The sequence below is a fragment of the Tissierella praeacuta DSM 18095 genome (assembly GCF_900128955.1).
Lineage (GTDB): Bacteria > Bacillota > Clostridia > Tissierellales > Tissierellaceae > Tissierella > Tissierella praeacuta.
Genome location: NZ_FQTY01000007.1, coordinates 57,672 through 115,342 on the forward strand (window position 1 = coordinate 57,672; position 57,671 = coordinate 115,342).

At 31.5% G+C, this 57,671-nt stretch carries 46 protein-coding genes (2 of these 46 cut by a window edge); 9 read left to right on the forward strand and 37 right to left on the reverse strand.

Annotated elements, in window-relative coordinates:
- The 3 genes from BUB33_RS09235 to BUB33_RS09245 form a co-directional block, all read right to left on the reverse strand.
- On the reverse strand, nucleotides 1–1,815 hold the 5' portion of the coding sequence (locus BUB33_RS09235; RefSeq protein ID WP_072975777.1) for an S-layer homology domain-containing protein. The gene continues 84 nt to the left of window position 1, outside the view; only the first 1,815 of its 1,899 coding nucleotides appear in the window; it begins with the start codon at nucleotides 1,813–1,815; its stop codon lies beyond the left edge, outside the window.
- A 138-nt stretch (nucleotides 1,816–1,953) separates the two neighbouring features.
- The gene (locus BUB33_RS09240; protein WP_072975779.1) at nucleotides 1,954–3,552 is read right to left on the reverse strand and encodes a CTP synthase; all 1,599 of its coding nucleotides are present in this window, start codon (nucleotides 3,550–3,552) and stop codon (nucleotides 1,954–1,956) included.
- Nucleotides 3,553–3,739: 187 nt separating this feature from the next.
- Entirely contained in the window at nucleotides 3,740–4,321 is a 582-nt protein-coding gene (locus BUB33_RS09245; protein WP_072975781.1) for a LysM peptidoglycan-binding domain-containing protein, read from the reverse strand.
- A 173-nt stretch (nucleotides 4,322–4,494) separates the two neighbouring features.
- On the opposite strand from BUB33_RS09245, the gene BUB33_RS09250 reads away from it, so the two are divergent.
- Genes BUB33_RS09250 through BUB33_RS09260 form a run of 3 tightly spaced genes read left to right on the forward strand, consistent with a single transcriptional unit; the run spans nucleotide 4,495 to nucleotide 8,234 of the window.
- Nucleotides 4,495–5,982 (forward strand): spore germination protein, encoded by a 1,488-nt coding sequence (locus tag BUB33_RS09250; protein WP_084725324.1) that lies wholly within the window; start codon nucleotides 4,495–4,497, stop codon nucleotides 5,980–5,982.
- Entirely contained in the window at nucleotides 5,979–7,136 is a 1,158-nt protein-coding gene (locus BUB33_RS09255; RefSeq protein ID WP_072975785.1) for a Ger(x)C family spore germination protein, read from the forward strand. Before BUB33_RS09250 ends, BUB33_RS09255 begins: the two co-directional genes overlap by 4 nt.
- A 21-nt stretch (nucleotides 7,137–7,157) precedes the next feature.
- Nucleotides 7,158–8,234 (forward strand): GerAB/ArcD/ProY family transporter, encoded by a 1,077-nt coding sequence (locus BUB33_RS09260; RefSeq protein WP_072975787.1) that lies wholly within the window; start codon nucleotides 7,158–7,160, stop codon nucleotides 8,232–8,234.
- Nucleotides 8,235–8,236: 2 nt separating this feature from the next.
- Here BUB33_RS09260 and BUB33_RS09265 read toward each other — a convergent pair whose 3' ends face one another.
- The 5 genes from BUB33_RS09265 to BUB33_RS09285 all read right to left on the reverse strand — a co-directional run bounded on the left by BUB33_RS09265 (nucleotide 8,237) and on the right by BUB33_RS09285 (nucleotide 13,892).
- On the reverse strand, nucleotides 8,237–9,598 hold the full coding sequence (locus BUB33_RS09265) for an amidohydrolase (protein ID WP_200778175.1): 1,362 nt from the start codon (nucleotides 9,596–9,598) through the stop codon (nucleotides 8,237–8,239).
- A complete protein-coding gene (locus BUB33_RS09270) occupies nucleotides 9,591–10,715 on the reverse strand; it encodes a M20/M25/M40 family metallo-hydrolase (RefSeq protein WP_072975790.1) in 1,125 nt (374 codons plus the stop codon). The genes BUB33_RS09265 and BUB33_RS09270 overlap by 8 nt, the downstream gene beginning before the upstream one ends.
- 44 nt (nucleotides 10,716–10,759) lie before the next feature.
- Nucleotides 10,760–11,428: a hypothetical protein gene (locus BUB33_RS09275; RefSeq protein WP_072975791.1), complete on the reverse strand. Its 669-nt coding sequence runs from the start codon at nucleotides 11,426–11,428 to the stop codon at nucleotides 10,760–10,762.
- Between the two features lie 20 nt (nucleotides 11,429–11,448).
- Nucleotides 11,449–12,156: a DUF5058 family protein gene (locus BUB33_RS09280; protein WP_084725326.1), complete on the reverse strand. Its 708-nt coding sequence runs from the start codon at nucleotides 12,154–12,156 to the stop codon at nucleotides 11,449–11,451.
- A gap of 455 nt (nucleotides 12,157–12,611) precedes the next feature.
- On the reverse strand, nucleotides 12,612–13,892 hold the full coding sequence (locus BUB33_RS09285) for a hypothetical protein (protein ID WP_072975792.1): 1,281 nt from the start codon (nucleotides 13,890–13,892) through the stop codon (nucleotides 12,612–12,614).
- Between the two features lie 362 nt (nucleotides 13,893–14,254).
- Between BUB33_RS09285 and BUB33_RS09290 the strand changes: the two genes are divergently transcribed.
- From BUB33_RS09290 to BUB33_RS09310, 5 genes are all read left to right on the forward strand, one after another.
- A complete protein-coding gene (locus BUB33_RS09290; RefSeq protein WP_072975793.1) occupies nucleotides 14,255–15,922 on the forward strand; it encodes a peptide ABC transporter substrate-binding protein in 1,668 nt (555 codons plus the stop codon).
- A gap of 83 nt (nucleotides 15,923–16,005) precedes the next feature.
- Nucleotides 16,006–16,935, forward strand: coding sequence for an ABC transporter permease (locus tag BUB33_RS09295; RefSeq protein WP_072975794.1), 930 nt, complete (start codon nucleotides 16,006–16,008; stop codon nucleotides 16,933–16,935).
- Nucleotides 16,935–17,891, forward strand: a complete 957-nt coding sequence (locus BUB33_RS09300; protein ID WP_072975795.1) for an ABC transporter permease — start codon at nucleotides 16,935–16,937, stop codon at nucleotides 17,889–17,891. The genes BUB33_RS09295 and BUB33_RS09300 overlap by 1 nt, the downstream gene beginning before the upstream one ends.
- Before the next feature lie 12 nt (nucleotides 17,892–17,903).
- Complete coding sequence (locus tag BUB33_RS09305; RefSeq protein ID WP_072975796.1) at nucleotides 17,904–18,905, forward strand: ABC transporter ATP-binding protein; 1,002 nt, start codon at nucleotides 17,904–17,906, stop codon at nucleotides 18,903–18,905.
- Complete coding sequence (locus BUB33_RS09310) at nucleotides 18,905–19,867, forward strand: ABC transporter ATP-binding protein (RefSeq protein ID WP_072975803.1); 963 nt, start codon at nucleotides 18,905–18,907, stop codon at nucleotides 19,865–19,867. Before BUB33_RS09305 ends, BUB33_RS09310 begins: the two co-directional genes overlap by 1 nt.
- 133 nt (nucleotides 19,868–20,000) lie before the next feature.
- Here BUB33_RS09310 and murJ read toward each other — a convergent pair whose 3' ends face one another.
- The 21 genes from murJ to BUB33_RS09415 form a co-directional block, all read right to left on the reverse strand.
- The gene (murJ, locus tag BUB33_RS09315) at nucleotides 20,001–21,530 is read right to left on the reverse strand and encodes a murein biosynthesis integral membrane protein MurJ (RefSeq protein ID WP_072975809.1); all 1,530 of its coding nucleotides are present in this window, start codon (nucleotides 21,528–21,530) and stop codon (nucleotides 20,001–20,003) included.
- A gap of 109 nt (nucleotides 21,531–21,639) precedes the next feature.
- On the reverse strand, nucleotides 21,640–22,509 hold the full coding sequence (locus BUB33_RS09320; RefSeq protein ID WP_072975810.1) for a protease complex subunit PrcB family protein: 870 nt from the start codon (nucleotides 22,507–22,509) through the stop codon (nucleotides 21,640–21,642).
- 201 nt (nucleotides 22,510–22,710) lie between these two features.
- Nucleotides 22,711–23,421, reverse strand: coding sequence for an ABC transporter ATP-binding protein (locus BUB33_RS09325; protein WP_072975811.1), 711 nt, complete (start codon nucleotides 23,419–23,421; stop codon nucleotides 22,711–22,713).
- On the reverse strand, nucleotides 23,421–24,188 hold the full coding sequence (locus BUB33_RS09330; protein ID WP_072975812.1) for an ABC transporter ATP-binding protein: 768 nt from the start codon (nucleotides 24,186–24,188) through the stop codon (nucleotides 23,421–23,423). The genes BUB33_RS09325 and BUB33_RS09330 overlap by 1 nt, the downstream gene beginning before the upstream one ends.
- A complete protein-coding gene (locus BUB33_RS09335; RefSeq protein WP_072975813.1) occupies nucleotides 24,175–25,236 on the reverse strand; it encodes a branched-chain amino acid ABC transporter permease in 1,062 nt (353 codons plus the stop codon). The genes BUB33_RS09330 and BUB33_RS09335 overlap by 14 nt, the downstream gene beginning before the upstream one ends.
- A 3-nt stretch (nucleotides 25,237–25,239) precedes the next feature.
- On the reverse strand, nucleotides 25,240–26,133 hold the full coding sequence (locus BUB33_RS09340; RefSeq protein ID WP_072975815.1) for a branched-chain amino acid ABC transporter permease: 894 nt from the start codon (nucleotides 26,131–26,133) through the stop codon (nucleotides 25,240–25,242).
- A gap of 23 nt (nucleotides 26,134–26,156) precedes the next feature.
- A complete protein-coding gene (locus BUB33_RS09345; protein WP_072975817.1) occupies nucleotides 26,157–27,323 on the reverse strand; it encodes an ABC transporter substrate-binding protein in 1,167 nt (388 codons plus the stop codon).
- A 201-nt stretch (nucleotides 27,324–27,524) separates the two neighbouring features.
- A complete protein-coding gene (locus BUB33_RS09350) occupies nucleotides 27,525–29,141 on the reverse strand; it encodes an amidohydrolase (RefSeq protein ID WP_200778176.1) in 1,617 nt (538 codons plus the stop codon).
- A 112-nt stretch (nucleotides 29,142–29,253) separates the two neighbouring features.
- Entirely contained in the window at nucleotides 29,254–30,600 is a 1,347-nt protein-coding gene (allB, locus tag BUB33_RS09355) for an allantoinase AllB (protein ID WP_072975820.1), read from the reverse strand.
- Between the two features lie 34 nt (nucleotides 30,601–30,634).
- Nucleotides 30,635–31,975: an NCS1 family transporter gene (locus BUB33_RS09360; protein WP_072975821.1), complete on the reverse strand. Its 1,341-nt coding sequence runs from the start codon at nucleotides 31,973–31,975 to the stop codon at nucleotides 30,635–30,637.
- Nucleotides 31,976–32,195: 220 nt separating this feature from the next.
- Nucleotides 32,196–33,410 carry a pyridoxal-phosphate-dependent aminotransferase family protein gene (locus BUB33_RS09365; RefSeq protein WP_072975823.1) on the reverse strand — a complete coding sequence of 405 codons (1,215 nt, stop codon included), beginning with the start codon at nucleotides 33,408–33,410 and terminating at the stop codon, nucleotides 32,196–32,198.
- A gap of 14 nt (nucleotides 33,411–33,424) precedes the next feature.
- Entirely contained in the window at nucleotides 33,425–34,174 is a 750-nt protein-coding gene (locus tag BUB33_RS09370; RefSeq protein WP_072975826.1) for an oxamate carbamoyltransferase subunit AllH family protein, read from the reverse strand.
- Nucleotides 34,164–35,429 (reverse strand): YlbE family protein, encoded by a 1,266-nt coding sequence (locus BUB33_RS09375; protein ID WP_072975828.1) that lies wholly within the window; start codon nucleotides 35,427–35,429, stop codon nucleotides 34,164–34,166. Before BUB33_RS09375 ends, BUB33_RS09370 begins: the two co-directional genes overlap by 11 nt.
- 15 nt (nucleotides 35,430–35,444) lie before the next feature.
- The gene (fdrA, locus tag BUB33_RS09380) at nucleotides 35,445–37,139 is read right to left on the reverse strand and encodes an acyl-CoA synthetase FdrA (RefSeq protein WP_072975830.1); all 1,695 of its coding nucleotides are present in this window, start codon (nucleotides 37,137–37,139) and stop codon (nucleotides 35,445–35,447) included.
- A gap of 15 nt (nucleotides 37,140–37,154) precedes the next feature.
- Nucleotides 37,155–38,765, reverse strand: a complete 1,611-nt coding sequence (locus tag BUB33_RS09385; protein ID WP_072975832.1) for an L-lactate permease — start codon at nucleotides 38,763–38,765, stop codon at nucleotides 37,155–37,157.
- A 205-nt stretch (nucleotides 38,766–38,970) separates the two neighbouring features.
- Nucleotides 38,971–40,335 (reverse strand): NCS1 family transporter, encoded by a 1,365-nt coding sequence (locus BUB33_RS09390; RefSeq protein ID WP_072975843.1) that lies wholly within the window; start codon nucleotides 40,333–40,335, stop codon nucleotides 38,971–38,973.
- Nucleotides 40,336–40,357: 22 nt separating this feature from the next.
- The gene (gene allB / locus BUB33_RS09395) at nucleotides 40,358–41,710 is read right to left on the reverse strand and encodes an allantoinase AllB (protein ID WP_072975845.1); all 1,353 of its coding nucleotides are present in this window, start codon (nucleotides 41,708–41,710) and stop codon (nucleotides 40,358–40,360) included.
- 251 nt (nucleotides 41,711–41,961) lie between these two features.
- Nucleotides 41,962–43,200 carry an allantoate deiminase gene (gene allC, locus BUB33_RS09400; RefSeq protein ID WP_072975847.1) on the reverse strand — a complete coding sequence of 413 codons (1,239 nt, stop codon included), beginning with the start codon at nucleotides 43,198–43,200 and terminating at the stop codon, nucleotides 41,962–41,964.
- Nucleotides 43,201–43,397: 197 nt separating this feature from the next.
- Nucleotides 43,398–44,537 carry a pyridoxal-phosphate-dependent aminotransferase family protein gene (locus BUB33_RS09405; RefSeq protein ID WP_072975849.1) on the reverse strand — a complete coding sequence of 380 codons (1,140 nt, stop codon included), beginning with the start codon at nucleotides 44,535–44,537 and terminating at the stop codon, nucleotides 43,398–43,400.
- Between the two features lie 26 nt (nucleotides 44,538–44,563).
- Nucleotides 44,564–44,911: a cupin domain-containing protein gene (locus BUB33_RS09410; protein ID WP_072975851.1), complete on the reverse strand. Its 348-nt coding sequence runs from the start codon at nucleotides 44,909–44,911 to the stop codon at nucleotides 44,564–44,566.
- Nucleotides 44,912–45,028: 117 nt separating this feature from the next.
- Nucleotides 45,029–46,264, reverse strand: a complete 1,236-nt coding sequence (locus BUB33_RS09415) for a dicarboxylate/amino acid:cation symporter (protein ID WP_072975853.1) — start codon at nucleotides 46,262–46,264, stop codon at nucleotides 45,029–45,031.
- Between the two features lie 191 nt (nucleotides 46,265–46,455).
- Here BUB33_RS09415 and allE point away from each other — a divergent pair, with 191 nt between their 5' ends.
- Nucleotides 46,456–47,220, forward strand: a complete 765-nt coding sequence (allE, locus tag BUB33_RS09420; RefSeq protein WP_072975855.1) for a (S)-ureidoglycine aminohydrolase — start codon at nucleotides 46,456–46,458, stop codon at nucleotides 47,218–47,220.
- 28 nt (nucleotides 47,221–47,248) lie between these two features.
- Here the strand turns inward: allE and BUB33_RS09425 are convergent, their stop codons facing one another.
- The 8 genes from BUB33_RS09425 to BUB33_RS09460 form a co-directional block, all read right to left on the reverse strand.
- Nucleotides 47,249–48,904 (reverse strand): PucR family transcriptional regulator, encoded by a 1,656-nt coding sequence (locus tag BUB33_RS09425; protein WP_084725328.1) that lies wholly within the window; start codon nucleotides 48,902–48,904, stop codon nucleotides 47,249–47,251.
- A gap of 42 nt (nucleotides 48,905–48,946) precedes the next feature.
- Complete coding sequence (locus tag BUB33_RS09430) at nucleotides 48,947–49,792, reverse strand: transposase (RefSeq protein ID WP_072975856.1); 846 nt, start codon at nucleotides 49,790–49,792, stop codon at nucleotides 48,947–48,949.
- A 140-nt stretch (nucleotides 49,793–49,932) separates the two neighbouring features.
- The gene (locus BUB33_RS09435; protein WP_072975857.1) at nucleotides 49,933–51,720 is read right to left on the reverse strand and encodes a 5'-nucleotidase C-terminal domain-containing protein; all 1,788 of its coding nucleotides are present in this window, start codon (nucleotides 51,718–51,720) and stop codon (nucleotides 49,933–49,935) included.
- Nucleotides 51,721–51,892: 172 nt separating this feature from the next.
- On the reverse strand, nucleotides 51,893–52,645 hold the full coding sequence (locus BUB33_RS09440; RefSeq protein WP_115322114.1) for an ABC transporter ATP-binding protein: 753 nt from the start codon (nucleotides 52,643–52,645) through the stop codon (nucleotides 51,893–51,895).
- Between the two features lie 5 nt (nucleotides 52,646–52,650).
- Nucleotides 52,651–53,484, reverse strand: a complete 834-nt coding sequence (locus BUB33_RS09445) for an ABC transporter permease (RefSeq protein WP_072975859.1) — start codon at nucleotides 53,482–53,484, stop codon at nucleotides 52,651–52,653.
- Between the two features lie 41 nt (nucleotides 53,485–53,525).
- Nucleotides 53,526–54,686: an ABC transporter substrate-binding protein gene (locus tag BUB33_RS09450; protein ID WP_072975860.1), complete on the reverse strand. Its 1,161-nt coding sequence runs from the start codon at nucleotides 54,684–54,686 to the stop codon at nucleotides 53,526–53,528.
- A gap of 227 nt (nucleotides 54,687–54,913) precedes the next feature.
- Nucleotides 54,914–56,425 carry a S8 family serine peptidase gene (locus BUB33_RS09455; protein ID WP_072975861.1) on the reverse strand — a complete coding sequence of 504 codons (1,512 nt, stop codon included), beginning with the start codon at nucleotides 56,423–56,425 and terminating at the stop codon, nucleotides 54,914–54,916.
- 646 nt (nucleotides 56,426–57,071) lie between these two features.
- A protein-coding gene (locus BUB33_RS09460; RefSeq protein ID WP_072975863.1) for a methyl-accepting chemotaxis protein crosses the window boundary here: on the reverse strand, nucleotides 57,072–57,671 show its 3' end. The gene runs 1,404 nt beyond the window's last position; the window shows 600 of its 2,004 coding nt (coding positions 1,405–2,004); its start codon lies off the right edge, out of view — the gene reads right to left on this strand; it ends in the stop codon at nucleotides 57,072–57,074.

Here is a 57,671-nt window from a genome sequence, read left to right on the forward strand (position 1 = left end):
GTGACCAAAGTCTAACTTATTTCCTCTTTCATCTAACACAACAACATCTTCTGCATATACTGTTATTTCTTCTCCAAATTTTGAACTGTCTAGACTAAAGTCTGTTATCTCCAAATCTAAGTTTTTCTTTCTTGAATTAATGCCCAATACTCTTCCTACCATAGTAGCCGATACTCCCACAGAGTCTGCTTCTATTTCAATTATTTCATCACCTTCTACAACTATCTCTACATAAAAACCTGCTTTTAAATCATAGGAAGTTGCAATTGACCTATCTACTTTTATATATGAAACCTTTCCTAAAGAATACTTCTCTTCTTTCTTGGTTTTTTGGTTCATTATAGTTATTTTTGTAGGTTCCTGAAGCTTTGTTTCCAATCCCAATATAATACCCTTAATATTTCTCTTATCAACTGTAGCATCTATTTCCTTAGCTATATCATACTCTGCTGTAATATAAACTTCATCTTTTATCTTTAAATCTTCTGGATCTGCAGATTTTCTGTTTCTAGTTATATCAGTTTTTCTATTGATCAAGAATTTATGTGATCTATCCTTTGAATCCAATATGGTGATATGATATTCATCATCACTGCCTTTTACAGGAGTTATGTCCTTTATAGTACCTTCTATCTCCATATCCTTACTCTTAGAATCAATATTATATATTGTCCCTTTCTTAATCTTTACATCTACCAAATCTTTTTCCTTTAGATTATTTAGATATACTGATTTTCCATTTAGATATATATCTGCATTTTTATCTATGTCAAAATCCTTATACAAAGTCTTTTTTCCTTCTGTATATTCTATTGTCATCTTATAGGTAAGGGTATTTATATATTTAATCTTACCAGATATATATTCATCTGGCGATATGGCCTTAATTGATATAAGTTCCTTAGTATCCTTCTTTAACTTTAATTCTACTTCTTGTCCTTGTACTAAATCTGAATAATTAGTTTGTCTACCATCTATATTGATAGTAGTATTGTTAACTACTTCATAGGTATATTCACTTCCACGAGAATTTTCTATTGTTAGCAGTCTCCTGTTTGATTCTTTAGATATTTTAACAATCTTGCCATTGACCACATCTATTTCAGTCTTGGTATCTTCCTTACCTACGGAATTCTTTTTCATAAACTCATCAGCTGTTGACATCATTTTAGCCATTACAGCCCTAGTCAATGAAGAATTTGGTCTAAACATTCCATCTCCAGTACCCTTAGAATCCAAAACTCCTGCATCAATTAAAACGGATACATATTTAGTTTGCATAGCAGACATACTCATTACATCTTTATAGGTTAATGATACTATTTGTTTATTCTTTGCAGTATCTTCTAGCCCCATTGCTTTAACCAAGTATGTACAAGTATCAATCTTGCTAATGGTCTTTTTTATTTTTCCTTTTTTATTAATATCCCTTAACTGTGATTCTGAAATTATACCTTTATAAAGACAAATAGCTAGTCCTTCCTTAGCCCATTCATCTATCTTAAGTTCTGTTAATAAAGAATTATAGGCATATAAAGCATTTGTTCTTTCTGTTGCTGTAGGATTAGTTAATCTACCCAATAAACTCATAGCTGCATCAAAGTTAAGAATTCCATCTGGTGCAAATTTGCTTCCATCACCAACTCCCTTTATATATCCTCTACTTGCCATATCTTCAATATAGGTATAACCCCAATAAGTCGTAGGCACATCCTTAAATCTAGGAGCAGCACCATAACTTGGTATAGATGATAGTAATATTGCCGAAGCTAGAACTGTAGTAACCCCTTTTTTCACACTCTTACAATTTTTCATATATACCCCCCTTTTCAATTGCCAATTAACAGTAGCAATTAACAATGTTTCAATAATGCCCAATTGATTAACATCTGAAAACCATTAAAACTATTTAATATATTAACATTATAATTGTTCTTTGTTAATTGTTCATTATTAATTGTCTATCGTTGCCTTAATAAACTCTCTAAACAATGGATGAGCTTTTGTTGGTCTAGATTTTAATTCTGGATGATACTGAACTGCTATAAACCAAGGATGATCTTTTAATTCAATCATCTCAACCAATCTTTCATCAGGAGATACACCAGATATAATAAGTCCTTCTTCTTCCAGCTTATCTCTATACTCATTATTAAACTCATACCTATGTCTATGTCTTTCGTATATAATTTCATCATTATATATTTCCAAAGCCTTGGTGCCTTCTTTTATTTTACAAGGATATAACCCTAGTCTCATAGTACCTCCAAGGGCATCTATATCCTTTTGTTCTGGCATTAAGTCTATTACAGGATAGGGAGTTTCTGGATTTAATTCAGAACTATGGGCATCTTTTAACTTTGCTACATTTCTAGCAAACTCTACGACTGCCAATTGCATACCTAAACATATGCCTAAATAAGGAATTTTGTTTTCTCTAGCATATTTAATAGCAACTATCTTGCCTTCTACTCCTCTATCTCCAAATCCTCCTGGTACCAAAATACCATCTACATCGGATAAAAGTTCCTCATAATTATCTTCATTTATTTCCTCTGCATGAATCCACTTAATCTCTACTTCCACATTGTTAGCTATGGCACCATGGTTTAAGGATTCTGATACAGAAATATATGCATCTTTTAACTCAACATATTTTCCTACTAAAGCAATTTTCACCTTTCCTTGTGGATTATTTACCCTTTCAACAATTTCATTCCACTCAGACAAATCAAGTTCTTTACATTTTAGATTAAGATGATCTATGACTAACTGGGGAAGTCCTTCTCTTTCTAACATTAGCGGTATCTCATAAATAGTAGAAGCATCTATATTCTCAATAACTTCTGATGGATCTAAATCACAAAATAATGCAATTTTTTCCTTAACATCCTCTGCAATAGGAACTTCAGTCCTGCAAATAAGTACATCTGGTTGTATCCCTAGACCTCTAAGTTCCTTAACACTATGTTGTGTAGGCTTAGTCTTTAACTCTCCTGCCTTAGATAAAAACGGCACTAAAGTTACATGAATATACATTACATTTTCTCTTCCCACATCATATTTTATCTGTCTAATAGCTTCTAAAAAAGGTAAAGACTCAATATCTCCTACAGTCCCACCTATTTCAGTGATTACAACATCCACATCTCTTTCCTTAGAAGCTCTTATAATTCTTTCTTTAATTTCATTAGTTATATGGGGAATTACCTGAACAGTCCTTCCATTATACTCCCCTTTTCTTTCCTTATTAAGTACTGACCAATAAATCTTTCCAGAAGTAACAGAACTATATTTACTTAAATTTACATCAATAAATCTCTCATAATGACCTAAATCTAAATCTGTTTCCGCACCATCATCTGTAACAAACACTTCACCATGTTGATAAGGACTCATAGTTCCTGGGTCAACATTTATATATGGATCAAATTTTTGAATAGTAACCTTAAGTCCTCTGCTCTTTAAAAGCTGCCCTAAACTAGCTGCTGTAATACCTTTACCTAAGGATGAAACTACTCCACCTGTAACAAATATATACTTAGTGGACACTTTAACAAAACCTCCTCGAAATTACGTCTTTCAATTATATTCTATCCTATTAGTTTATCTTATATAAAAAAATATGTCAATTATTTAGATGATTTTAAAGAAAGAATAAAATAGTAAAGGGATATCCCCAAACCTATGGTTTTACGGATATCCCAATATTAAATCTATTAAATAATAGTCAATTATTTTATTGTGGTATGCAAATCCTTTGACCTATTTGCAGACTATTTGGATTTACATTTGGATTAGCACGCCTAATTGCATCTACTGTAGTATTAAATCTTTGTGCTAGAGTAAAGAAGGTATCCCCTGCCTTGACTGTATAATCAAATGTTCCTGGAGGACAAGTTGTAATTGGAGTACAGTTTACACCAAGTGCAGTCCAGGTCATTCTTCCTACTATTCCATCAGGAACAAGGTTTCTGCTTCTTTGGAATGCTATAACAGCTGATTGTGTCCTAGTTCCAAAAATACCATCAATAGGACCTGGATCAAATCCTGCATTTCTTAAAAGCTGTTGAAGTTCTGCTACTGAAGCGCCTCTACTTCCAATGTTTAATGTAGGACAACTAGAAATTGGTGGTTGGGGAGCAGTTGTTGGTACACAAATTACTTGACCAATAAATAATCGATTTGGATCTACCCCAGGATTAGCAGCTATTAAAGCATCAAGAGATATTCCAAAAGTCCTAGCTATTGTAAAAAACGTATCTCCCGCTCTAACTGTATATGCAAAAGAGCCAATAGGGCATGTTTGATTAATTTCCATAGTTTAACCTCCTCTTATTTGAATTATAACTCAATACATTATATTCAATTTACTATAGCAGGTTACAATTTCTTTGCCACTTATTTTTAATATATATCAAAATAACTAGCATAGTTAACAGTATCTTTGGTAAGAATAAGATTAATATTTTTATTGATAAGGATGTAATAAATATGGATAAACTTGAAAATTATAATTTATATTCTTCTATAGACAAAAATATAGAATTAATGAAAACAATATTTAAAAATGATGACACTATTAAATTTAGAACATTTGAAAATCAAAATAATCCAAAGATTCGATGCTCTATTATTTTTATTGATGGGATGGTAGATAACCGTATTATTAATGAAAATATAATCAAACCTATTGTTACAAATAGTATGGATTCTTTAAATGAAATCAATATTAATTATTTTAAAGACCAAACCATCATTTCATCTGAATGTGAAAAAACTAGGGATGTCTTAAATATGGTTTCTTCTGTTATAGATGGTAATACAGTTTTATTTTTAGAAGGATCCACAGAAGCCCTTATAATTGAAAGTAAAGGATGGAAATCTAGAAGTATTGAAGAGCCTGATGTAGAAAGAGCTATTAGGGGACCTAGAGAAGGTTTCACAGAATCTTTAATGATTAATTTATCTTTAATTAGAAGAAAGGTAAAAACAAATAACTTAAAATTTAAGTTTACCACCGTTGGAGAAATAACATATACAAAACTCTGTATATGTTATATTGAAGGTTTAGCAAGGCAAGATATATTAGACAATTTATACGAAAGACTTAATTCAATTAAAATAGATGGGATTCTAGATTCAAAATACATTCAGGAATACATTAATAAAGAACCTCATTCCATATTTGAAACCACATATAACACGGAAAAACCTGATGTAGCCGTGGCAAAACTTTTAGAAGGAAGAATAATAATTGTTGTTGATGGTACTCCAGTAGTTATATCTTTGCCTTATCTTTTTATAGAAACCTTTCAATCAAGCGATGATTATTATACAAACTATTATTATGCCTCCTTAAACAGAATGCTTCGAATAGTAGGGTTTTTCTTGACTATAAGCACTCCTGCTATATATTTATCTTTAGTTACTTATCATCAAGAAATGATACCAACTCCTCTTATTATGAGTATTTATGCTTCTAGATTAAGCGTACCACTGCCTACTGTTTTTGAACTTATTGGATTGTTAATAGTTTTTGAAATACTTCGTGAAGCAGGAACTCGTATGCCTTCTTACATTGGGCAAGCCCTAAGTATTGTAGGAGCATTGGTTCTTGGCTCTGCAGCTGTAGAAGCAAAGTTTGTCAGTGCTCCTATTGTTATTGTTGTTGGTATGTCAGGTATTACCAGTCTTATAACCCCTACTCTTGGTGGTGCCACAGTTATTATCAAATTAGCTTTAATTGTACTTTCTTCTATACTTGGGCTATATGGGTATGTAATGGGAATGTCATTCCTACTTCTCCATTTATTAGAACTTAAATCCTTTGGAGTACCATATATGACAAACTTAACCACATTTACTACTCAAGATTTAAAAGACACTGTTATTAGAGCACCTAGACAGTATATGAAGTATAGGCCTAAATATTTGGCAAATAAAGATCCTATTCGAACATCTGGAGGAAAGAGAAAATGAATAAACCTTTCATCTTTATATCTATTTTAATTTTAATGGCAATTTTACTTACTGGATGCTGGAATTATAGGGAAATTGATAAACTAGCCCTTGTTTCAGGACTTGCCGTAGATAAAAATGGTTTAAATAAAGGATATGAAGTAACAGCAGAAATAGTAAGCATATCTACATCCTCTACTAAGGAGCCAAACTTCCATTCAACAAAAATACAATCAAAGGGAGAAAGTATTTTCGATTGTATGAGAAATATGATTAATGTTTCAGCTAAACAATTATTTTGGAGTCACGCTGCTATACTTATAGTAAGTGAGGATGTAGCAAAAGAAAGTATTTTACCTGTATTAGATTGGATAACGAGAGATTCTGAACCCAGACTTACTCTATATGTCTTAGTTTCAAAAGAAAAAACTGCAAAGGAGATATTGAATTCTAAAAGCTTATCTACTGAAATACGTTCCTTTGAAATAGAAGATATGATTATCTCAAATAAAAGATTATCAAAAGTCCCTAATATCCAAGTATATCAGTTGCTTAATGATGTTTCAACGGCTGGAATTTATCCAGTCTTACCTACTGCTGAACTTGTGTATAATGGAAATAAAGAAACAATGGCCTTATCTGGAGGAGCCATTCTCAATAATGATAAGCTTGTAGATTATATGGATTTTGAAGATGTTAACAATTATCTTTTTATAAGAGATCAAATTAAGGGTGGTATTATTAATACTACCTTAATTAATAATGGTTCTATAGATAATATAGCTTTAGAAATCTTTAAAAATAAAACTAAGATTAATCCTATTATTTCAAATGAAGAAATTAGTATGAATATTAAAATTACAACAGAGGTATCTATTGCTGAATCTTCTGCTTCTATAAATGCCCTAAATAAAATGGATATTGAAAAACTAGAAATAGTTGCTGAAAAAACATTAAAGGATAATATTTTAAAAACAATAGCTAGAGCTCAAAATGACTTTGAACTAGATATCTTTGGATTTGGAAATCTAGTAAAAGAAAAAATGCCCCATGTTTGGAAGGATATTGAGAATAACTGGGATGAAATATTTAAGGGTTTAAAAATAAACTTAGATGTAGATATTAATGTTAGAGGTAGCGGTCATTTATTAAGAAGTGTCAAATCCAACAATTAATTAGGAAGGTAGGAAAAATTAATGAAAATAGAAAATGTATCAAATTCTCAATTTAAATCATTAATTATTATGTTTATTCTTGGAACATCTCTACTTATAAGTGGTGATTCTAAAGCTATGGAAGATACTTGGATTTCTATTTTAATGGCTATATTAATTGCTATTCCCTTAATATTTATTTATTGTAAATTAATTCTTCTTTTCCCTGGTGATACATTATTCGATATATTGATAAAAGTCTATGGAAAATTTCTAGGAAAACTTTTTACAATCTTTTATACCTTTTATTTTTTTCATCTTGGTGCCATAGATATAAGAAATACCACTGAATATATTCAAGTAGTTTCTTTTCCAGAAACTCCTCAATATGTAAGTGCTATTTTCATTGGAATTCTTTCCATTTATGCCATTAATCTTGGATTTTCCATATTAAGTACATGGACAAAATTAACTCTACCCATTATTATGCTTATGGTTTTTACAACTTTTATATTGGCTATACCTAAATTCAATATCTCCTATATTAAACCCGTACTATATAATGGCTGGAAACCAGTAATAAGTGGTGCTTATTCTCTACTTATCTTTCCACTAGCAGAAACTGTTGTCTTTATGGTTTTTTTTGCATATCTAAATAATAAAAAGGATACTACTAAAGTTTATATTAGCAGTATCCTTATAGGTGGTTTTTTACTTTTAATAGTTGCTATTAGAAATATTCTATTACTTGGATTCCCCGATCTTTCTAAAATATATTTTCCTTCTCATTACGCTACTTCACTAATAAATATAAATGGTTTTGTTCAAAGAATAGAAATCCTCATATCAATAAATTTAATATTAGCTAGCTTTACAAAAATAGCTGTTTGTTTATATGGGGCTTCCATTGGAGTATTTAAAGTTTTCAATTCCAAAAATTTTAAAAAAACTTCTATAGTACTTTGTATTTTAATGATTATTTTATCCGTGTCTATATTTAAAAGCACTATGGAAATGTTTGAATTTATTAATATATATAGATATTATGTTATACCATTTCAATTTGCAATTCCTATATTAACTCTTATATTAGCTAAGATAAGGAAGAAAAACATTTAATACTAAATTTCTTTATCTAGAAACTCTTTCTTTATAGTTTTATCATTTGATTTCATGAAATTTAAGTATTCTTCTTTTGTCATGGCGGGAACAAAATCTCTAAGGATATTTTTAGCTTCTTTTGCATCATCAAAAAGTAAATCTATTATAGTTAAAGCCAATGCCTTAGCTGGTTCTAAATAAAGATACTCTTCATCAATTATACGATATTCTTTTGAATGAAGCTCTCCTCTTATACCACCAAACATAGGATGTAAAGTCGGCATTATATGGGATACATCACCTAAATCGAAAGAACCTGTAAAGTCCCCTCCTTGTATTATATCCTCTTCTCCAATTCCAAGGCTTAATAAATTCTTAAATAATATATCCTCCATGCCCTGATATTTTAACATTGGCAAATATCCTGGTAATTGTTTAATTTCAATATTTGCACCTACGGCCATAGCACCAGCAATTAATGACCTATTAACCTTTTCATTTGCATCTAACATTGCCTCTATATTTCTTGCTCTTGTATAGGATTCCATCCTAACATTGGCAGGTACTACATTTACAATATCTCCTCCCCTTGTTATAATTGGATGGATTCTTACCTTATCAATTTCTTGAAAAGTTTCTTTTTGAGCATTAATATTATTCATTGCCAACAATGCTGCACTCAATGCATTTACTCCCTTATGGGGGGCATTACCAGCATGAGCCTCTCTGCCAATAAATGTAATATCTTCACCAATAAATCCGTTACTCACTGGACCAACTAATACTTTTTTATTGCCTATATCTAAGACATGAAACATAACTGCAATATCTACATCGTCAAAAGAACCGTTCCTTATTAATTCTTGCTTTCCTCCAAAATATTGGATAATTCCTTTTTCCCTAAGTTTATTTCTGTAATCCATCTCTACAAATTCTTCTGCAGGAGTTGCAATAAAGTCAATTTTCCCATCTAGTTCCTTATATACATCTGATTTTATAAGACCAATTGCCACAGCTAACATTCCTGCAATCTGAAAATTATGACCACAAGTATGTGAAACCCCTGAAGCTAAAGCATCTGGATGACCATTGCAAACTATTCCATCTAATTCTCCTAAAACTGCAATTTTGGGACCTGATTTATCATAATTTAATTTAGCTCTACAACCAGTATAAGCAATACCCTCATCTACCATATCAAGATTTAATTCCTCTTTAAAAAATTCTCTTACAAGTTTTGTAGTTTCGAACTCTCTATATCCAAGCTCTGGATTTTTATAAATTTTCCTACCTACCTTATATATTAAATCTCGATTTTCCTCAATTGCAGAAATTACTTTAGACTTCATTATTTCTTTTTTCATTCCCATTTTATTATTCATTCCTTTTTATATACCTCACAATTGCCTCTGTTGTTTTCAATAGCTCATCAATTTCTAAATATTCTTCAACAGTATGAACCTTATTCATTCCAACTCCAATAATAATAGAATTAAATCCTTGTTCAGCAAATATATTACTATCTGAGCCTCCTCCTATTACCTTGAGCTCTGAAGGAACATTAATTTCCTCATAAACCTTTGCAAATTCCCTTGCAAACTTCAAATCATCCTTTGGCTTTAATACTGGATAATCACATTTATAATCCAATTTATAATTGCCGCCAAATTTTTCTATGGCTTCATCACATAATTTTTTATAAGAATCAATAATCTCTAAAATCTTTGCTTCTGAATGACTCCTTACTTCTCCAGTAATCCTACATATATCAGGAACTACATTTGAAGGAAATTCAGAGTTTATTGTGGAAATATTTGATGTAGTTAAATCATCTATTCTACCTATATTCATATGAGATAGAGCATAAGAAGCAATAGAAATAGCATTTATACCTTTTTCTGGCTCTATACCAGCATGGGCTTTTCTTCCTTGAAAACTAATCTCAATATCGTACTTACTAGGAGCAGAATGTGCAATAATCCCAGCATCTCCAGCATTATCAACTACAATCATATTTTTTGAAGGCAGCATATCATGGGGTACCTTATCCCAGTTAAAATATTTTGCACCAAGCATACCTACTTCTTCACAAGGTGTTAAAACAACATAAATATCTTTATGTGATATTTTCTCCTCCTTAATGGTTCTCAAAGCTTCTATAATACTTGCTATTCCTCCCTTATCATCTCCACCTAATGTAGTACTTCCATCGGTCTTAATAATATTCCCTTCTATTATTGGTTCTACATTTAAATTAGGTTCTATTACATCCATATGAGCTGCAAGTGTTACTCCATCTCCTTCTATATCACCAGGAAATTTAGCTATGATTGAAGGTGAATCTCCACCATATTGTAGATAACCTTCGTCTAGGTAAATTGATGCTCCCATTTCTTTTAATAAGTTAATGAGATATTTCGCATATTCACCCTCTTTTTTTGAAGGTGAATGAATTTTTAACATTTCAACTAAATTGTCTAATAATCTTTCCTTTTTCAAAACTATCTCCTCCTAAGATTTATTTCTTAGTAACTTACCTTAACTTATTTACTATCTATTTGCTTACTTAATTGTCCCTTGGCAAATGCAATTGTTGAAAATACTGCTACTAAAGTAACAATAAATGATGGTTTACCTGGAATAAATGATACGACCTTTGTCATTATAAAAGCAATAGCAAGAGCAAATGCACCAGTCTTTGGAGATTTTATTGCAAATTGGGCAAAAACTCCCCCAAATAATGCTGGGATAATAAGAGATAACATTTTCATAAAGGATTCAGGTAATGCAGACAATACAGTTTGTCCAGCAAATACAGCTAATAGTAAAAATATAATTCCAACCCATATAGAAACTCCAATTCCTATAGTTCCCATAATTGCTCCTTCATCAGTACCAGATTTATAACCTGATCCTTCTACAGCTGATACAGCTGCTGGTATCCTCATATTTACTAAATTTCCTGATAAAAATCCCATATATAATCCAGCTCTACCAACAATAGGAAAATAGCTAATAGGTTCACTAAAGTAAAACGCCCCTGAAACTGACATCTGAGAAACTGCTCCAGCTATAATTGCTCCAAGTCCAGGATTAAATCCAAATCCCCAAGTCATGACTGCTGGAGGCAAGAAGCTTACAACAAGTCCTAGAAGCATAGTAAATCTACCAATTTTCGTAACATCCTTAACATATTCATCATAAACGTTCATCTATATAATCCTCCTATACTCTAAAATGTTAAAGTTCCAATAATTGCTCCTCCAAACATTGCAATTGTCAGAGCCCATTCTTTTAACCAAGTAAATTTCTTTTCTCCTAACTTCAAACAAACAATCATAATAATTAGACCTGAAATTGCTGAAACAGTTATATCAGGATTTGTCTTAACCTTTAGATAATTGCCAATATTAAAATAAGCAAAAGATCCAAGCATAGCTCCTATACTAACTGCTGGTAGCAAAGCTTTTCTTCCACTTGTTAATAGATTATTTACTTTATCCATTCTATGTCCAAATAAAAATACAAATACTATCCATCCAATAGATCCTAATGCCATTGTCCATAAAGCATTTGTAAATACTAAAGGAGTCATATTAGTAGAGAGTTCAGAACCTAAAGCTTGAGCTCCAAAGTTAGCTGCCATTGCTTCAAAGTTAGACCCTCCAATTATACTCAATCTAAATGCAGACACAGGAGAACCCATAGTAACTAATAAAGCTAACAAACTTCCCACAACTCCTAAGGCTGGACCAATACTACCTATTGCACTTGTCTTAATTCCCTTTTTTATTCTGGAATAATCCATTCCCATATCCAAACCAGCCTTAATTGATTTTCTAGTTATTAATACAGATTGAATTAATATAATAGATATTCCCATTATTGATACAATCCACATAATAGGATGATTTGCATAATATAAATGATTTGTCTCCATCTTTTATTTCCACCTTTCATTAATCATAGAATTAATTAATCTAATTATATCTTAATTTTAGAAATACCATTAAAACATTTAAATACTTCAAATTATTATAGCCAAATTCTCATAATTCAATATAGTTTTTAAAAATTCCTTATAGTTAATATTACAATACTTAATTAAATCCTAATTTATTAATATTTAGTATCTTATCACTTCCTTTCATAATATTTAAAATTTAGATTTGAAAGTTTAAACGTTTTTATATAGTATTCTATAAAATATAAGCTACTGATAAAATCTGGTGATGAGTGTTTCGTGTCTTTAATAAGTCCTTAATTATGTCCTAAATATGTCCTTAATTGCCTAAATTATATTATATCTTTTTATAATTGTCAATAATCCTTTATTTTATATAATTAAAAAACTCTAGTTAATAAATTAACTAGAGTTTTTTTAATTATATATTGTTATCTTAATTTAATCTTAATTTTTCGGCGAGGTCTACCAGCACCTAGGGAATTCTCTAAATTTGATTCTTCTCCGTACCCTTTATCTATAATACTTTTTAAAATACGATTTGCACTACGTTCACTTATACAAAGTATCTCTGAAAGTTCTTGACTCGTAAATTCATCTCTACCTAGTTTATTTATTACACCATTAATCTTTTCAATGTATTGATAACTGATTCCTATTTCTTTAGATAGTTGTAAAGTTTTTTTATTTGCTAAATTCTTGTATTTGATTTGACTTTTTCTCATAATTGGTCCTACTACATTTTCCCCATCATAAAAATAAATATTGCCTTGCTTCTCAAAACTACTTTTTCTTAAAGCATTTCTTGCATTTATCTCAGATTGATAAATAGTTACACCCTCACCTATGCCTACACCAAGTACAATATTACTTAACTTACAATTGTTTATTATTTTTGATAAAGAATTTATATTCTCTGCACTTAATAATGCACCTTTATTAGATATAATAAGATATTCACTTGGATTAATAGTCTGCATCATGCCTTCTATTTCTTTGGAATACATTAAAATTTCTTCTTCTAGTTGGAGTTGCCCTTCTGTACTATTGTAAAGCTTAGGATCTCCCTCTACTACTTGGATAACCTGTATCTGAATTACACGTTCATGGATATTTTTCAATTGAATACTATTTTTCAATTCATCAAATCTACTTTTAATATCAATATTTGTTGCCTGTATTCTATAAACAGGAATGTTATGTGACTTCAAATAATTATATATATATCCAAAAGATGTAAAAACACAATCAATCTGTTTGTCTTCATATTTTTTTATATAGTATCTTAAATAATCTTCTTCACTCTTGGAAGGCAAATATCTTTGAATATCATAGCTTCTAACATTAATATTAAACTCATTAAATACGTCAAGTAAATCCTTTTCTTGAATTATATCTAAGGCAATTTTGGTATTTTTAATATCTCCCCAATCCATACGAAATTCACATAAAGCCTTAATAATACCAATTATTCCTCTTTCTGTATATACAACGGGCTGTTCAAATCTTATTTGTGAAGAAAGTTCAGAATAAACACCTATTCCAGTGAAAAATATACCATCTATTTTGGAATCAATACTTTTTGCCATATCAATAAGTTTTTTTATCTCATCCTCTGCGTATTGGATAAATTCTATATCCTTATTCTCCTGGGAGAGAATTCTATGTATCTTTTGAACTGAATCTGAAGCACCCATTATAGCAATTTTCATATATATCTCTCCTCTCTAACAAATTACTTAGATATACAAAAATGAATTGTCACTATTGTTGATTTAATTAAAATACAATAAAGTTTTCTAAAGTTTATTCTAACATAAATACTATAAAAGTTCCAGATATATGATAATTCTACAGTTTCAGCCATTCTAACTTATAATTTATTTAATATGTAAATTTAAAATGCCGTTCTATTTTATTCCAAAAATAAATATACTACCCTAAGACCATTGTATTTACATATTCCATTACCTTGCTACTCCACTAAAATATTGTTATTGAATTTAGTATCAAAAAGTGGTAAAATCATTTAAACAATCTTAATTTTCACAATATTAAAAAGGAGGATTTATATATGAACAAGAAACTTTTAATTTTAGTAAGCTTATTACTTGTTACAGCCATTATATTTACTGGCTGTGTTCCAAAAGGTGGAGATAATTCAGCAAATGACACACCAGCAGCAACAGATACAACACCTGATTCTACACCTACTGGTCCAAAGATTTTAAAAACTAATAATTCCAGTGAGCCAGGCTCTTTAGACCCTGCATTAGCACAAGGAACTCATGAATCTTGGGTTCTAGACCATACTTTCGAGGGACTTATGAAGATTGACACTGACTTAAATGTTGTTCCTGGCATGGCAAAGGATTACAAGATATCCGATGATAATTTGATCTATACCTTTACACTACGTGATGATGTTAAATGGTCAAATGGTGATCCAGTTCTAGCTTCAGATTTTGAATTTGCTTGGAAAAGAGCATTAGATCCAGAACTAGCTTCAGACTATGCTCACCAACTCTATTATATAAAAGGTGGAGAAGCTTATAATACTGGTAAAGGAAGTAAGGATGATGTATTAGTTAAGGCATTAGATGAAAAAACTCTTGAAGTTACTCTAGAAGCACCTACTGCATATTTCCTAGAATTAACTGCATTCTACACATTATATCCTGTTAATCAAAAAGTTGCAGAAGCAGATCCAAATTGGGCAAAAGATGCTAAAACTCACGTATCCAATGGTCCTTTTACATTAACTGAATGGCAACATAATGCTAGTATAAAAATTAGAAAAAATGAAAATTATTATGACAAAGATAGCGTTAAATTAGATGGCGTTGATTTTGACATTATTGATGATGAAAACACTGCATGGCAAAAGTATGAAGGCGGAGATTATGATTTCCTTTCTCCATTGCCACAAGCTGTAGTAGCACAGATGAAAGCTAACAATAATCCTGAATTAATAATCGGTGCAGAGGTAGGTACTTACTACTATAATCTAAACTCTAAAGTTAAACCATTTAACAATGTTAAGGTTAGAAAAGGATTATCTATGTCATTAGACCGTCAAACTATAGTTGATAAAATAGCTCAAGGTGGTCAAATTGCAGCTGAAGGTGTTGTTCCATTTGGTATGCATGATGAAAATGGAAAAGAATATCGTGATAATGTTGGTAAATTAGCAGAATTTAACTTAGAAGAAGGTAAAAAATTATTTGCCGAAGGTTTAGCTGAAGAAGGTATGAAACCTGAAGACTTCAAAAATATAGTTCTTCTATATAATACTTCAGAAGGACATAAGAAAATCGCTCAAGCAGTACAAGAAATGTGGAGAGTTAATCTAGGAATTGAAGTACAACTTGAAAACGTAGACTTCCAAGTTAAACTTGATAGGGAAAAAGCTGGAGATTATCATATCTCTCGTGCTGGTTGGATAGGAGATTATATGGATCCTATTACTTTCCTAGAATTATGGCATAGTGAATCAAGTTTCAATGATGCAAAATACAATAATCCTGAATACGATAAATTAATTAATATAGCTAAGACCAGTCCTGATGCTAAAGAACGTTTTGATGCTATGAGAAATGCTGAGAAAATTGTTATGGCAGATATGCCTGTAGTTCCTCTTTATTTCTATACTCAACCATATGCTCAAAAACCATATTTAACAGGAGTATATAAACCATTAGTTAACTATCCAAGATTGACTTATGCAGATATAAACAAATAGATATATGGGCGAGCAGAGCTCGCCCCTACTCTATATATAGGTAAATTATCATACTTAATTTAAAACATCAAAGGAGGGGGAATATGAAAAAATACCTTTTTAAACGACTAATTATGTCAGTTATTACCCTTTGGGCTATTATAACTATTACTTTTTTTCTAATGCACTCCATACCTGGCAATCCCTTTAGAAAAGAAGGAAAAATGCCAGAAGTGGTTTATGAAAATCTTTTAAAGAAATATGGCTTAGATAAACCAAAGCCTCAGCAATATGTAATATATTTAAAAAATCTTTTAAAAGGAGATTTTGGAGATTCTATGAAATCCAGAACGGAAACAGTAAACGATATGATAAGACGTGGATTTCCAATATCAGCATATTTAGGAGCAGAAGCCCTAATCATTGCCATAATTTTTGGCCCTGCTTTAGGAGCTTTGGCAGCCTTATACCAAAATAAGGTTCCAGATTATATTTCCATGATAATTGCAATTATAGGTATTTCTGTTCCAAGTTTTATAATGGGTACAGTTCTAATCCAATTCGTTGCAAAAAACGTATCTTGGCTTCCTATAGGAGGATGGGGAGAATTTAAACATACATTGCTTCCCGCATTGGCACTATCTTTAATGCCTTTGGCTTATATGGCAAGACTTATGCGTTCCAGTATGTTAGAAGTTTTAGGACAAGACTATATTAAAACTGCTAAATCCAAAGGAATTTCCAAAGCTGCTGTTATTATAAAACATGCCGTAAGAAATGCTATACTTCCTATAATATCTGTTCTTGGAACATTAATTTCCAATCTTCTAGTTGGTAGTTTTGTTATTGAGAAAATATTTGGCATTCCCGGACTTGGGAAATTCTTTGTTCAATCTATTAATAACAGAGATTATACCCTTATAATGGGAACTACAATTTTTTATGCCATTATACTAATAACTTTACTATTAATAGTTGATATTGCATATATGTTTATTGACCCACGTATTAAACTTACTAAGGAGGGACGTTAATGGAAAGTCAAACTAAATTAACTAATGAATTTACTAAAGAAATGTTTGAACCTGCATCTTCGGAAGATAGAAATGCAGAAAAGATTAGACGTCCCAGTATAAAATACTGGCCAGATGTTTGGCGTAGACTAAAACAAAACAAATTAGCAATGACAGGTCTTATAATAATAGCACTTATGATTTTTATGTCTATTGTAGGACCACTTATTAACGGCTTTAGCTATTTTCAACAGGATTATGCTAAAATTAATTTGCATCCTAACAGCACTCATTGGTTTGGTACTGATGAACTGGGACGTGATCAATTTACAAGGGTCTGGTATGGTGCTAGATACTCTCTAATAATTGGAATACTTGCTGCTGCCATTGATTTCATTATTGGTGTAATATATGGAGGAATCGCTGGAATTTCCACAAGACGTGTGGATTCCATTATGATGCGTATTGCAGAGGTTATCTATAGTATTCCTTATTTGCTTATCGTAATTCTTCTGTCAGTAGCATTCTCAAAGGAAGGCTCTGGTACATCTTTGTTTGTTCTAATATTAGCCATGACTCTTACAGACTGGGTACCAATGGCAATATTAGTTAGGGGTCAGGTACTCCAATTAAAAGAATCTGAATATTCCCTAGCTGCAGAATCCCTTGGAGCTCCAAAGAGATGGATTTTAAGGAAGCATATAATTCCAAATACATTGGGACCAATTTTAGTAAATATAACCCTTACTATTCCTAGGGCAATATTTGCTGAAGCTACTCTTGGTTTCTTAGGTCTTGGATTTCAAGCACCAAAATCAAGTCTTGGTTCCTTAGCTAACGATGGTTTAGCAGGTATGGCTGTAGGAAATTCCTATCAAATAATTATACCAGCAATATTTATTTCCTTAATAATGTTTGCTTTTAATGTATTAGGTGATGGCCTTCGTGACGCATTAGACCCAAGATTACGTAAATAGAGAGGTGGAAAAATGGAAAAACTATTAGAAGTTAAAGACTTATCTGTATCTTTTAAGACATTCTTTGGAGAGGTAGAGGCCGTTCGTAATATTAGTTTTGATGTAGGGAAATCTCAGACTGTAGCTATTGTTGGAGAATCTGGATGTGGAAAAAGTGTTACTGCCAATTCCATAATGCAATTACTACCTATGCCGCCTGCTTTCTTTAAAAATGGAGAAATACTATTTAACGGTACTGATTTGTTAAAAAAATCAGATAAAGAAATGCAAGCTATTCGTGGTAATGAGATTTCCATGGTATTCCAAGACCCTATGACCTCTTTGAACCCAACTATGAAAATTGGAAAACAAATTGTTGAAGGTCTTGTTAAACATCAAAAATTATCTAAAGACGATGCAAAGAAAAAAGCCATAGAAATGCTAAATCTAGTAGCCGTACCTCAGCCTGAAAAAAGAATTAACCAATATCCCCATGAGTTTTCTGGTGGTATGAGACAAAGAGTAATGATAGCCCTTGCAATGGTATCTACTCCAAAATTATTGATTGCTGATGAACCTACTACTGCCCTTGACGTTACAGTACAAGCTCAGATTCTAGAACTTATGAAGGAAATACAACATAAATTATCTATGTCAATTATACTAATCACCCATGATTTGGGAATTGTAGCAGATATGAGTGATAAAGTAATAGTTATGTATGCAGGACAAATTTTAGAGGAAGGATTTACGGATGAAATATTTAAAGATCCAAAGCATCCTTATACTAAGAAACTTTTAGCTTCTGTTCCTCGTTTAGATATGTCTAGAAATGAACCTCTTCACTCAATAGAAGGAACACCGCCTGATTTATATATTCCCCCTAAAGGATGTTCCTTCTATGATAGATGTGATTATGCAATGAAAATCTGCAAGGAATATATGCCTGAATTTGATAGTCACAGTGGAACACATAAAAGCCGTTGTTGGCTAAATCATCCAATGGCAAAAGTTTCTGAAGGGAGAGAAAGCTAATGGTAGAACCTTTAATATCTGCAAGAAATATTAAGAAACATTTTGACGTAGGGGAAGGAATGCTAAAGGCCGTAGATGGTATTAGCTTTGATATATACCCTGGTGAAACCTTTGGGTTAGTTGGTGAATCTGGATGTGGAAAATCTACTGCAGGTAGAACTATTATAAGATTATATGAACCTACAGAGGGGGAGTTAATATTTAATGGAAAGAATGTCTACAGTCTTTCCCATCGTGAAATGCAGGAAGTTAGAAAGAACTTTCAAATGATATTTCAAGACCCTTATGCTTCCTTAAATCCTAGAATGACTGTAGAAGAAATAGTTGCAGAACCACTGGACATTCATCATGCTTATAAAAATAAGGAAGAACGCAGAAAAAGAGTTGTAGAATTATTGAAATTAGTAGGATTAAACGAAGAACATTCAATGCGTTTCCCCCATGAGTTTTCTGGTGGTCAAAGACAAAGAATTGGAATTGCAAGGGCATTGGCATTGAATCCAAAATTTATAGTTTGTGATGAACCTATTTCAGCTCTAGATGTATCAATCCAAGCTCAAGTAGTTAATCTATTAAAGGAATTGCAGGAAAAACTAGGTCTAACCTATATGTTTATAGCCCACGATTTATCTATGGTAAGATATATATCCGATAGGGTTGGTGTAATGTATCTAGGTCATATGATGGAATTAGCTCCATCTGAGGAACTATATGAAAATCCAATCCATCCATATACAAAGGCTTTATTATCTGCAATACCAATACCAAACCCAGAAATTCAAAGATCTAGACATAGGATAATGCTGGAAGGCGATGTGCCAAGTCCTATTAATCCTAAAGAAGGCTGTAGATTTGTAGATAGATGCTCCTATGCCATGGATAAATGCAGAAAGGCAACTCCTGTGTTTGAAGAAATAAAACCAAATCATTTTGTAGCTTGTCATAGGGGAAAAGAAATTTAGGCAATTAACCATTATAAAAAGTAAAACCAAGATTCTTCATTATATCAGTATGACATTTTATGTCAGTCTGAGTAAAGAAAAGGATCTTGGTTTTTCATTGTTTTTATTAATTGTTCTTTGTTAGCCAGAAAGGCTATCTTTTAAATATGATAAATAACTCTTTTACTTTAAATACAACACATAAAATAAAATATACTACTGCTCCAACTGCTACTGATACTAATAATAACAACATTTTCATAACTTTTGTAGTTGCTATTATAGCTCCTAGCTTATAGTATATTAAAAAAACTACAACTCCCATACATAATGAAGCTGCAAGGGTTTTTATAAAACAAATTAGATATTTAATTAGACCTATTGAACCAATTTTTCTCCTAAGACTTAAAAATAACATAATAGTAGTTATGGTTGCTGATATGCTTGTAGCCAATGCTAGACCCATATGTGCCATAGGTTTTATTAGTAGTAAATTTAGTATTAAATTTATAATCACTGCAATCATACCATTTACCATAGGTGTTTTAGTATCTTGTAATGAATAATATACTCTATTAAGCATTAAACGCAGAGATGAGCCTACTAATCCTATAGAATAGTATATAAGTGCCTGACTTGTCATATATGTTGCCAACTCATCGAAGGCATTCCTTTGAAAAAATAAATATACCATAGGTTCTGCTAATATTAAAAGTCCTATTGTGGCTGGTACTGTTATAATAAGTATAATATTAATTCCTCTTCCCAAGATTTCCTTTACCTTTTCATTGTCATTTTGTGAAAATGCTTGTGATAACATTGGAAATATTACTGTAGTTATAGCCATTATAAATACTGCTATAACCATGTCATTGACCTTAGAAGCATAACTAAGAGCTGATATACTTCCTTCTATTAATCCCGATGCTAAAGTCTTATCTATAATTACGTTTATTTGCTGTACCGCAGAGCCAATAAGTACTGGAAGTATTAAAATCATTGCTTTACTTAAGTATCTATCATTTAAGTTTATCTCAAATTTATATCTATAACCCATATGTCTAACTGCAGGTACCAATATTAGAAATTGAGCAAATGCAGCTATTACAGATATTACCATTAATGTAACTACATTAGAATCCTTTGCAAAGAAAAATAAATAAATTAAAAATACAAAATTATACGGTAATCCCGATATAGCAGGTGGTCCGAATATCTGGCTACTATGAAGTAATCCTGAAAAAATATATGTAAATCCTAAAAACACTGCTATTGGAAGTCCTACTCTATTTAGCTTTACAGCCAAAGCAAATTGCTCACCCTGAAACCCTTTTGCCAATATCTTAATAATTTTAGGTGAAAATATATAGCCTAATATAACTATAAATATGGTAATTATCAGCACTATATTAAAAATATTATTCAAGTATTTTAATTTGCCTTTCCTGCCATATTTCTCTCCTATTTCAGAAAATATTGGTATCAATGTAGTATTTAAAGCAGCTCCTAATGTTCCCATTATAATTACAGTAGCTGTCATAGCTACAAAATAAGTATCTGTTTCCATGCCTGAACCAAATCTATTGGCTATCATAACCTCTCGAATAAACCCTAAAGCCTTAGATACTAACGTAAATATAGATATCATTGCTGCTGATTGTGCAAGTTCTCGTTTTCTACTCATTATATTCACCTTTTCGCCCTATCTTGTATTTATAATAATTGTATCAAAAATGTTTATTAGTGTCATCTATTATATCTTGTATTAATATCTTATAATATCAAAAAGCAATCTATTTAATTGATAGATTGCTTTTTGATCCTTCTATAGTAAATATATAAGGAGTACCTATTAATTTATTCTTATCAATTTCTATAGTCATGGTTTTATAAGTAATCACTTGAAGCTGCATACTGTCCGCCTTTGGTGGTATAATGTTTAAATATATTTTATATCCGTCTTTATGCCTTAATATTTTATCAACATCTAGTGAATATCCTGGTGTCGGCAATTCCTTAGTAATAGTAACTAATACATTATCCGTTCCTTCCTTTACTACTATAGCTTCCTCTCCACTATATGACTGAGCTATTCCTGCAATATTAAATGATATTTCCTTTAATCCTTTCATATCTTCTAATACTCCTTTCAATCTTTGCAAGATTATTATGGCTTCAGCCTGAGTAACTTTTCTATCTGGTGCAAAATTTATACTTGAAACACCATTGATAATCTTCAAATTAAATAATACTCTTAATAATTCTATGCTATCTTTATTCATAGTATTAATATCTTGGAAAGGAAGTTCTTGATTTTCATATTTTATTGTATCTATAGATATTAATTTGCTGCCAACTATCTCCACTAATTCTTTCCTAGTTAAAGGTTCATATATACCAATATTATTTGTAATATCATCTAATCCATAGTCCTTAAATAGAGATGCTAAAGACAATGTAAAATCCTTTTTAGAAATATTATCCTCAGGATTAAATTTATTAAATTTATCTTTAGCTAAATAGGGGAAATAATAAGCAACAAAATCCTTTTCAATAATACTTTTAGACCAATGATTAATTAATTTATCATCGATACTAGCAAAGGCCAACACATTTGTAGAAATAATCAATAATACTAAAAACATAGATACCAATTTCTTCATTTAATCATCCCCTTTTAATTTAGTGAATAAGTAATAATTAAAAATATTTGAAACCTAATAGCCTGACCCAAAACTATTGTTTCTCCACTATTATTCACTATTAATTAATATTATACCCAAATAAAGTAAAAAAGTAGTTACATTATGATTACAAAACAATAACTTCACTTTTTGGTGCCAGGCACCAAAAAGTGAAGTTATTTACTTGGCTTCTCCTAAATATGCTGCTTTTACCTTTTCGTCATTTAACAACTCTTGTCCTGGTCCTTCAAGCACTAAAGAACCTGTTTCAAGAACATAGGCATAATCAGCTATCTCTAAGGCCTTCTTCGCGTTCTGTTCAACTAATAATATTGTATTTCCTTGACTATGGATTTCCTTTATAATATCAAATATATCTTTTACTAATAATGGTGCTAATCCCAATGAAGGCTCATCTAACATAAGTACCTTTGGTCTTATCATTAAAGCCCTTCCTACTGCAAGCATCTGCTGTTCTCCACCAGAGAGTGTTCCTGATTTTTGCCAAGATCTTTCCTTTAATCTAGGAAATAGATTATATACTTTATCTATATCCTTCTTTATCTCTGACATATCACGTCTTGTATATGCTCCAAGAATTAGATTTTCCTCTACAGTAAGATTTGCAAATACCCTTCTTCCTTCAGGAGATAAAGCTATACCCTTCTTTACTATTTCCATGGTCTTAAGATTAGTTAAATCATCTCCATCATATTCAACTTTTCCATCTTCCTTTTTTACCAAATTCATTATAGCCCTTAGGGTGGAAGATTTACCTGCTCCATTTGCACCTATTAAAGTGACTATTTTATTTTCTTCAATATTAATATTTATACCTCTTAGAGCCTTAATCCCTCCATAACTAACATGAAGATTTTCTATAGCAAGCATCATTCCACCCCCAAATATGCTTCAATAACTTTAGTATTACTTTGTATTTCTCCTGGATTACCTTCTGCAATTAAAGTTCCATGATCTAATACAAATATCTTTTCACAAATACCCATAACAACTTCCATATGGTGCTCTATTAGAAATATAGTTAAATCGAATTCTTTCTTTATATCCCCTATAAAATCCATTAGTTCTTGAGTTTCTTGAGGATTCATTCCTGCTGCTGGTTCATCTAGGAGTAATAGCTTAGGGTCTGTTGCTAAGGCTCTAGCTATTTCTAACCTCCTCTGCTTACCATAGGGCAGAGAAAATGCCTTTTCATCCTTTTCATCATATAAATCAACTTTATGCAATAAATACTTAGCTTTTTCCATTATCTCTTTTTCTTCCTTATTATAATTGGGCAATCTTAGTACGGAAGAAAATATATCAGACTTGAGCCTCAAATGCCCACCTATAAATACATTATCAAGAACTGATAATTCTTTGAATAGTCTAATATTTTGGAAGGTACGGCATATTCCTAAATGTGCTATTTGATCTGGTCTAAGGTCTGATATTACCTTTTCATTTCCCTCTGGATTAAAAATTACCTGTCCCTCTGTTGGTTTATATACACCTGTAACCACATTAAATACTGTAGTCTTTCCTGCACCATTAGGTCCTATTAATCCTACTATTTCTCCGTCTTTAATATCTGCTGTAAATTTATTTACTGCAACAACCCCACCAAACCTCATAGTTACATTATCAATTTTTAGCATATTTACCCCTCACTTTCCCTAGGGCATTCTTTATGAACCCATCCTTTTTAAATATAACTACTAACATTAGAATAAGTGAAAATACTACCATTCTAAGCCCTGGTAGTGCAGGGGTTGTCATAAATCCCAGATTCATAGGTTCATCTAAAAATCTAAGGGCTTCCATTGCTATGGTTATTATTATTGCCGCTATGGCTGTACCATTAATATTCCCCATACCACCTAATACTACCATTAGTAAAATATTAAAAGTAAGGGCAAATTTAAATAAAGTCGGGTCTATAGTTCCTAAAGATGCTGCTAAAAGACCTCCTCCAACTCCAGCCAAAAAAGAACCAATAGTAAAACTCATTACCTTATGCTTAAATAAATTAATACCCATGGATCTAGCTGCAATTTCATCCTCACGAATTGCCTTAAATGCCTTACCATAACTACCCTTCATCAACAATTTCATAAATACAATAGTGAGGATGGCTATACCCCAAGACCATAAGAGATTAACCTTTGGCTGCGTTTTAAATATTCCTGCTAAGAAATCGTTTGTAATCTTTGGTATTCCCTTAAGCCCTAAAGAACCATTGGTTATACTTTGCATATTAATGATTACAACTCTAATAATCTCAGAGAATCCTAATGTAGCAATAGCTAAGTAATCATCAGTTAATTTTAAAACTGGAGCACCAATTAAAAATCCAAATATAGCCGCCATAAGTCCTCCCATAATTAATGCAAGAATAAACGGCATATTGAGATTTAAAAGAAATGGTGCCATTGGCTTCATGTAGAAATTCATTTCTTTGGCTGCTGTAGGCATAGTAAGAATTGCCACAGTATAGGCTCCTATTGCCATAAAACCAGCATGTCCTAAGGAAAATAATCCTGTAAATCCGTTGATTAAATTCATGCTTAAAGCAAGAATTATATAAATCCCACAAAGATTTATAATTGTAACCTTGTAATTATCTAAGAAAATATTTAAAAAAATCAATCCTATTAAAACTATTCCTATTAATAATATATTATAAAGCAATTTATTCTTCTTCATAGGCTACACCTTCTCCGCTATTTTTTCTCCCATTAAACCCGTTGGTTTAACAAGAAGTATAATAATTAGTAGTACAAAGGCAAATGCATCCCTATATCCTGTTAACTGAGGTAAAAATGCTACAAGAAGTATTTCCCCTAGCCCTAGAATAAATCCACCTAACACTGCACCAGTAATATCTCCTATTCCTCCAATTACTGCTGCTATAAAGCATTTAAGACCAGGTAAAACTCCCATGTGAGGCATAAGCTGAGGATACTTTATTCCCCACATAATACCACCTACTGCTGCTAAAAAAGATCCTATAAAGAAGGTTGTAGATATTATCCCATTAATATTTATTCCCATTAAACTAGCTGCTTCATAGTCCTTAGATAATGCTCTCATTGCCATACCAGTTCTTGTCTTTTGAATAAAAAAGTTTAAACCAATCAAAAGAATTACTGTAACTACTGGGATTACAAAATTTACTAAAGAAATTGAAACTCCCCCTACCTTTGCTACTTTATTAAAAATATCAGGGGTTGGGAAGGCCTTAGGCCTTCCACCAAATATCAATACACCTAGGTTTTGTAATAAAAATGAGGCACCTATGGCTGATATAAGAATTGTAATTCTTGGTGAACCCCTTAGAGGTTTATAAGCAAGTCTTTCTAAAAGCAATCCCAAAATTCCAGTAATAATTGCAACAAGTATAAATACTATATACCAAGGTATTGAAGTATATGTTATACCATAAAATGTTAAATAAACACCTAGCATAAAAATATCTCCATGGGCGAAGTTTATTAATCTTAATATCCCATAAACCATAGTATATCCAATGGCAATTAGAGCATAAAGACTTCCTAATGAAATACCATTAGCCATATGTTGTGAAAATTCTTGTATGCTCATTATAATTCCCCCATTAATTTAACTTATTTTATTGGCTCTACTGTTGTTAGATAAACAAACTTACCATCTTTTACTTGATTTATAACTGCAGACTTAACGGCATCTCCATTTTCATCTAAAGTAATCACTCCTGTTGAGCCTATGAAGTCCTTAGTTCCTGCAAGCTTTTCTTTTATAGCCACTGGATCAGCTGAACCAGCCTTTTCAATAGCATCTATAATTACCATATAAGCATCATATCCTAAAGCTGCAAAGGCATTAGCATCCTTATTAAACTTAGCTTTATAGTCTTCTAAGAAAGTCTTAGATACTTCTGTTACAGGAGATTCCGAAGTAAAGTGGGTACTATATACTGCCCCTTCTACTGCAGCACCGCCTATATCTATAAACTCTGGAGCTTCCCAAGTGTCTCCTCCAAGGATTGGAACTGTAATACCTAAATCTCTTGCTTGTTTAATTAATAAAGCTGATTCACCATAATTTCCTGGTGCAAATATTACATCTGGATTTAAAGATTTTATATTAGTTAATTGAGCTGAGAAATCTTGATCTCCTGTATTATAAGAAGCCTTTCCAACTATAGAATCTTGAGAACCAGTTAATTCTACAAAAGCTTGCTCAAAATATGTGGAAAGTCCAACGGAGTAATCTTGTTGTACGTCTTGAATTATAGCAGCCTTACTTGCACTTAAATCATTAAATGCATAATTAGCCATAACTGTACCTTGGAATGGATCAATAAAACATACTCTAAAATAATAATCATTATTTAAAGTAACAAGTGGATTAGTTGGTGAACAACCAACTGCTGGAACTTTAGCAGCTTTAACAATATCTCCTGCCGCCATAGACAATGAACTACTATAACTACCTATAATTGCAACTACCTTATCCTTATCAATAAGACGAGATGCCGCATTTGCTGCCTCAACCTTATCTGACTTATTATCTACTATTACTAATTCTACTTTTTTGCCTAATACTTCTCCTACTTTTTCATTAGCCAGCTTGATACCTTCTACTGTCATCTCTCCCCCAGCTGCACTAGCACCTGTCATAGGTTCAAATACACCTATTTTAATAACATCGCTACTGTTATCTGAACCAGATGTTTCTTTAGTTCCGCATCCAGCTAGAGAACCTAGGATTAAACTCACTGACAAAATAAATAAAAATACCTTTCTCTTCATTCAAATTCCTCCCTTTTATTTTATTAAAGGCATGAATTACATGCCTCAAATACTTAATTATGCAGGAATTATTATGTCACTTTTTTATTGTAACATTATAACACTTAGTTAGAATAAAGTCAATTATTCAACTTTTCCAAATATTTAAACGAAAAGAGAGGTTTTCAGTTCTATTTCGGAACTGAAAACCTCTCCATGTTCTTATACTAATTCTCCACCAAATATAGTAGCTACAACTTCTACATCTTTTATACTATCCTCTTCCATATTAAATATATCTTTAGACAATACAACCATATCCGCAAGCTTTCCTTCTTCTAAGGATCCTTTTATATTTTCTTCAAATGAAGCATAAGCTCCCCCCATAGTGTAACCATATACTGCTTCATCTACTGTTAATTTCTGTTCTGGTAGCCAACCTCCCTGTGGATTTCCATCTAAGTCCTTTCTTGTAACAGCCTCATATATTCCTTTCATTACATTAAAGGTTTCTACAGGAGAGTCAGAGCCACAGGCTATAGTTATATTTTTATCTAACATGGTCTTCCAATTATATGAAGTTCTTTCTCTATTTTCCCCAACTCTACTTCTTACAATTTTCCAATCATAATCTAAAAATATAGGCTGAATATAGGCAATTATCTTTAGTTCTGCAAATTTGTTTAAAAGCTCTTCATCAGTTATTTGACAATGTACTATACCGTGCCTATGATTATCCCTAGGGTTTTTATCTAAAGCCTTTTCTATACTCTCCAAAGCCATATAAATAGCCCTATCTCCTATACCATGAATAGCAACCTGAATATTATACTGATTTGCTAAGTCTACTATAATATCTAATTCATTTTGAAGTAATTTAGTTATGCCCTTGTTATTATAGTCATCTGAGTAAGCCTCAGTAAGTGCTGCTGTTCTAGCTCCTAGAGAACCATCTACCAGCAATTTTAAAGGTCCTAGCTTGAAAAACTTATCTCCCCAAGAACTGCCATATCCTTTATCTATAAAACCTTGTAATCTATCTTTATCTTGAATTAAAAATTGCTCATACACTCTTACCTTCAATTTATTTTCTTCTTTTAATTCCTGATATGCCAATATTATCTTTTCATAATCTACATCTGGAAATGCATCAAAATCATCTGTTCCAACTGAAGTAACTCCATTTTTATTCAAATCTTCAATAGCCCTCACCATCATATGCTTTATATCATCTACGGTAGGATTAGGTAGTTTAGAATAAACTAATCCAAGAGCATTTTCCCTAAATATTCCTAAAGGTTCTCCATTTTCATCTAAATCAAAATGTCCCCCATCTACTTGTGGTGTATCTTTAGTTATATTTAATAGCTCTAATGCCTTGCTATTTACTACAGCAATATGTCCGCACGCTCTCCCTATTAAAATAGGATGCTCTAAAGATATTTTGTCTAAATCATATCTTGTAGGAAATCTCTTTTCTCCTATGAAATAATCTTGATTCCAGCCCCTACCATTAACCCATTCGCCCTTTTCCATATCCTTTTCTTCTATAATATTCTTTATTATACAATTTATCTCCTCTATGGACTTTGCCCCTCCAAGCTCTATTCTATTTAAAGAATATCCATAACTTAATAAATGCATATGACTATCATTAAACCCTGGTAATACTACCTTACCTTCTAAATCAATAATTTTTGTACTATTATTTTTTAGAGCCATTATTTCTTTATTAGTCCCTACTTTTTCAATAATATCCCCATTAATACCAATAGCTTCAACTATATTTCTTTCTTTATCCATAGTGTGAATTTTTCCGTTTATTAGTATCAAATCCACCATATCCCCTCCTCTTATATTTATTTACATTATACTACAATAAAAATAAAATAACTTCCTTTTTTGGTGCCAGGCACCAAAAAAGGAAGTTATTTTATCTATTATAATATTATTAAGGTCTTAAAAATTTTCCTATGGGTTCAGATACTATTTTTCCATCTTGGAATATGGTTTTTCCTCTAAGAATAGTCCTTACAATCTTTCCTTTAAATTCTAAACCTACAAGCGGACTGACTTTATGCATATAAAATAGCTCATCTGCTTTTAAAATAAATCTCTCATTTAAGTCTACTAAAACCATATCAGCATCATAGCCTACTTTTATTTCTCCTTTATTTTTTATTCCAAATCTTTTTGCAGGATTTAGTGACAATAACTTAGAAATATCTACAAGGGACAATCCTCTATTATGATATCCTTCCGTAAGCATTACATTCATTGTAGATTGACATCCTGATATTCCACCCCAAACCTTGAAGAAATTACTATCCTTTTTTAATTCAAAAGGTGCTGGTGAATGGTCTGAGCAAACTGCATCTACATTTCCTGCAACAATATGTTCCCATAGTTTCTCTTTTGTATCCTTGGCTCTAAGAGGAGGACAGCATTTTCCGATTGGTCCCAGTCCATCTAAATCATCTTCTGTAAATGTTAGATATTGAGAAACTGTTTCACAACTTACATCTATACCTTTTTTTCTAGCCTCAACAACTAACTGAACACCTTTTGCAGTGCTAACATGAGCAATATGAAGTTTACATTTAGTTTCTTCAGCAAATAATATAACCCTTTGGATAGCTTCAACTTCTGAAATTTCTGGTCTAGAATTCAAGAAATCTCTAGGAGAAGTCTTTCCTTCCTTAATGAATTTCTCAGTTAATTTATTTGTTATATCCCTATTTTCAGCATGAACTGATACTGGTAACCCTAGCTTAGCAGCTATTTCCATTCCTCTATATAAAGTCCAGTCATCTGCACCTTCAAATTCTTCCAAACCACTAAAACACGTAAATGCTTTAAAGCCAACTACTCCTCTTTCTGCTAATTCTTCCAAATCTTCTAAATTATTAGGTGTCAATCCACCCCAGAAACTATAATCTACTAATGAATTTTTCTTAGCAGCTTCAAGTTTTAAATCAAAGTTTTTCCCATTTGTAGTCACTGGTGTAGAGTTAAGAGGCATATCTGTAAATGAAGTCATACCCCCAGCTGCAAGAGAACTGGTGCCAGTAAGCAACGATTCCCAATTTGTACGACCTGGTTCATTAAAATGAACATGGCAATCATATCCACCAGGCAATATATACTTCCCCTTTGCATCTATTTCTTCCTTTGAAAGTCCTGATATTTCAGGTGCTACTTCAACTATTGAGCCATCAACTACTGCTATATCTAATTTTTCTACTGCTTTATTCGTAACTACCATTCCATTCCTAATTATTAAATCATATTTGCTCATTACATATTCCCCTTTCTATTGAATTTCTAGGATTTTACCAATATACTTTTGATGATGGCATTTTTTTCATTAAAATATAATATGTTAACGCTGTAGGAAGAAGACTTGCATACCATGATAGTCTTACTTCTACTAAAGCTACTACTGCACCTACTATAATAGCAATAATAGCTGCCCAGTTCACTCCTTTAAAAGGTCCTTCTATATCATATAAATCTCTTAAATTAACAGTCTCTTTTTTAATAAAGAAATAATCCACTATCAACACTGCAAATATTGGCCCTAAAAATGCTGAATAAGCTTGTACAAACAGATTGAGTCCTGCTGCTGATTCAGGGCTAATTAGCTTCCATGGAAATGTAGCAAATGAAAGTAAACCAACAATTATGGCAGATTTTTTAAATGGAAGTTTAAAAGTATCCATCAATACATAAGATGGAGGTAATATATTATTTAAAACATTTGTAGTAACCTGTGCTGCTGCTATAAATATCATTGTAACAATTACTAAAAATTGATTATCTACTGCAGATGAGAATACATCTATTGGATTTGCCATTCCAGTAGCAGTTGATACAATAAGTCCAATCATACCCATAAATATAGTTATTGGTAATATAGCTGCCCAATAGATTAACCCTGTAATTGCAGATTTTGTTCCTTGTTTATAGTTTCTTACATAGTCCCCTACATTTAGAAGTACTGTACAGTTAACACCTGTAAATGCTGTAACTCCACCCCAGAAAGGCAGTCCCCAAGAACCTTTAAAGTCTATGATTTCTGAGGATATTACTGCACCATATTTTTTTATTACACTAAAAAACATATAAGTAAGAGTCAATAAAATAAATATTGAGCCAATATTCTCTAACCATTTTATTCCTTTAAATCCTGTAGTTGCTAAAGCTATTTGTATTATTTGGAAGAGTATAAAAAACAATACTTGATTTTCATATCCAAATAAAGAGTATGATACCATATTAATAGCTGATGCACCTACCCATGATTGAAAACCAAACCATATTATGGCTGGAACCCCTCTTATAAATCCTGGAAGTTTAGAACCTTTTATCCCAAAAGCAGATCTAAGCTGAATTGTATAAGGCACACCATATTTGTGGCTAAACTTACCATTAAATACTAAACCAACTGCTACAACAGTTGCACCTATAAACATGGCTACTAATGCTTGAATAATATTAAGTTCATGAGTCATACTTGAGCCTAAAGTAAAAGTTCCTATTGATACACAACCACCTAACCACGCAAATAAATAAGACCAATTATCCAAAATACGCTCCTTTACAGGATATAAAGATTCATCCTGTCCATCATGTCCAATATCATCTAGAACAATATTATCTACTGTACTCATCATTTTCCCTCCTAATTAATATTAACACACACTTTGACACATAATTATTAATCTACTTTCCTCCTTTTTCACTTTATTTACCAATATTATATTATTTTTAACAATGTTTTGTTTATCCCTTATAGATAAAAGAACTTTTTAAATTTATCTTATTACTGCAAAAAATAAAATAACTTCAGTTTTTGGTGCCTGGCACCAAAAACTGAAGTTATTAAAGTTATTATTTTTGCTCATCATATATGTCTAAAGCTGCTTGTAATGCATCTCCTTTATTTACCTTAACACCTTTTCTAATTAATGTAGCTTCCAAAGCAGAAAGCACTCTTAGGACATTTTCTTTACGGCTACTGTATCCCATGGAACCGATTCTCCAAATCTTGCCTGATAAGGAACCAAAGGCTGCTGCTATTTCTACTCCAAAGTCTTCTATCATTCCCATACGTATTTCAGATTCTTTGACTCCTTCAGGTACAGATACACATGTTACTGTTGGCATTTTATTTACTTTATCTCCAAATACTTCTAATCCCATTGCCTCTATACCTGCTACTAGAGCCTTTTCATTTAATGCATGGCGAATAATTCTAGCTTCAAGTCCTTCCTCTTTAATTATTCTAAGCCCTTCTCTCAATGCATATAACATTGTAGTAGCTTCTGTATGATGATTTAATCTAGATGGACTCCAGTACTCTTGAATTTGACTTAAATCAAGATAATTTGTACTTATCATTCTATCATTATGTGAATCAATTTGTAGACCTTGCTCTACCTTTCTTCTTTCTTTTAATATTTTTTCAACTCTGTCATTATATGTTAATGGTGCCATACCAGTAGGCACTGATAAGCATTTTTGTGTCCCAGTAATTACAGCATCTATATTCCAATCATCAGTCTTAAACTCTGCACCTGTTAATGTGGCAACTGCGTCTACTACTAATAATATATTATTTTCACGACAGAATTTTCCTAGTTCTTCTAAAGGTTGCATACGTCCTGTTGAAGTTTCTCCATGAACCATAGCTACTACCTTAGGATTAATCTTAATGATTTCTTTTTTCAAATCCTCAAATTCATAAGTCTTACCCCATTCAATTTCAGTAGTATGCACATCTCCGCCAGCTCTTTTAGCTATCTCTGTTAGAAGATGTCCAAATCTACCAAATATAGGAACATAAACTTTATCACCTGGCTCTATTATACCTGAAAGTACGGCTTCTATTCCTGCTCTAGCAGTTCCATCTACAGTAAAAGCTTGATGATTTTTAGTTTGAAATATATACCTTATTAACTCCATTGTTTCATCCATTATCTGTAAAAAGTTAGGATCATATTGACCTAATATTGGTGCACTCATAATTCTAAGAACCCTTGGCTCTGCTTCTACAGGCCCTGGTGTCATTATTGTTCTTTGTGGTATTACTAATTCTCTATACATATAATTTCCTCCTTTTAATTTCTAAAAACAGCTCCTAATAATATTCCTTTTAACGTATCCATTCCAGATGTATGTCCCATATGAATTAAGTTCATTGCTGAATTTAATACCTTATATTTATCTCCCATAATTAAATCTATACAAGTTTCTTTAACTACATTGCTAAATTTACCTTGCACTGCATAATCTAAATATTCATAGGATATATCTGTAGTTTTAGTTCTCCCATTATTTTCTATGGAATTTTTAATCTTTTCTACTAATCCTTTATTTTTTCCAGTAGCTTTTAATATGGCCAATAGTCCTACTAAAACATCATCACCACTAGGAGTAAGACCTAGCCCCCTGCCAATTATTTTATCAGGAAAATTTTCCTTACTAATATCCACTTCTATACCAAATTTCCAATTTGGATTAATTGCAACTATTGAATTTAACAACTCCATATTGCTAACTAAATTTTCTTCCCATCCATAAACTGAAAGACTTGGATCAAAAATATTAGCATCTTCAAAATCAAAAATTTCTGTGTATAATTCATCTCCTACTTTAAACTTATCCACTAATTTATCTACATTATCCCTAGATATACAAATACTAAATGGGGAAACACCCTCTTCTTCTCTTCCTAAATGAATTAATCTATCTTTAATTTTAATATTCATGCTTTTCTTAAATATAGAATGTACGTATGCTAGAGATTTTTCCTTTAAAATTGGAATAACTTCTTTACTATAAATAATTACCTTAATCTTATTCTTCATCTCCTAAAACACCGTATCTTTCAGCCAATGCAACAAGTGCTTTTTCAAAACAAGCTAAAGGTGCTCTAACTGTTCCTGCTCCAATTTGTCCAATTCCTGCTTCCTTATGAGCCATACCTGTATTGATTATAGGAGTAATTCCAGTTTCTACTACCTTTCTAATATCAATTCCCAAACAAGTACCCTTAAAATTCCAAGTAGGTATGGAATAATTAGGATTTGAACTTATACAAATTTCTTCCATTTCTTCACTTATAGCCAATGCATCATCAAATCCACCTGCACCCACAAATCTTGTAACTCCTGGTGCTGCTATCATTGCCATAGCACCAAGTCCAAAGGATTCAGTAATAGCACTATCACCCATATCAGGACTTATTTCCTCTTCACTATATCCACTAAACAATAGACCCTGAGGAGTATTTACTGGAGCCGTAAACCACTGATCTCCAAGTCCGCTTACTCTAATACCAAATTCATATCCATTTCTAGTCAAAGCCGTAACTATACTCCCCTCTTCTATGGTTCTAGCATAGTCCATAACAACTTTACAAGTTGCCATTGCAATATTTAAGAAGAATTGGTCTGTATCTGCTAAAAATTTCATTACATCTTCTAAATCACCATGGTTTATATCTGATTGAATTAAATAAGAAGCTATATCCTTAAAAAACAATGTAGATGCAGCAATATTTCTTTGATGAAACTCATCACCCATAGTAATTGCCTTTGCAATAATAACATTTAAATTCATTCCACCATCAATTTTCTTCAAGGCTTTGGAAATGCTTGGTCCTAATACATCCTTCATCCAATGCAATCTATCTATTACCTCTTGACTATAAGCTCCAAATCTTAGAACCTTTCCTATACCTTCATTCATTGTACAATATGCTACATTTCCTCCTGTCTTATTTACCACTACTAAAACAGGCATATTGCCAGAAGTTATACCACCCATTGGTCCTACTGCATTAACATGATGGCAAGGTATAAATTTTATTTCACCAGATTCTAACATTTTCCTAGCTTCTTTTTCGTTTTTAGCCCAGCCTTCAAATAATACTGCTCCTATACAAGAGCCTTGAATAGGTGCAACCATATTTTCCCATGTATTTGGCGGCCCAGAATGTAATAAGGTCTTACTATTTAATTCTTTTATCACTGATTTTGCTGGTACTACATCTACTAGGAAAGGTTGAGCTTCTGTCATTTTCTGTATAACTAATTTATTTGCTTCTTCAATTGACCTCATATGATTACCTCCTTATTATTTCAACTTAGAAAGTATAGATGCTAAATATTTGTTTCCCCCTGCTATGGGCTTCCACTTATAATGAACTACTTCTGCTCCATACTTTACCATAGGCTCAGCAAAATGTTTTAATCCTATATTAATTACTTTTAGTTCTTCTGTAAGCAATGAAGTATTTTGTTTTGTAGACATTGTTGTTTTGTCATTTCCATTTATATATTTAATTATTTCAGTAACCAGAATTGCTCCTTGAGCATTACTTTCCATTACGATAACTCCTGAACTTTCAAGTTTACTTACTTGATCATGATATATTTGTGGATCACCCATAGTACCTGTTACTGAAGCTATGAAAACAATTTCTCCTTGCTTTTCTTCCAGTCCTTTTTTAATTTCTTTAATAACTGGAATAAATTCTCCTACAATATCTTCATGTCCTCCATATCCTATTACAAAGTCTAGAAGAACAACAGCTGTATCCTCTTCCTTGCAAATATTCTTCATCATTTCTAATCTAATAGTTGGATCCATCATAGGATGTGGCTTACCCTTTGTATATTCATCATCTCCTAAATCAACAATTAAATGTTCATTATACTTTAGCATAATACCTTTATCATGATTTTTTTGATGTTGAATATTTAATCTATCCTCTATTATCATTGCAGCTTCTGCAGCCAATGTACCTCCACTATATAAACCTTTTATTCCTTTTTGTTTATTACTTTTTACAAGTATGTCTATATTTGGTACTAATCTTTGAACTAACCTTTTGGATAACTCTATTGCCTTTATGGCTGCTTCCTCTAAAGTCCATACATAATAAATATTCTCTTCGCTTTTCAGAGGCTTCTCCCCTATAAAAATAGCTACTATTGGCTTATCTATAGTTTTAAATATATCTATTATCTTATCTCTTACTTCTTCAGCTGGAGGTTTTGATATAAATACAATTACTTCTGTATCAATATCATTAGACAGTAGTTCCAATGCACTAATTGCTGTAATACCACCAATTTCTGAAGATAAATCCCTACCTCCTATGCCTATGGCATGAGATATACCTGCTCCTTTTCTAGAAATTATACTGCTTACCTCTTGAATTCCCGTACCAGAAGCTCCTATTATACCTATATTCCCCTTATCTATAACATTTGCAAAGGCTAAGGGAACTCCCTGAATAATTCCAGTACCACAATCTGGTCCCATTACCAATAAGTTTTTATCTCTTGCCTTTTCTTTTAACTTCTTTTCCTCTTCTATAGATACATTGTCACTAAATATAAAAACATTTAATCCTCTATCTAATCCCTTATTTGCCTCTTCTGCAGCATATTCTCCTGAAATTGATATAAGTGCTAAATTAGCCTCTGGAAGTTTTGACATACTGCTATCCCAACTCATTGATACAGGAATTTTATCTCTTTTTGATTGTACTGACTGATCCTTTAAAAATTTATCCACTTCTTCTACTACCTTTGGAACAATACTTTCTTCTTCACTATCAATTACTATACAAATATCATTTGGTCCTGCCTCATCTAATTTTTCTGTATAAAAATTAGAATTAGCAAAAATATCTTTATTAGCGGGTGTTCCCATCATTATAGATATTCGATTGACATGATCCATTGAAGATAATAATTTAGTTAAAAGCATTAGATTAATTGAATCTTGATAAGAATTTTTCTTAATTACAGTAAATAACATTGTATCCCTCCTTATCTACAATGAGATATAAGTAGCTAAAAAATATGTTATTATTCCAAAACACAATATAATACCTAGTGCAAATGGTAATATTGCTTTTAAAATTTTTCCTTCTTCTCCTAAAATATTAGAAGTAGTTGCACCAAGTACAATATTGTTCGGAGCAATTGCAGTTCCTATTGCTGCCCCACCTGTTTGTGCTCCAAGGATTACCCCTTGATGTAAGGATAATAACTCAGCTGTTGTAAATTGAAAATTTGAAAATAATATATTTGAACTCATATTACTACTTGTAATAAAGGAACCCACTAAACCTATAAAAGGTGCTATAAATCCATAGTTTTTTCCTAATATATTTGAAGCTCCAATTGCCAATACATCTATTTGTCCAGTTCCACTCATTACCTTGGACATCATAGTAAGGCTGATTATGGCTATACTTGAAGGAATAGTCTTTTTCACCACTTCCTTGAATATACTATTTAATTTCCCTATTTCTATATAGCCCTTTTTTAAATAAAATATATAACCTGCTAAAGCAGATATTAACAAGAAAGTTGAAGGATGTACTAAGGGAGCAAAGGGTGCATATTTTATTATCTGAGAGTTTACAAAACCATATTCTGTACTGGTTCTAGGAAAATTTGGTCCTATACTAAAATTTGTTAGTACACCTTTTATCTTCGGATTTATAAGTAATACCAATGTAAGAATGGTCATTACTATATATGGAAAAAAACTTTCATATAGCTTTATATCAACGGATGCTTTTGAAAAAACTTGGCTTTTATTCCTATTCATTATTTGACTCTTATCTATGTTCCAAGACTCTTTATACATAGGAATCTTATTAACAACTATAAATCCTAATAAGGCAATACATCCTGGAAGAAAATTAGCTATAATACCATTAACTTGAGTAAGAAGCAGTTGTCCTCCACCTTGTATAAAAGAAAATATTAAAACTGCAAATAAACCTTTTTTAACGCCTTTATCTTTTCCATAAAACCAGCAAATACTAAGTCCTGATAAGATATTTATTATCCATAAGAACATTCCTGCATAAAATCCTGACTGATTTAAAATATTTCCCTCTATGCCTGTTTGTGTAACTAAGGAAGACCAAGCAACAGCAAGAGTTCCATAGGTACCTGCCCATGAATGTCCTATAAGAGGTATGACTACAGCCCAAAGAGGTAAAACACCCATTTCAATAAGTAGTGGAGCAGTAACTGCCACTGGTACACCAAACCCAGTTACTCCTTGAAGAAAACTTACAAAAACCATTCCAAGTCCTAATATTCTAACTAACTCATTTGGTGCTATTTCTTCCAAATTTTTCTTTATGGAGCTAAATGCCTTGGCTTCGTTAGTTACTTCATAGATTAGTAGAGCTGTTATTATTACCAAAATAATAGATAAGGAATTCCATAAAGCTTTTAAAAGCTCATTTATAATTAAATTTGCTCCGCTTTTATAAAAGAATACTCCTACAAATATTGCTATGGCTAATGAAATAGGTGCAGCCCTAAAGGCTGGCAATTGTACTTTTATCATAAGAAACAGAAGCATACCTATAGGAATAAAAGCCATAATCCAAAAACCTAAACTAACTGGTAAACTCATATATAACCACCATTCTTTAAAGTATTTTAAGAAGTTATATCTTTTCCTTATTTATATTATCATACAAATTTAAAATAAATTAATTATCAAATTTTGCTAAAGAAAATAGGTTTTTCATATCAATAATTGATAATAAAATAAAACTTCGTCTTAATTATATAACTAAGACGAAGTTTTAACGTAAATCTATTTATAAATATTAATATTATTCAAATATTGTTCCCTTTCTAAAAGGAGCAGCTTTCTTCATATTTTTCATTAAAATATAATATAATAATCCTGTTGGTAATAAACTTGCGTACCAAGATATTTGAACAAAGAATAAAGATACTACTGAGCCACCAAATATAGCTATAACTCCCGCCCAATTTATTCCTTTAAAAATTCCTTCAGTATTATAATATTCATTTAAATTTAATTTTCTCTTTCTAAGAATAAAATAATCTACTACAAGAACTGCAAATATAGGTCCTAAAAACGCTGAATATATTTGAACAAACAATGATAATCCTGCTGCAGATTCTGGTCTTACTAACAACCATGGGAATGTACAAATAGATAAGATTCCAACTAAAACTGCAGATTTCTTATAAGATATATGGAAGGTATCCATAAGTACATAAACAGGAGGAACTATATTATTTAATACATTTGTAGTAACTTGTGCAAAAGCAACAAATACTAATGTCATAATAGTTAAAAACTGGTTGTCCATAGCAGTTGAAAACACAGCTACTGGATCATTATTTCCTGTTGCTCCTGAAACCATAAGTCCAATTAACCCCATAAATAATGTTGCAGGAAGAATAGATAACCAATAAAGAGATCCTGTCATAAGTGACTTCGTTTCTCTTTTTAATTCTCTTGAATAGTCAGAACCATTTAAAATCATAGTAGAATATATTCCCAAAAATGCTGTGGTTCCTCCCCAAAATGGTAATCCCCATGTTCCTTTGATATTAGTTATGGTAGCAGCAACTTCTACTCCAAATTTTGTATATACAGTATAAAACATATAACCAAGAGTTCCTAATATAAAGAACACAGCTATATTTTCCAACCACTTAATTCCATGAAAACCGTTAATAGCTAAAACAACTTGTAATACAGTAAAAAGAACAAATACTACGGGCATATTATCAAAACCAGTTATAGTTTTTAAGCTGACATTTATAGCACCAGCACCTACCCAAGATTGAAAACCAAACCACACAATAGCAGGTATTCCTCTAAGAAAACCTGGAATCTTTACACCATCAACTCCAAAGGAACTTCTAGCTTGAACAGTAAAAGGAATACCATATTTATGTCCAGCAGAACCTGATAGAACAAGAGCTATAGCTATAACAGAACATCCTATTGCCATAGCAACAATTGCTTGAGTTAAGTTTAAAACGCCAATTAAACTAGCACCCATTGAAAATGTTCCAATTGAAACACATCCCCCTAGGAAAGCTGCCAAATATGATAAATTGTCCATTATCCTTTCCTTAGTAGGCAATAACTCCGGCTTTGTCTTCTCAACAAATTCTTGATTTAATTTAGTCACTTCATGCTCAATAGTAGTCATTGTTTCTCCTCCATCCTAGTTTTTATTTCCTTATTAGTTGTCCATAACCTTTCTTACCAATTACATTATTTTCTTCAGCAACAACCTCTCCTCTTAAAATAGTGCAAACTGGTAATCCTTTTCCTTTTAGACCTACAAATGCTGAAATTTTATTAACGTATTTTAAGGATTCTGGGGTGATTTCCCATTCCTTTTCTGGATCTAAGATTACAATATCTGCATCAAATCCTACCTCAATAGCCCCTTTTCTTCCATATAATCTAAAGGCCTTAGCAGGTCCTTCACTTAATGTACGTGCTAATATAGTTGGAGAATATCCTCTCTTTACAACTCCTTCGCTAAATGTAACTTGCATTACATTTTGAATACCACTGATTCCACCCCATGCACCAAAGATTCCATGAGCTTTTTCATCTTTTTCTTCAAGGGCACAAGGAGAATGGTCTGAACTAACACAGCTTAAAGTGCCATTATCTACATATTTCCACATTTCTTCAACGGCATCCTTTTCTCTTAAAGGAGGTGCACATTTAAACAAACTACCATTTTTTATAACATCATCTCTATTAAAAGTTAAATAATGACTGCAAGTTTCTCCAGTAACATCTACACCTTCTTGTTGTGCTTTCTGAATAATTTTTGCAACCTCAGGATGGCTTACATGGCATATATGAATTTTTGTTCCTATTTCCTTTGCCAAATCAATAACATTTTTTGTAGCCATTATTTCTGCCATTAAAGGACGAGAGTTTAGAAAGTCCTCCCATGTTTGGTTTTCTTTTCTCATTGCTCTTCCTTCTTCCCATTTAATAATGGAAAAATCTTCACAATGGAATCCAGCTCTTGCATCAACTGTTTTTAATATTTCAAGAGCTTCTCTTACCTGCCCCATAGTTAAGGAAACATAATCAGGAGATACTGGTCCAATAAAAGATTTAAAAGCAACACATCCTTTTCCATCTAATTCTACTAATGAATTTAAATTATAATCTACTAAACCGCCCCAAAAACAATAATCTACATATGCATTTGGTGATACAGCTTTATATTTATCATCAAAAATCTTTCCATCTGTTAATGCTGGTTCATTCTGTAAAGGCATATCTATAATAGTAGTAATACCTCCAACAGCAGCTGCTGCTGTTCCATGCTCATAATCTTCTCTCCATGTATATCCTGGATCATTAAGATGAGCATGAGTGTCTATAGCCCCTGGGAATATATATTTACCACCTGCATCTATAACCTTGTTAGCTTCTAAATCAGATTCAGGTGCTACTATTGCTGATATTTTACCATCTTTTATGCAGATATCAGCCTTATAAATTCTTTGGGATGTAACTACTTGACCATTTTTTACGATTAAATCGAACATATCTTCCCCCTCTTTCTTGAATAATGTTAGTTTTTAAGTATATATTTTATGACTTACTAAGATTATAATATTTTTAACAATCTTATGGTTTGTCCTATATGGATAAATTTTCATTATTGATTTATCTTATTAATACAAAGCATATACTTATATAGAATAAAACCACCATTAAACAATAAAATAACTTCCTTTTAATCTTAAAATTAAAAGAAAGTTATTTTATTTAGGTTGGTTCAATGTCAATTATAAAATTATTTATAGGCTAAATTATATAATGTATCTATTAATACCTTAATTCCTTCAGTTAAATCTTCTATTTTTGTAAATTCAGCTGGATTATGACTAATACCTTTATGACTTGGTACAAATATTAATGCCGTTGGTATATGTTCCGCAAATATTTGAGAATCATGTCCTGCACCACTATGCATTAATTTATAGTTTAAACCCTTTGTTTCACATTCTCCTTTAATGATATTAACTAAATTAGAATCCATAGGTACTGGTTCTCCATCCATATAGTTGTTTATAGTAGTTTTCAAATTCATCTTTTTAGATATTTCTTCAATCTTTTCTGTTACTTCATTTGTAAATTTAATTATTGCATCTTTTTGAGTATGTCTTACATCTAGGGAAAATATTACTTTTCCCGGAACAACATTTGTAGTATTTGGTACTACTTCTACTTTACCTACAGTAGCCACTAAGGGATCTCCATAGCTTATGGCAAGATCCATTATTTCTGAAATCATTTTACTTGTTCCATGTAATGCATCTTTTCTATAACCCATAGGAGTCGTACCAGCATGATTAGCCTCACCTTCAACTTCTATCATATATCTTTTTTGCCCTACTATATGTTCTACTATTCCTATGGATTTTTGCTCTATTTCAAGTACTCCACCTTGCTCTATATGAAGTTCAATAAATGCCTTTAAATCATCTCTAACCTTACTATTTTTAAAATCAAATCCTGCCTTATGCATGGCTTCAATGAAACCTATGCCATCTTCATCTTTTAACTCCTCCATTGTTTCTCTATCAACTGACCCAACTATATTTTTTGAACCCCAAAATGTAAATGGAAATCGGCTACCTTCCTCTTCAGCCATAGCTACTACTTCTATATTTCTAAGAGGCTGTCCATAAGTATTTCTTAGGTATTCCATAGCAATAATCCCACCTATTATACCTAACTGACCATCTAATTTTCCTCCATTTACTACTGTATCTATATGAGAGCCTGTTAATATTGTTTCCTTTTTAAAATCACTTCCTTCTAATCTAGCAAAAAGATTTCCAACTTCATCATAATATGCTTCAAAACCTTTTTCCTTAATTAGATTTTTTAACGCTTCTTGAGTTTCTATCCAACAATCTGTATATAATAATCTGGTAACACCGCCATCTGAATTTTCCCCAAATTTACTTAGCCATTCTATAAAATCAGCAGTCTGTTTTTCTAAACTTAATTCCTTATGAGCATTCATTTCGACACTTCCCCTCATGAAAATTTCAGTAAAATTTATATAAATGCTTCACTATTAATATATTATTTTTAATATCTTAATTCATTATCTATTATGGATAAAAGAATTACAATGATTTATCAACTCATTGTAAAATTGATTAAAATAATATCGTCTTACGGCTTATCACCATAAGACGATATCTCAGATTCTATTCTCTACCTTAAATTTGCTAATAGAGTACCTACACCTTTACCCATTTCAATTTCAATTCCGCATCTCACTAGGGTTCTTTCAATAGCTCCAAGAACAGATACTAGATAATGCTCATCTATATTACCCATGTGTCCAAATCTAAACATCTTACCTGCATAAGCTGCAAGTCCTCCTGCCACTACAGCACCTTCTTCTGCCAATATCTTTCTAAATTCTGCATCATTAACTCCATCCATATATAACACATTAGATAAAGTAACTGCCCTATGATCCTTTTCTGCAAGAATAGTAAATCCTAATGCTTCAAGGGCAGCCTGGGTTGCCTTTGCATACTTAATATGTCTTTGATATCTATTTTCAATACCTTCTTTTTTAATTATATTCACTGATTCTTTAAGTGCCCAAATAAGGTTTACAGCTGGTGTTGCAAAATATTTAGATGGATCTTCCATTATTGGAATCCATTTCTCAAAATCAACATAATAATCTGGAATCATGCCAAAGGATTTTCTTCTTGCTAAAGCCTTTTCACTTGCCCAAAGAATTGCAAGTCCTGGACACACTCCAAAAGCTTTTTGTGAACCAGTTAAAAGAATATCTATATTCATAGAATTTAACTTCTCTGGTTCTGCAGCTGTAGCACAAACTCCATCAACAATATATAAAGTTTCTGGGAATTTCTTCATCATTTCTCCAATTTCAGCAACTGGTGCAGCTACTCCTGTTGAAGTGTCTACATGAGTAACAGTCATAGCATGATAATGTTTTTCTGATAATTTCTTTTCAATATCTGCAACTGGAACTATTTGTCCCCACTCAGATTGAATTAAATCTACATTGATACCTCTTCTTTCACAGATTTCAATAAATCTGTTTCCAAAAAATCCATGAGATACAATAAGAATATTATCTCCTGATTTCATAGTATTTGCAATTGCCATTTCCATTGCCATAGTTCCTGTTCCAGCTATTACAAATACTTGACCTGTTGCATCCCATAATTCCATCATATCATTTAATAATTCCTTATAATCTTTTACAAAACTTGGATCACCAAATGCAACAATTTCTCTGCCCATTTCATTTTGAATACTTCTAACTACAGGTGTTGGTCCTGGTATTGCTACTAATTTTTGTACCATTTTTCATTCCTCCTAAATTCTATAAATTAATTATATAATATTAACATAACATATTCTAAATCTTCTTCTCCTACAGACTCTATTGAGTGAGAATCTCCATCACGACAAATAGCCAAATCTCCTGGCTCAAGAATTGTTTCTACACCATTATCATTATATAATGCTTTTCCCTTTAATATAAAATATGCCTCTTGATCTCCTTGATGGGTATGATAACCAATGGAATTACCTGGCTTTATAATGGATTTTCCATATAATCTTCCCTTGCCTAAAAAATCTTCCTTCTCAAAGAAATTTATTACAGTGACATATCCCTTTCCGCCTTTAAGACCTTCAGTTACTTCTGTAGTATATTCATTAGATCTCCTTATCATTCTATCACCTCTTCATTATTTATTTTCTTTAATGTAATTATCCATTGAGGATAAAACTCCCATCATTGTAACCCTATGGAACTGTTTTGTTAAGATTCTTCAAAATTTATGTCCACTCTATGAGTTAGAGCTAGATATTACCTTTTTACCATTGAATATATCATAATCAAGTTCTTTTTCATCAACTGCTATCATCATAGCAACTAAAGCATCACTGTCTACATTTAATACAGTTCTAAACATTCCTGAGAACCAATCTATTCCAGCCAATAATGCAATACTTTCCGGTGGTAATCCCATTGCTGGAAGAACTGTTGCAAGTGCAACTAAGCCACCTCCAGGCACTACAACTGTACCTAAACAAGCTAAAGTCGATAATACTACTATTCTAACTAATTCAATAATTGACATCTCCATGCCAAAGAATTGTGCCAATGTTATACAAGCTAATGATAGATAAAGTGACAAACCATTACTATTAAGAGCCATCCCAAGGGGATTAACTAATCTAGAAATTCTCTTACTTACTCCAAGTTTAATCTCACTATCTTCCATTTTAGTTGGAAGTGTAATGGCAGATGATGTAGTTGTGAAAGCAACAACTGTCATCTTCCAAAGATGTTTAGCTAATCTTACAGGACTAACTTTAGCATATGCAGCAGAAATAAAAATTAGAAATATCATATAAATTACTGTCCCTATAGCCATACTACCTAAGAATTTAGCTAATGGAATAATTACTTTTACCCCAATAGTTCCAGTAACCCATGCTAACAATGAAAAAATACCAATTGGTGCAAGATTCATTACCATTTTAACAACATTTAAAATTGCTACATTAAAATGTCTAATAAAGTTAAGAACTACATTATCCTTATCTTGTTTACCAATTACGCTCAATGATAGTCCAAATAAAATTGAAAATATAATTACTTGTATCATATTTGCTTTTGCCATAGCATCTATAATGTTTGTAGGAAAGAAACCTACTATCATTTCAGATAATGTTTGTTCTGAAGCAGCTATAGCTGTAGCACCCATATCCATATTTAACCCCGCTCCTGGTTTAACTATATAGCCAAGACCTATTCCAAGAGCCGCTGCCAATGCAGTTAAACCCATAAACCAAGCAAATATCTTTCCTCCCAATTTACCTAATTCTTTAGGATCTAAACTTCCTACAGCTTCAATAACAGCACCCATAATTAAAACAACTACTGACATCTGAATTAAGCGAAGAAAAATATCACCAACTACTTTTACTGGAGCAATTGCTGGACCTACAATTAGTCCTACTACCATACCAAGAACCATTGAGATCATAATCTTGTTTGTCATGTTCAGCCTTTTCATTTGAGACTCCCTCCTACAGTTTGTTATTTATCTAACTTTATGCTATGTTTATATTTTATATCTTAATTAGATTGAATTAAGGATAAAAAGTTGTTTTATTTTTATCAGTTTTGGATAAAGGTTTTTTGTGAAATTAATTTAATAATATATATAGTATAATTAATTTAAAATATAGAAAGGAGAATTAATTTATGGGTTATCGCAATGATTTATTAAGTAGCAGATCCATTATAAGACATGGTAGCTATGCCCTTATTACACCAGAAGGACTTGTTAATAATATTATTCCTCACTTTGAAAAATGTACAATTAGTGTGGTTGCTTCTCCAAAACTAGGCGCTAGTTTTGTTCAATATCTTGTAGAAATGGAAGCTGGAGGAAGAAATACTAAGGGATTTGGCGGAAATGGAATTGAAACTTTTTTATATGTAGTTAAAGGCTCATTAGATGTTTTAATTGATGGAACAAAATATGAACTAACTGAAGAAGGATATATATTCTGCCCTCCTAGTTTAAGTATGATTATTGAAAACAATTCAAATGAAAGTGCTAAGTTTGTTCTTTATAAACAAAGATATGTTCCTGTTGAAGGAATAAAAGAACCTTGGGTAGTATGTAATAATGTTAAAAATTTAGAAGTTGTTAACTATGATGATATGGAAGATGTTACTATAGTAGACTTCCTTCCAAAGGATATGTCCTTTGATATGAATTTCCATATATTAACATTCCAGCCAGGTGGCTCACATCCATTTATTGAAACCCATGTACAAGAGCATGGAGCATATTTATTAACTGGAGAAGGTATGTATAACTTAGATAATAACTGGGTATCCGTTAAAAAAGGTGATTTCATATGGATGGGACCTTTTGTACAACAGGCAACCTATGCCATAGGATATGAACCTTTCTCATATGTTTATTCAAAAGATTGCAATAGGGATCCCGAAATATAATAAATTAAGGTAAGGATAAATCCTTACCTTAATTTATTATACGAAGAATTTTGAGTCCAACTTCAATCTCAAGCATCTTTCCTCTATCTTCTATATCTAAATTTGTTAATTCCCTTATTCTATTTAACCTATATAATACAGTTTTATAATGGACATATAGTTCCTCCGCAGTTTTTACTGCATTCAAATTACAAGATAAATATTTCTCTAAAGTATCTATAAGCTCGTTATTCTTATCTTTATCATATTCCTTAAGTATCCATAATGCTGGATGAACAAACTTATTTAATTCTTCTCTATCTTGATATCTGCACAAAAGCTTGTATATGCCTAATTCTTCAAAGGTAACTATGGAATCCTTTCCAAATATTCTATAACCAAAATTTACTGCATCCATGGCTTCGGAGTAAGATTTACATATTTCCATAGGGTTTTCTGCCAAGCCGCCTATACCTATTGATACAGAAATATTTCCTATTTCATTAGAAATAACTTTTTTAAGTTCCTTACCAAATTCTTTTATTGTGGAATATACATCCTTTATATTATATTTTTTTTCTACAGGCCATAACACTATTATATTATCCCCTTTATTAATAGATATATAGTCTGTAGTATAATAATATGATACCCTGTCTATCCTTTTCTTTATTTTTTCCATCAATAAATGAATTCCCTCTGATAAGTTTTTATTAGTAAGAATATAATCTCCATATTCACTTATATTTAAAAGAATAACTATAAACTTTCTTTTTAGATTCCAACCAAATAAAGTACCTCTATCAAAAATACTTTCTTCAGAATCAAATCTGCCATTTATTAAATCATCCATTAAGTCACCTTTATACTTCAGCTCAACTTCCTTAACTGCCACATCTTTTAACATCTCTAATCTCAATGTAGTTGCCGCACTTTCTAAAGCAATAAAATCCAAATCTTCCATTATTCTATTTCTTTCAATAATTGCCAAATAGCCTTTTATTTCATTTAAAACTTGAATAGGCTCCATTATAGCTGTATATATTATATCATCTATATTAGATATCTTAATCTTTAATCCATAAATGGGAAAATCTTTTTCTACTAAACTCTTAACTTCATCATCAATTATTTCTATACAACTATATTTTTCATCATTCCAAGCAATTGGATTTAACTCATTATTTAATATTAGAACTGGATTTTCAACTAAATCTCCAAGGGTTTTTGCAACAGCATCTATACCTTTCATTTTAAGAGATAACTTGGTAAATCGCTTATGGCAATCCTTATAGTAGTTTAGTCTATTTACTTGATCATTAAATATTTCCCCCATTACTGGATACATTATATCTATATATTTTGTATCACCTGATATTTCAATAATAGGAAATCCTAATTGATTTCCTAAATCTATTACATCTTCAGGTATAGAGGTTAAAAACCTAGAAATCTTTACTATTAAAGCAGCTGCCCCTTTTTCTGCTAACTCTTTTACTAAGGTTTTTTGTGCTTCTATATCCTTATCAATTGAATAAAAACTCGTTAATAGAAGCTCTCCTCCTTTAATCCAATTGGCTATATCTGGTACTTCAATTATTGTAATACCTTCTACATAAACATTTTTATCTTTAACTGTCCCGGCTACTAACTTTGCATTCTTTAAACAAGGCATCTTGATTAATTCACTAAGTAATATACCCATCTTACTCCTCCTCAGCTGATAAATAACGTCACTTAAAACTGCTTATTTTTGTAGAATATTTCTTATGGCATTTATTGTTACATTTATATTATCACTTATTTCTTCCTTCGTATATCCTTGATTAATAGCTTTAATTATGTAATCATATTTATATTTTGTTAAATATCTTTTTCTTGAACCTTCTTTAATTAACTCATAATCTAAAGTCCTTGGACATACAGATTTTAATATATCATCAAGTAGAGCTGTATTTTTAAACCCATTGTCCTTATTTAAGGATTCTTTAAATTCATCTGAGCCTATTACTTCATCTTCTTCAAACTCTTCCCTCAATTTTATATAATCCTCTAGAGGTTCATTCATTAAATCCTCGTATTTTTTTATGGCTTGCAGCCTATCTAATGAAAGCATATCTAAAAATTCTTCAATATTTACTAGATTATCTACATTCATCCTATAAAAAACATCGGAGCTCCATTTATATTTAACCATAGAATCACAAATATTAGCATATACTGGGTTGTTGTGTATATATCTTATAAGTCTAATAAAATATAATTCATTTTGAACTAAAATACTTCTATATCTATTTTCAAATGGAGAACCAGTTCTAGATTTCTTCCAATTATAATATTTAGCATATCTAGTATTTATCCTATGCATTATCTGACTAATTGGAATATTGTGAGTTTTAATGACGAAATGATAGTGGTTGTCCATTATTACATAAGCTAACAGATGAAAGTCAAACAATTCCTTTACATTTCCTATAATCTCTAAGAGTTTCATCTTTTCTTCAGCTTCTTCAAAGATAAAAGATTTATTATTTCCCCTGTGAATAATATGATATATAGCACCATAATATTCTATCCTCTGTCTTCTTCCCACGAAATTACCTCCTTCCCTCATACTATATATTCTACAAATATTTCTAAAATCCTCTATTTTTTTCCATAAAAATTAAAATAACTTCAGTTTTTGGTGCCAGGCACCAGAAACTGAAGTTATTTTCTTTGAAAAATATTATACTATGGAATTAATATTACTTGATTAGGGAATATTAGATGTGGGTTTTTTAATTTATTATATTCTGCCAATTTCTCCCAAGTAGTATTAAATTGTTTAGCTATTTTCCATAGAACATCTCCTGGTTTTACTACATATTTTTGTACTTCTATAGTTATAGCTGCTCCCGGTTTTACCTCTGGTTGTAGTTTTATTTCTGGTTTTGGCTGAGGTTTTATCTCTGGCTGTGGTACTGGTTTTATTTCTATTTTTGGTGATTCTACAACAACTACTCTACCTTCTACCTTAGGTTCAACTTCTCCTACTTCTTTAAAATATTCAATTAATATATCTGATAATAAGCCACCTTCAGCAATAAATGGTTTACCTTTAAACATAGTATATCCATCGCCGCCACTTGCCACGAAATCATTTGTAACTAATTTATATTTTTTATCTGATTTTACTGGTTCACCTTTTATATTTATATCTAATGTTCTACTTCCAACTGGTTTTGATGGATCAAATTTAAAAGTGATTCCTCCAATATGTGGAAAATGTCCTGCTGCTTCTGGATACATATCTACCCCATGTTCCAATGCCTTAACTATTTCTTCACCTGTTACTTCTATTACTGCAAGGGTATTTGTAAATGGAAAAGAAGTCAATATATCTCCTACTTTTATATCTCCTGATACAATAGAAGCTCTAATTCCTCCACCATTTGTCAAAGCCACATCTGCACCAGTAGCTTTAATCATTGCATCAGTTAAAAGGTTCCCCAAGTTGGATTCTCCTTTTCTAACAACTTCTCTTTCTCCAACTAAGTTTACTTTTGATTTGCCTACTACTGCTTCCTTAAAGGACTTGTTTATTTCCTCAATTTTCTTTATCTCTTCTTCAATAATAGGATTCGGTACTAAATCCTTACCTTCATCATATCCAAATAATTTAGCTGTTTTCTTATTTACCTTACCTTCTGATACTTCAAGTTCTACTATCCCAATATTCTTTAAATAAGAACCAGCTTGAACTATTAAAGTATCTCCTTTTACTTCTCCATTAGGTAATTCAGTATGACTATGTCCATCAACTATTAAATCAATTCCCTCAACATTCTTTGCCACATCATAAGTATTAGCATCTGTTGATTCATCTACTCCTAGATGAGCTAGTGCAATTATTACATTTACTTCTTTTTCTTTTAATTCCTTTACCATCTTTTTAGCAACCTCAACAGGGTCTTCAAACTTAATTCCCTCTGTATTGCTTGGATGAGATTTATATTTAGTTTCCTCAGTTCCAAGTCCAAATATACCAACCTTTATACCATCTACATCAAAAATCTTATATGGCTCAAAATCTGATTTACCATTTGCTTCTTTCACAATATTGGAACCTATCATAGGAAATTCTGCTTTATCTTTCAATTCCAATAATCTTTTATAACCATAGTTAAAATCATGATTTCCAGGAACCATAGCATCAAAACCTATTTTATTCATTAGGTTAATCATAGTTTCACCTTTGGTTATATTAATATCAATAGCACCATGCAAAGTATCTCCTGCATTTAATAATAATAAATTAGGATTCTTTGCTTTTAATTCATCTACCTTAGTCTTTAACCTTGCAAGACCTATACCACCTTCTCTTTCATCAAGGTTTAACCTTCCATGTACATCATTTACATGTACAATAGTTAATATTTTTGCTTCTTCAGCGAATACTGGTAATGCTCCTATCATTATGCCCACTAATAGGACAAATGCTAAGAATAAACTGACAACTCTTTTGTTTCTGAAACTCATACATAACCCCCCTATTTTAAATTATTATTAATCAGTGTAATCATACCCATTACACTATATATATAACTTATTCTACATATTTTTTATAAATCCTTCTTTTTTATTAAAGTTTTCCGTGAAATTAAAATAACTTTCCTTTTTTAATCGATTAAAAAAGGAAAGTTATTTTAATTTATAATTCTAACATCTTTAATATTTGACTTGTTAGTTTAGCATACATAATATTTCCCCTATCTCTTGGTCTTTCCATATCTACTTCTACTATGTCTTTAATCTTACCAGGGGAACTGGACATTACTATTATTTTATCTGATAAATATACAGCCTCATCAACACTATGAGTTACAAATAATATGGTCTTTTTATTATGTTCCCATATTCTTAATAGTTCCTTTTGTAAAATAATTCTAGTATGTGCATCTAAAGCACCAAAGGGCTCATCCATTAATAATACAGATGGATTATTAGCAAGGGCTCTGGCTATTGCCACTCTTTGCTGCATTCCTCCCGAAAGTTCATATGGATATGCATTAGCAAAGTTCTCCATATTAATTATTTTTAAATATTCTAATGCAATTCTTTCTCTTTCCTTCTTATTTACTCCACTAAATTCCAATCCTAATGAAATATTATCCAGTACCTTTCGCCAAGGCAGCAATGAATAATTTTGAAATACCATTCCTATTTCTTTAGTTGGTTCAATTAATTCCATATCATTATACTTTACACTACCCTTTGTTACAGTTTCTAATCCAGCAAGTATACGTAGGAGAGTGGACTTTCCACACCCTGATGTTCCTACAATACAAATAAAATCATTTTCTTCTACATTTAAATTAATATCTTCTAAGGCTTTTACTTCTAAATTTTCTTTTGTTACAAAACTCTTATAAAGATTATTGATAGTAATGATATTTCTCCCCATATACCTCATCTCCTACTTAACCATGAAAAATGCCTATTTTCTATAACAATAAATATATAATCCAATAATGAACCAACTAACCCAATACATATAATACCTGTAACAACTAAATCTATTCTGGCTAACTCATATGAGTGAGTTATTAAATACCCTACTCCAGATAAACTCCCTGGCAACATTTCCGCTGCAACTAAACAAGCCCAAGCACTTCCCAATCCACCTCTTAATCCATATATAATATTAGGTCCTGCTCCTGGTATAAGAATCTTGAAAAATATATCTCTTTTACTGGCACCTAATACCTTAGCCGATTCTATTAAAGTTTTTGGTACATTTCTCACTCCAAAAGCAGAGCTAGATACTACAGGAAAAAATGTGCCTATGGCAATTATAAATATCATTGAGAATTTAAAATTATTAAAAAACACTTGTCTTGTTCCATAGGGTATTTTAAATAAGGTTGCTAAGCTCTTTGTGCCAAACCAAGCTAATATTAGAGGAACCCAACCTAAAGCTGGTACTGGTCTTATGATATTGATGGTTTTACTGAAAAGCAAATTTATCTTTTCTTTATATCCCATAAATATCCCCAATGGCAATGCTACTATTATACCTACTAAATAGCCTAACATTACCCTTATAATACTGACTGAAATATTTTTTGGAAGAGAGCCAAGACCTATAAAATCATCTGTAGCATGTATAAAATTACTTAATACTTGACTTAATTTAGGTAAAATTATGGGATTGTCTATTTTATTTGCAAAAATAGTCCATATACAGATGAGTATAACTGGAACTATAAAGCTTATCAAAGTCCTCCTTAGGGAATTACGCATAGATATTCACTCCTGAAAATCTTCTTTTGTAAGATAACATTTTACTCTCCTCTAACATTTTTAATATATGAAAAATCAAATGCCTTTTCTACAACTTCATCAAAAGATTTATCCTTAAAACGTCCTGAAAATTTTCCCATTTCATTTAGTCCATCTACATATACATTTATTCCTTTTAACCAGTTTTCATCTGGATTAGTAGTATAAGTAATTGTTGACTTTTCAGCTGTTTCTTTTTCTACACCTACAACATCAGAAAATATCTTTGCAGCATCCTCTTTATTTTCCATAGCATAATTACAAGTTTCATTTAACAATCTTGCAAATGCACGAAAAACCTCTGGATACTTATTTAAAACTTCTTCTCTAACGGAGTATACACAACATGGAAAATTAGTCCAAGTATCTGTAGGAGGAAAATCTTTTAAATTCATAGCTATATTTCCCATCCCCTTAGATTCAGCAATTTCTGGATATGCTGTAGGTCCTACCCATGCATCAACTTGTCCACTTGATAAAGATGGAATTAAATTATTTTGTCCCTTAAGATCGACCATGAGAACATCTGCATCAATTTGATTTGGATCCTCAGTGATTTTAAACCCTTCTTTTTTAAGTATAGTTTCAATTAGTATTCTAGGGCCACTAACAGGTGAATGGTAACCAATCATCACTGGTGCTTCAGAATTTGATATATATTCTTTTACTTCCTCCCAACCCTTAGCATGGATATCTGGTGAGAAAACAAAGGATATTCCACCTGTCTGAATAGGACATAGTATTTTTATATCAGTTCCACTATCAATAGCCGTAAGTATGGCAGTATTTGATGAAAGTGCCGCATCTAAATGACCTTGTCCCATCATCGTTGCTACTTCAGAACCACCCTTTGTAGATACAAAGCTTAGTACAGCTAATGGCTTTCCATCTTCAATTAATTCGTATTTATCATCAGATAAAGCATTTAAATAAATTCCTCTTTCTTTAAATTCTTCCACCCTATTTAAAGGTATAAAAGGTAAAGCAGTATGTAAATCTAATCCCCAAGAAAACTGAATTTCAGGAATTTCATTAGTTACATCATTACCATTAACTTCATTCTGAGTATCTACAACTTCATCTTTCTTTCCACAACCAACTAATAAAGTTAACAATAATAATACTAGAAGTATTAAACTAATACTTTTCTTTAATTTTATCATATTATAACCTCCCTTTTACTTTTCGAATTGATTATACTCCATAAGACTTACTAAGTAAAATTAGAGTTATAAATGATAAGATTTTAACTATTATTTTTCTTTATAGAAATCAAAACTAAATTAAATATCTCCTACTTAATAAGTTTTTTCTAAGAATGTTTATAAAATAATAACCCCAGCTTCAAGGTATGAAGGGGGTTATTATCTTATTATTAATAAATAGAGTTTTATCTTACTACTGATGAAACTGCTTTAAAAGCATCAACCATGCCATAACCATAACCAAAGTTTGGTGATCTTGGATATGTTGTATCTGTTAGTGGCATTGCTGTACTGGTTATAATTCTTTCTAATTCCTCCACTGACAAGGAATTATTAGCTGATAAAAGCAATGCTGCCACTCCTGAAATTGCTGGTGCTGCCATTGAAGTACCTGATGAATTTCCATACCCACTAGGTATTGATGACCTTATGTTTACTCCTGGTGCAGATATATTTGGTTTAATTAAGGTTTCATCATATGGTGATGGTCCTAGTTTTGAAAAGTATGCTCGTACATTATTTCTATCTGTTGCTGCTACTGCAAATGATTCTGGATAATTAGATGGGCATGAAATTGAGCCTGGCCATGGTGCAGGTTCTCCCTTTCTTTGATTACCTGCTGCAAATACTGGAAATATTCCTGCTGCTCTCCAGTTTATAACAGCTCTTCTATACCAATCATCTATTCCTGCTCCTCCACCCCATGAGTTATTAATTATATCTGGAGCTTTCTTTGGATCTCCACCTGGAGCTAACATCCATTGTGCAGCATCCAAAAGTATTTTATCTGTTGTTGAACCATATTTATTAAATACTCTGGCTGCTATCCATTTTGCACCTGGTGCAACTCCTATTTTGTTTGATCCGTTTGATTCCTGTCCTACCATTGTTCCCATTACATGAGTTCCATGGGAGTCAGAATCTGCTGGCAATGAAGAATTATATACTGGATCAAACCAATTACCATTTGAATTAGTTCTCCCTGTAGCTGGGTCATATCCTCTCCACTTATTTTTAAGAGCTGGATGATCCCACTTAACTCCAGAGTCTATAGTAGCCACTACTATTCCAGTACCATCATATCCTAAGTCCCATACTTTATCTGCTTTTACTGTTTCTATATTCCACTCTACTCCAGTAGCAGATAGTTCTGCTTCACTATTGGTTTCTGGTACATCTAATGTATAAGTCCTATTTTTATATATCTTTTCTACTTCTGGCATATAAGAAAGTTTTCCTATTACTTCCTTTTTCGCCTTTACATATATAATGTTAACTATATGATATGGTGTAAACTCTATTACATTTCCCTTTTCCATTTCTTGCTCCAAGTAGGTTTGGATATCAGCTTGAGTCATTTCAGCATTATCCTGAAGTGCATCTATAACAGCGTTTCTAACTTTGAGCTTACTTTGATGTGGATTTACAGCAGATGTTAATCTAGACTTTGCTTTATAAGACACCTTTTCTACATCAATTTGATCTTTCATATACACTAATACTTCCAATAAATCTTCACTGTCAATATCTTCCTTTACCTCATCTGTAATTTTTTCTATGGAGAATACATTTAAGTTTTCTTCTGGTAAGCTAAGTTGGTCGTCTTCTGCATAAGCAAATGATGCAAAACACCCCAATACCATAACAAGAGTTAGTAGTAGGGACAATACTCTTTTTTCCTGTTTGTTCTTTGACATAAATATTCCTCCTTTAATTTGTTTTATAAAAAACCTAATTACACCTCCTTCTTTTAAATATGTATTAAGAAAGCTTAACAATGAATACAATATTATATATACTTTCACTAAAACTTCTAAGATATTATTTAAGTTTTTTATTTTTCAAACATCTATAATCTATTTTACATATATCATAATTAAGTCTTTAAACAAAGTCTAGAAGTAAATTCCGACATACTTTTTAAGTATAAATAATTGTTAATATTTAATATTTTTCTCCCTATATATATCGAAATAAAAAGTTTATTGTAATTTGACTCAATTATCCTATAATTTATTGGATAAAAAAATTATAAAATAATTAAAATAATTGTTATTGTATAAACATATCTGTCATATATGAAAAATTTTTTTATTTATTACAAAAACTTTCTTTTCTACACTGTTATTAGAATAATCAAATAATTTTGTCTTTATTGTATTTATAAATAAAATTATATCGAGTGGTGACATATTATTTTTCATATATGACAAAATAAAAATAAGCTAGATTACTAAAATCTAGCTTATTTTTATTTCTAAATTAATTAAGAAATTTGACATAAAATATATTATAATAATTATTTAATTACCTAACTCTCTTCATTTTACTTATAAATTTATCTTAAAATCTAACCTGAGAAACAATTTCCTCCAGCCTATTGGATATGTCTTTATTTTTTTCAATTATTTTACTTATATCATTTATAGCTTCTACTATATTCATATTCTTTTCAGCAATATTAGTAGTAGCTATAGTTGATTCTTCTACAGTAGTTGATACTTCATTAATAGATATTGATATTTGATTTACAGTTGCTGCAAGTTCTTCTGCCGTTGCACTAAGGTCTGAAATTATATTATTCAAATAAGAACCATCTTCCTTATATTGAACTACTGCATCTACCATCATTTCATAATCATTAACTACATCCTTCTCTAAGAAACTCATTACAATAGATATTCTTTCTGTTAACTGCTCAACTGCTTTTATAATATTCTCTGTTACAATTTGTATTTCACCTACTGTTGAATTAGAGTTATCTGCTAACTTCCTTATTTCTTCTGCAACTACAGCAAAGCCTTTTCCCGACTCTCCCGCCCTTGCTGCCTCTATAGCTGCATTTAAGGATAAGAGTGATGTTTGTTCTGATATTGCTAGTATTGCACTGGATAGAACATTTATTTTTCCTACTTCTTTTGAAGCAGTTATAGCCTTTTCTAT

Coding starts and splice junctions, on each gene's coding strand:
- BUB33_RS09245 (WP_072975781.1), bottom strand. CDS start 4,321: ATGGAAATTAATCAAACATGCCCTATTGGCTCTTTTGCATATACAGTT.
- BUB33_RS09250 (WP_084725324.1), top strand. CDS start 4,495: ATGGATAAACTTGAAAATTATAATTTATATTCTTCTATAGACAAAAAT.
- BUB33_RS09255 (WP_072975785.1), top strand. CDS start 5,979: ATGAATAAACCTTTCATCTTTATATCTATTTTAATTTTAATGGCAATT.
- BUB33_RS09260 (WP_072975787.1), top strand. CDS start 7,158: ATGAAAATAGAAAATGTATCAAATTCTCAATTTAAATCATTAATTATT.
- BUB33_RS09265 (WP_200778175.1), bottom strand. CDS start 9,598: ATGAATAATAAAATGGGAATGAAAAAAGAAATAATGAAGTCTAAAGTA.
- BUB33_RS09275 (WP_072975791.1), bottom strand. CDS start 11,428: ATGAACGTTTATGATGAATATGTTAAGGATGTTACGAAAATTGGTAGA.
- BUB33_RS09280 (WP_084725326.1), bottom strand. CDS start 12,156: ATGGAGACAAATCATTTATATTATGCAAATCATCCTATTATGTGGATT.
- BUB33_RS09285 (WP_072975792.1), bottom strand. CDS start 13,892: ATGAAAATTGCTATAATGGGTGCTTCAGATTCAGTTCAAAAGATACAT.
- BUB33_RS09290 (WP_072975793.1), top strand. CDS start 14,255: ATGAACAAGAAACTTTTAATTTTAGTAAGCTTATTACTTGTTACAGCC.
- BUB33_RS09295 (WP_072975794.1), top strand. CDS start 16,006: ATGAAAAAATACCTTTTTAAACGACTAATTATGTCAGTTATTACCCTT.
- BUB33_RS09300 (WP_072975795.1), top strand. CDS start 16,935: ATGGAAAGTCAAACTAAATTAACTAATGAATTTACTAAAGAAATGTTT.
- BUB33_RS09305 (WP_072975796.1), top strand. CDS start 17,904: ATGGAAAAACTATTAGAAGTTAAAGACTTATCTGTATCTTTTAAGACA.
- BUB33_RS09310 (WP_072975803.1), top strand. CDS start 18,905: ATGGTAGAACCTTTAATATCTGCAAGAAATATTAAGAAACATTTTGAC.
- murJ (WP_072975809.1), bottom strand. CDS start 21,530: ATGAGTAGAAAACGAGAACTTGCACAATCAGCAGCAATGATATCTATA.
- BUB33_RS09320 (WP_072975810.1), bottom strand. CDS start 22,509: ATGAAGAAATTGGTATCTATGTTTTTAGTATTATTGATTATTTCTACA.
- BUB33_RS09325 (WP_072975811.1), bottom strand. CDS start 23,421: ATGCTTGCTATAGAAAATCTTCATGTTAGTTATGGAGGGATTAAGGCT.
- BUB33_RS09330 (WP_072975812.1), bottom strand. CDS start 24,188: ATGCTAAAAATTGATAATGTAACTATGAGGTTTGGTGGGGTTGTTGCA.
- BUB33_RS09335 (WP_072975813.1), bottom strand. CDS start 25,236: ATGAAGAAGAATAAATTGCTTTATAATATATTATTAATAGGAATAGTT.
- BUB33_RS09340 (WP_072975815.1), bottom strand. CDS start 26,133: ATGAGCATACAAGAATTTTCACAACATATGGCTAATGGTATTTCATTA.
- BUB33_RS09345 (WP_072975817.1), bottom strand. CDS start 27,323: ATGAAGAGAAAGGTATTTTTATTTATTTTGTCAGTGAGTTTAATCCTA.
- allB (WP_072975820.1), bottom strand. CDS start 30,600: ATGAGCAAATATGATTTAATAATTAGGAATGGAATGGTAGTTACGAAT.
- BUB33_RS09360 (WP_072975821.1), bottom strand. CDS start 31,975: ATGAGTACAGTAGATAATATTGTTCTAGATGATATTGGACATGATGGA.
- BUB33_RS09365 (WP_072975823.1), bottom strand. CDS start 33,410: ATGTATAGAGAATTAGTAATACCACAAAGAACAATAATGACACCAGGG.
- BUB33_RS09370 (WP_072975826.1), bottom strand. CDS start 34,174: ATGAAGAATAAGATTAAGGTAATTATTTATAGTAAAGAAGTTATTCCA.
- BUB33_RS09375 (WP_072975828.1), bottom strand. CDS start 35,429: ATGAGGTCAATTGAAGAAGCAAATAAATTAGTTATACAGAAAATGACA.
- fdrA (WP_072975830.1), bottom strand. CDS start 37,139: ATGTTATTTACTGTAATTAAGAAAAATTCTTATCAAGATTCAATTAAT.
- BUB33_RS09385 (WP_072975832.1), bottom strand. CDS start 38,765: ATGAGTTTACCAGTTAGTTTAGGTTTTTGGATTATGGCTTTTATTCCT.
- BUB33_RS09390 (WP_072975843.1), bottom strand. CDS start 40,335: ATGACTACTATTGAGCATGAAGTGACTAAATTAAATCAAGAATTTGTT.
- allB (WP_072975845.1), bottom strand. CDS start 41,710: ATGTTCGATTTAATCGTAAAAAATGGTCAAGTAGTTACATCCCAAAGA.
- allC (WP_072975847.1), bottom strand. CDS start 43,200: ATGAATGCTCATAAGGAATTAAGTTTAGAAAAACAGACTGCTGATTTT.
- BUB33_RS09405 (WP_072975849.1), bottom strand. CDS start 44,537: ATGGTACAAAAATTAGTAGCAATACCAGGACCAACACCTGTAGTTAGA.
- BUB33_RS09410 (WP_072975851.1), bottom strand. CDS start 44,911: ATGATAAGGAGATCTAATGAATATACTACAGAAGTAACTGAAGGTCTT.
- BUB33_RS09415 (WP_072975853.1), bottom strand. CDS start 46,264: ATGAAAAGGCTGAACATGACAAACAAGATTATGATCTCAATGGTTCTT.
- allE (WP_072975855.1), top strand. CDS start 46,456: ATGGGTTATCGCAATGATTTATTAAGTAGCAGATCCATTATAAGACAT.
- BUB33_RS09425 (WP_084725328.1), bottom strand. CDS start 48,904: ATGGGTATATTACTTAGTGAATTAATCAAGATGCCTTGTTTAAAGAAT.
- BUB33_RS09435 (WP_072975857.1), bottom strand. CDS start 51,720: ATGAGTTTCAGAAACAAAAGAGTTGTCAGTTTATTCTTAGCATTTGTC.
- BUB33_RS09440 (WP_115322114.1), bottom strand. CDS start 52,645: ATGGGGAGAAATATCATTACTATCAATAATCTTTATAAGAGTTTTGTA.
- BUB33_RS09445 (WP_072975859.1), bottom strand. CDS start 53,484: ATGCGTAATTCCCTAAGGAGGACTTTGATAAGCTTTATAGTTCCAGTT.
- BUB33_RS09450 (WP_072975860.1), bottom strand. CDS start 54,686: ATGATAAAATTAAAGAAAAGTATTAGTTTAATACTTCTAGTATTATTA.
- BUB33_RS09455 (WP_072975861.1), bottom strand. CDS start 56,425: ATGTCAAAGAACAAACAGGAAAAAAGAGTATTGTCCCTACTACTAACT.